The sequence below is a fragment of the Zoogloea sp. LCSB751 genome (assembly GCF_002028455.1).
GTDB lineage: Bacteria > Pseudomonadota > Gammaproteobacteria > Burkholderiales > Rhodocyclaceae > Zoogloea.
In genome coordinates this window covers 225144-275285 of record NZ_MWUM01000006.1, presented here as the reverse complement: position 1 = coordinate 275285, position 50142 = coordinate 225144, and the positions used below count along the sequence as shown (strand labels likewise).

43 protein-coding genes (1 of these 43 cut by a window edge) are annotated in these 50142 nt (G+C 64.0%); 27 read left to right on the top strand and 16 right to left on the bottom strand.

The window, feature by feature from the left end:
- The 7 genes from B4920_RS28760 to B4920_RS09685 form a co-directional block, all read right to left on the bottom strand.
- The coding region (locus B4920_RS28760) for a toprim domain-containing protein (RefSeq protein WP_139379474.1) at positions 1-1478 on the bottom strand (1478 nt) is incomplete at its 3' end.
- 3 nt (positions 1479-1481) lie between these two features.
- The gene (locus B4920_RS09710; RefSeq protein WP_079434428.1) at positions 1482-1799 is read right to left on the bottom strand and encodes a hypothetical protein; all 318 of its coding nucleotides are present in this window, start codon (positions 1797-1799) and stop codon (positions 1482-1484) included.
- Positions 1796-2062, bottom strand: coding sequence for an AlpA family transcriptional regulator (locus tag B4920_RS09705; protein WP_079434427.1), 267 nt, complete (start codon positions 2060-2062; stop codon positions 1796-1798). The genes B4920_RS09710 and B4920_RS09705 overlap by 4 nt, the downstream gene beginning before the upstream one ends.
- Before the next feature lie 165 nt (positions 2063-2227).
- A complete protein-coding gene (locus B4920_RS09700) occupies positions 2228-2830 on the bottom strand; it encodes a hypothetical protein (RefSeq protein WP_079434426.1) in 603 nt (200 codons plus the stop codon).
- 113 nt (positions 2831-2943) lie between these two features.
- Positions 2944-4215, bottom strand: coding sequence for a site-specific integrase (locus tag B4920_RS09695; protein WP_079434425.1), 1272 nt, complete (start codon positions 4213-4215; stop codon positions 2944-2946).
- A 156-nt stretch (positions 4216-4371) separates the two neighbouring features.
- Positions 4372-5280, bottom strand: coding sequence for a PP2C family serine/threonine-protein phosphatase (locus B4920_RS09690; protein WP_079434424.1), 909 nt, complete (start codon positions 5278-5280; stop codon positions 4372-4374).
- Complete coding sequence (locus tag B4920_RS09685) at positions 5277-6227, bottom strand: serine/threonine-protein kinase (protein WP_079434423.1); 951 nt, start codon at positions 6225-6227, stop codon at positions 5277-5279. Before B4920_RS09685 ends, B4920_RS09690 begins: the two co-directional genes overlap by 4 nt.
- Before the next feature lie 86 nt (positions 6228-6313).
- On the opposite strand from B4920_RS09685, the gene B4920_RS09680 reads away from it, so the two are divergent.
- From B4920_RS09680 to B4920_RS09655, 6 genes are read left to right on the top strand one after another with little or no spacing between them, the layout of a single operon-like run.
- Positions 6314-7180 carry a YicC/YloC family endoribonuclease gene (locus B4920_RS09680; protein ID WP_079434422.1) on the top strand — a complete coding sequence of 289 codons (867 nt, stop codon included), beginning with the start codon at positions 6314-6316 and terminating at the stop codon, positions 7178-7180.
- Positions 7181-7189: 9 nt separating this feature from the next.
- The gene (gene gmk, locus B4920_RS09675) at positions 7190-7804 is read left to right on the top strand and encodes a guanylate kinase (protein WP_079434421.1); all 615 of its coding nucleotides are present in this window, start codon (positions 7190-7192) and stop codon (positions 7802-7804) included.
- 1 nt (position 7805) lies between these two features.
- On the top strand, positions 7806-8021 hold the full coding sequence (gene rpoZ, locus B4920_RS09670; RefSeq protein ID WP_079434420.1) for a DNA-directed RNA polymerase subunit omega: 216 nt from the start codon (positions 7806-7808) through the stop codon (positions 8019-8021).
- 26 nt (positions 8022-8047) lie between these two features.
- A complete protein-coding gene (locus B4920_RS09665) occupies positions 8048-10258 on the top strand; it encodes a bifunctional (p)ppGpp synthetase/guanosine-3',5'-bis(diphosphate) 3'-pyrophosphohydrolase (protein ID WP_079434419.1) in 2211 nt (736 codons plus the stop codon).
- A 39-nt stretch (positions 10259-10297) separates the two neighbouring features.
- Positions 10298-10486, top strand: a complete 189-nt coding sequence (locus B4920_RS09660; protein ID WP_079434445.1) for a DUF3460 family protein — start codon at positions 10298-10300, stop codon at positions 10484-10486.
- A gap of 7 nt (positions 10487-10493) precedes the next feature.
- Positions 10494-11897: an exonuclease domain-containing protein gene (locus tag B4920_RS09655; protein WP_088179435.1), complete on the top strand. Its 1404-nt coding sequence runs from the start codon at positions 10494-10496 to the stop codon at positions 11895-11897.
- An 87-nt stretch (positions 11898-11984) separates the two neighbouring features.
- Here the strand turns inward: B4920_RS09655 and lysA are convergent, their stop codons facing one another.
- Together lysA and B4920_RS09645 are read right to left on the bottom strand one after the other, a co-directional pair.
- On the bottom strand, positions 11985-13247 hold the full coding sequence (lysA, locus tag B4920_RS09650; protein ID WP_079434418.1) for a diaminopimelate decarboxylase: 1263 nt from the start codon (positions 13245-13247) through the stop codon (positions 11985-11987).
- Entirely contained in the window at positions 13244-13432 is a 189-nt protein-coding gene (locus B4920_RS09645; protein ID WP_079434417.1) for a lipoprotein, read from the bottom strand. Before B4920_RS09645 ends, lysA begins: the two co-directional genes overlap by 4 nt.
- Positions 13433-13479: 47 nt before the next feature.
- On the opposite strand from B4920_RS09645, the gene cyaY reads away from it, so the two are divergent.
- On the top strand, positions 13480-13800 hold the full coding sequence (cyaY, locus tag B4920_RS09640; RefSeq protein WP_079434416.1) for an iron donor protein CyaY: 321 nt from the start codon (positions 13480-13482) through the stop codon (positions 13798-13800).
- 16 nt (positions 13801-13816) lie between these two features.
- Here cyaY and B4920_RS09635 read toward each other — a convergent pair whose 3' ends face one another.
- Positions 13817-16093, bottom strand: coding sequence for a penicillin-binding protein 1A (locus tag B4920_RS09635; protein WP_079434415.1), 2277 nt, complete (start codon positions 16091-16093; stop codon positions 13817-13819).
- A gap of 175 nt (positions 16094-16268) precedes the next feature.
- Here B4920_RS09635 and B4920_RS09630 point away from each other — a divergent pair, with 175 nt between their 5' ends.
- The 11 genes from B4920_RS09630 to B4920_RS09580 all read left to right on the top strand — a co-directional run bounded on the left by B4920_RS09630 (position 16269) and on the right by B4920_RS09580 (position 32484).
- Positions 16269-17345 carry a pilus assembly protein PilM gene (locus tag B4920_RS09630; protein WP_079434414.1) on the top strand — a complete coding sequence of 359 codons (1077 nt, stop codon included), beginning with the start codon at positions 16269-16271 and terminating at the stop codon, positions 17343-17345.
- Positions 17342-17947 carry a PilN domain-containing protein gene (locus B4920_RS09625; RefSeq protein WP_079434413.1) on the top strand — a complete coding sequence of 202 codons (606 nt, stop codon included), beginning with the start codon at positions 17342-17344 and terminating at the stop codon, positions 17945-17947. Before B4920_RS09630 ends, B4920_RS09625 begins: the two co-directional genes overlap by 4 nt.
- Entirely contained in the window at positions 17944-18618 is a 675-nt protein-coding gene (locus B4920_RS09620; protein ID WP_079434412.1) for a type 4a pilus biogenesis protein PilO, read from the top strand. The genes B4920_RS09625 and B4920_RS09620 overlap by 4 nt, the downstream gene beginning before the upstream one ends.
- Positions 18619-18623: 5 nt before the next feature.
- Entirely contained in the window at positions 18624-19145 is a 522-nt protein-coding gene (locus tag B4920_RS09615; protein WP_079434443.1) for a pilus assembly protein PilP, read from the top strand.
- Between the two features lie 140 nt (positions 19146-19285).
- Complete coding sequence (gene pilQ / locus B4920_RS09610; protein WP_254050891.1) at positions 19286-21331, top strand: type IV pilus secretin PilQ; 2046 nt, start codon at positions 19286-19288, stop codon at positions 21329-21331.
- 23 nt (positions 21332-21354) lie between these two features.
- Positions 21355-23292 carry an Ig-like domain-containing protein gene (locus B4920_RS09605; protein WP_161493266.1) on the top strand — a complete coding sequence of 646 codons (1938 nt, stop codon included), beginning with the start codon at positions 21355-21357 and terminating at the stop codon, positions 23290-23292.
- 69 nt (positions 23293-23361) lie between these two features.
- Positions 23362-23904, top strand: a complete 543-nt coding sequence (locus B4920_RS09600; RefSeq protein WP_079434409.1) for a shikimate kinase — start codon at positions 23362-23364, stop codon at positions 23902-23904.
- The gene (gene aroB, locus B4920_RS09595) at positions 23892-24971 is read left to right on the top strand and encodes a 3-dehydroquinate synthase (RefSeq protein WP_079434408.1); all 1080 of its coding nucleotides are present in this window, start codon (positions 23892-23894) and stop codon (positions 24969-24971) included. Before B4920_RS09600 ends, aroB begins: the two co-directional genes overlap by 13 nt.
- 11 nt (positions 24972-24982) lie before the next feature.
- Complete coding sequence (locus tag B4920_RS09590; protein ID WP_079434407.1) at positions 24983-26107, top strand: deoxyguanosinetriphosphate triphosphohydrolase; 1125 nt, start codon at positions 24983-24985, stop codon at positions 26105-26107.
- Between the two features lie 234 nt (positions 26108-26341).
- The gene (locus B4920_RS09585; protein ID WP_079434406.1) at positions 26342-31018 is read left to right on the top strand and encodes a glutamate synthase-related protein; all 4677 of its coding nucleotides are present in this window, start codon (positions 26342-26344) and stop codon (positions 31016-31018) included.
- 2 nt (positions 31019-31020) lie between these two features.
- Positions 31021-32484: a glutamate synthase subunit beta gene (locus B4920_RS09580; protein WP_079434405.1), complete on the top strand. Its 1464-nt coding sequence runs from the start codon at positions 31021-31023 to the stop codon at positions 32482-32484.
- Between the two features lie 206 nt (positions 32485-32690).
- Here B4920_RS09580 and B4920_RS09575 read toward each other — a convergent pair whose 3' ends face one another.
- Together B4920_RS09575 and B4920_RS09570 are read right to left on the bottom strand one after the other, a co-directional pair.
- The gene (locus B4920_RS09575; RefSeq protein ID WP_079434404.1) at positions 32691-33890 is read right to left on the bottom strand and encodes an acetate/propionate family kinase; all 1200 of its coding nucleotides are present in this window, start codon (positions 33888-33890) and stop codon (positions 32691-32693) included.
- On the bottom strand, positions 33887-35296 hold the full coding sequence (locus tag B4920_RS09570) for a bifunctional enoyl-CoA hydratase/phosphate acetyltransferase (protein ID WP_079434403.1): 1410 nt from the start codon (positions 35294-35296) through the stop codon (positions 33887-33889). Before B4920_RS09570 ends, B4920_RS09575 begins: the two co-directional genes overlap by 4 nt.
- Before the next feature lie 206 nt (positions 35297-35502).
- On the opposite strand from B4920_RS09570, the gene glmU reads away from it, so the two are divergent.
- Positions 35503-36867 carry a bifunctional UDP-N-acetylglucosamine diphosphorylase/glucosamine-1-phosphate N-acetyltransferase GlmU gene (gene glmU, locus B4920_RS09565; RefSeq protein ID WP_079434402.1) on the top strand — a complete coding sequence of 455 codons (1365 nt, stop codon included), beginning with the start codon at positions 35503-35505 and terminating at the stop codon, positions 36865-36867.
- Between the two features lie 60 nt (positions 36868-36927).
- Entirely contained in the window at positions 36928-38766 is a 1839-nt protein-coding gene (gene glmS / locus B4920_RS09560; protein ID WP_079434401.1) for a glutamine--fructose-6-phosphate transaminase (isomerizing), read from the top strand.
- Positions 38767-39101: 335 nt separating this feature from the next.
- On the opposite strand, the gene B4920_RS09555 is transcribed toward glmS, so the two are convergent.
- Together B4920_RS09555 and B4920_RS09550 are read right to left on the bottom strand one after the other, a co-directional pair.
- Complete coding sequence (locus B4920_RS09555; protein ID WP_079434400.1) at positions 39102-39419, bottom strand: hypothetical protein; 318 nt, start codon at positions 39417-39419, stop codon at positions 39102-39104.
- 7 nt (positions 39420-39426) lie between these two features.
- Positions 39427-39966: a molecular chaperone DnaJ gene (locus B4920_RS09550; protein ID WP_079434399.1), complete on the bottom strand. Its 540-nt coding sequence runs from the start codon at positions 39964-39966 to the stop codon at positions 39427-39429.
- Between the two features lie 140 nt (positions 39967-40106).
- On the opposite strand from B4920_RS09550, the gene B4920_RS09545 reads away from it, so the two are divergent.
- Both B4920_RS09545 and B4920_RS09540 read left to right on the top strand, forming a co-directional pair.
- Positions 40107-40868, top strand: coding sequence for a response regulator (locus B4920_RS09545; protein ID WP_139379473.1), 762 nt, complete (start codon positions 40107-40109; stop codon positions 40866-40868).
- Entirely contained in the window at positions 40865-42082 is a 1218-nt protein-coding gene (locus tag B4920_RS09540; RefSeq protein WP_079434397.1) for a response regulator, read from the top strand. The genes B4920_RS09545 and B4920_RS09540 overlap by 4 nt, the downstream gene beginning before the upstream one ends.
- Here B4920_RS09540 and B4920_RS09535 read toward each other — a convergent pair.
- Positions 42060-42413 carry a hypothetical protein gene (locus B4920_RS09535; protein WP_079434396.1) on the bottom strand — a complete coding sequence of 118 codons (354 nt, stop codon included), beginning with the start codon at positions 42411-42413 and terminating at the stop codon, positions 42060-42062. The genes B4920_RS09540 and B4920_RS09535 overlap by 23 nt on opposite strands.
- Before the next feature lie 304 nt (positions 42414-42717).
- On the opposite strand from B4920_RS09535, the gene B4920_RS09530 reads away from it, so the two are divergent.
- From B4920_RS09530 to B4920_RS09515, 4 genes are all read left to right on the top strand, one after another.
- Positions 42718-45093, top strand: coding sequence for a TonB-dependent siderophore receptor (locus B4920_RS09530; protein ID WP_079434395.1), 2376 nt, complete (start codon positions 42718-42720; stop codon positions 45091-45093).
- Between the two features lie 89 nt (positions 45094-45182).
- Complete coding sequence (locus tag B4920_RS09525; RefSeq protein ID WP_368664715.1) at positions 45183-46028, top strand: class II glutamine amidotransferase; 846 nt, start codon at positions 45183-45185, stop codon at positions 46026-46028.
- Positions 46029-46061: 33 nt separating this feature from the next.
- Positions 46062-47375 carry a sulfite dehydrogenase gene (soxC, locus tag B4920_RS09520; RefSeq protein WP_079434394.1) on the top strand — a complete coding sequence of 438 codons (1314 nt, stop codon included), beginning with the start codon at positions 46062-46064 and terminating at the stop codon, positions 47373-47375.
- Positions 47362-47961: a c-type cytochrome gene (locus B4920_RS09515; RefSeq protein WP_079434393.1), complete on the top strand. Its 600-nt coding sequence runs from the start codon at positions 47362-47364 to the stop codon at positions 47959-47961. Before soxC ends, B4920_RS09515 begins: the two co-directional genes overlap by 14 nt.
- Positions 47962-48065: 104 nt before the next feature.
- Here the strand turns inward: B4920_RS09515 and ftrA are convergent, their stop codons facing one another.
- Positions 48066-49061 carry a transcriptional regulator FtrA gene (gene ftrA, locus B4920_RS09510; protein WP_079434392.1) on the bottom strand — a complete coding sequence of 332 codons (996 nt, stop codon included), beginning with the start codon at positions 49059-49061 and terminating at the stop codon, positions 48066-48068.
- Between the two features lie 140 nt (positions 49062-49201).
- Between ftrA and B4920_RS09505 the strand changes: the two genes are divergently transcribed.
- Positions 49202-50142: the 5' portion of a TonB-dependent siderophore receptor gene (locus tag B4920_RS09505; protein WP_079434391.1), read on the top strand. The gene runs 1504 nt beyond the window's last position; only the first 941 of its 2445 coding nucleotides appear in the window; its start codon is at positions 49202-49204; its stop codon lies beyond the right edge, outside the window.

Genomic DNA, 50142 nt, shown 5'->3' with positions numbered 1-50142 from the left:
TCGTGATCCTGGAACGTCGCCAGACGGCACCAGCCTTCGCCCTTGGAATCGCGCACCAGGTGCGTGATCTCCAGCGGGGCGCATATGAACTGCTCGACCTGCTCCCAGCCCTCGCCACGCCGCTCCACCTTCAGCCGATAGACGCCGCGGCCTTCGTTGCCGTCGCGTAGTTCGAACAACTCGCCGCCTTGTGCAGGCGTCTGCACACCGCCGGCTTTGCCCTTGCCTTTGGTGCGGGCACGCTTCGCGGGCTTGGCGACGTCATCTGCTGGTGGCGCCGGAGCTGTCTCCGGGGCGCTGGCGACGCTTTCCACATCGGGGGCCGGCGTGGGCACATCGACGGGGGCATCATCACCCTGTAGGGCCGGGAGCGCAGCCGCTGCCGCTTCGAGGATGCGGCGCACAGCGGCCGGGCCTTCACCCTCGCGGGTACTGGTTGCCAAGTCGTTGAAGTCGGTCGGGGCCTTGCCAGATTCCTGGTAGCCCACCCAACGTCCTTCCGGGTCGGCAAACTCGGGGAGAGCGACAACGCCGCCGACTGCACGGGCCGCCTCATGCGCCCGGATCTGGCCGGCGTTGCGGCATTTGTGAGGCTGGCCGCAGCTCGGGCAGGTATCGCCATCGGCCACCCGGACCGGCGCCTTGCAGGCCTGGCAGTGTCCGAAGGCATCGTCGTCGGCACACAGGATGAAGCGGGCCTGCGGATAGGCCTCTTGCAGGGCGCGGGCAACCGGTTGAAGGCTGCCTGCATCGAATGCAACGGCGGTGGGCCAGTCGCTTACCTGGTGCAAGCTGGCCGCGGTGGCGTAGCCTTCGGCAATGCATAGGGGCTGATCGGGGATGATCTCGCCGATCAGGTGAAAGCAAGCTTGCTTAAGACCGTTGGATAGAAATTCTTTATCCCGATTGGATATCTTTTCGGGATATATGGCTTGCAGACTGTGCAAGGTGCCCTTTGAATTTCTCACTGGTACAAGGAGCGTGTTTGGGATGTGCACTTCCTTCCACTCGCCGGGGCGGATCTCCTCCCGCCTCGTCCAGGTGCACACCTTCAGTCCGAAAGATGCAACTCGCTTACGAACAAGGTAAGGATGATCGTCTGGGGCTGGCTTGGCACCGTTGAATATTCCATGGGCTTTTTTGCGAGCCTTCGAGCGACGGGCTTGAATTTCAGCTTCCCGCTCGGCGCGTTGAGCTTCCATGCGGGCGCGGTTGGCTGCGGCCTCGGCTGGTGTTAGCTGCCTGCTGATATCGGCATGCCATTGGCTCCAGCCGGCGGCGTCCTTATGGTTCTCAAAGCCCCCGGCAGGTATTCCATCCAGATGGAGTAGGTAGGCACCATCAAGCTTATTTCTCGGGCCGTCGATGAGGGGGCAACGGTGCAGCTTGCCATCACCTTGTGGCTGATCAGGGATGTCCAGACCGCGAGCTCTTGCCGCAGCCCGGAAGGCCTCGATGGCCGCAGCAATATCGACCATTTATCAGCCCCGCCCGCCCAGCTTTTGAGCGACACGATCACGCCACTTCTCCCAAGTTTCGCCGGGGCGAGAAGGAAGGCTGAGGGCCGTTGCTTTGGCTTCCAAGGCGGAATTGCTGGTCCGCCAGTCATCGCTGGAGATCGAGGGCGCTTCAGGCTCCTGGTGCTGCAGGCGGTTCACTGCAATCCATACCGCTGCGAGTAGCAGCATCCAAGGGCGCTTGGTGCAATAGGCCTCGCCGAACACTGGCGCCAGCAGGCAACGGGCTTCCTGCAGATCCTTGGCGAAGGAGGCTGCTTGAGAGGATTTGGCGGCGCTCATTGCCATGCATCCCCCTTCAGTACCTTGCGCAATTCACCGACGTTCCAAGCGGTTACGCCTTCGGAGAGCTTTCGGCCGGCTGGCAACGTGCCTTTTTTGACCCGGCGCCAAACAGTGACGGGAGAGCAGGCGAAGAGGGCGGCCACCACCGGCAGGCGCACGTTTGCAGCATCCGGCAGGGCGTCGAAGTGGCGGAGCGCGTCAGGGATGGGGGCGGCGGGGCCGGCCTGAGAGGGGGTCTTGAGAAGGGGGGAGTTGTTCATTCTATCGGCTCCTGTGTCGCTGCTTGTTGCGCGGTGAAGTCCCGCGATACGAAGCAGCGTAAGAAGCCGACAGACCCCTGTAACGGGTCAAAGGGATGAAGAGAAGGGGGTTAAAGGGTTGCCGGAAATCCTTCAAAACCCGCGCCAACAAAGGCTTTCAGGGGCTTACCCCTTTGACTGTTTCTTGTTGCCGCCGGCCCTTGCCCATTTAGGTCTGATAAGCAGATCAATGGCCTCTGCCTTCTTGTCAGAATCAACCCGCTCCCGAACCCAAGGGATGATTTCGCCATCTCCCTTAGGTGGTTTGGAGCGATCCGCATTCACCCAGAACTGCTTGATTGCCTCGATCATCACCTGCAGTTCATTTGTTAGTTCGTACCCAGGCACAGCAAGCTCAAACGTAACGGGGAATGTTGAGGCTTGCTTGGGATTGAGAAACTTCGGCGTCATGTCATGCCTGAGGCACCAATCCCTCAGGTGGTCCCGCTGGATATAAAACCTCTGATCGTCTGAATACTTGGTGTAATGAAGAGCGAACCGCGGATCAGTATCCTGCGCTGCGTCTTCCAGGCGATTTTTCCAGTCTATGTAGACGGCGCCCAAGGGGGTAAGAGCGTTCTCAAGTGGTGGCACATATTTCCCTGTGATGTCATGCACAAGCGCACGTGCAGCTTCCTCAAAGCTGAAAATCCTCATCGTGTCAAACGCTGTGCCGCTATGCCCGAACACATCGTTCGCCGATGGTTCGCTGAACTCGTCATCGTTCATCGTCGCGCTCCTTCCCGCGCCCTTCAATGAAAGGGGCCGCGCCGGCCGGGTGAAGGTGCCCGGTGTTCCCCCCGTCGAGGTAGGCGCGGCGTGCTGCTCGGTTGATCTTCAGGTCATGCGGCGCGACCCCGCAGAGGGACCACCTTGCCGCCAGGGGAAGCCCATTCCCGTCCTTGCTCGCAGGCGAGCAGGAAGGACGCCCACAGTTCGAGTGCCGCGCGGCGTTCCGTCAGGTAATCGTGCTGGTCATACACCGCCACCAGTCCGCCCAGGGAGTGGTTCAGGCAGCGTTCAGCCACCAGGATCGGTACGCCCAAGGCGGCCAGGTGGCTGCGGGCGGTGCTCCGCAGGTCGTGCGGGGTGAAGCGGCGCACCTTGTCGCCGAGGTGGTCGCACAGCTTGTGCAGCATGGCGTTCATGGTGCGCTGCTCGAAATGTGTTTCCTCGCCGGCACGCTTCCGGCGCTGCTGGCGGGCTGGCAGCACGTAGCGGGAACCGCAGGCGAAGGGCTGCAGAGCCCGGAACCATTCGACGGTGCTGGGGGGCAGGGGGATCACGATGCCCTGGCCGTTCTTGCTGTTCTCGTCGGGTACGAACCATTCGGCGCGATCCAGATCCACATCCGACCATTCGGCCCGTGTCAGTTCGCCGATGCGTGTGCAGGTCACCAGCAGGATCTTCACCGCCAAGGCGTTCTGCTCTCCGATGACAGGCAAGGCCGGCAGCATCGACCTCAATTCGGCTTCGGTCAGTTTCAGGCGCAGGCGGCGGGGCTCGGGACGGCCGCAGATGGCCGAGACGGAAATGCCCACGCAGGGGTTTGCAGTGACTACGTGGCGCGCCAGGCCGTGCTTGAAGATCTCGGAGACGGCGGAATAGACCATCTCGGCCACGTTGGCCGACTTGCTCCCGGTGCTTTCCAGTAGCGATACCACGTCGGCGGTGGTCACTTCCCTGGCCGGGATGGCCCCGAGCTTGGCGGCAATCGGCCCCTCGATGTAGCGGCGGCGCTGTTTGACGGTGCTCTCTGCCAGGCGTGGGAAGTTCTTCGCCATGTAGTCGTTGGCGAGTTCCCGGAAGGATCGTGCTGCCGCCCGCTCGATGCGGATCTGCTGCTTCTCGCGGGCGACGTCGGTCCCTTGCTGGATCTTGGCCCGCGCTTCCATTGCCAGGCCGCGGGCAACGGCCAGGGTGATTTCCGGGTAGCGCCCCAGGGTGAGTTCGCGGCCCTTGCCGTCGAAGCGGTAGCGAACAATCCACGAGCCGGCCCGTTCCCTGGCCTGGCTGACCGACATGGTGAAGTACAGGCCGCCGCCGTCGGACTTGACGACGGGCGCCCCTGCCTTGATCCACTTCCGGAGTTCGATATCGGTCAGCTTGCCCATGCCATCCCCTAGGGAACTTCTAATCGCTAGCTACAAACCTAGCTACACAGATTGTACGCGCTTGGGTGGTATTGGATGAAATGACCTGATGCGGTGTTTTTGAATAAGCTACTGAAAACAATGAGTTCAGGCGACCGCATGGGGTCGCCTGATACATCATTTGAATTTGTGGATGGCTGCGTTGATTTCGCGGATGGCGCGTTCGATTTCGTCTTCGCTGAGGTCTTCCTGGTCGCGCTTGCCGCGTCCGAAGCCCTCCATCTGCGTGGTGACGGCATCGAAGGGCATGGTGCGGGTGGATACCGTGTCGGGGATGTCGCCCAGGTGGTCGTCGTGCCAGGTCATGGCGATCAGGGACATGTTGTCGCACTGGGCGCCGCCGAGCTCTTCTGCTTCGTTCATGATGCGCGGCACGCTGTTCATGACCTTGCCGTCGGAGAGCCCCTTCACCAGCGTGTCGGTGTCGAGGGGGCCCCAGACGCCGTCGGAGCACATGGCGATCACGTCGCCATTGCCGAGGGGAACGCCGCGGGAGAACTCGATCTGCGGCGGGTGGCTGCCGCCCAGACAGGAGAAGATGCGATTGCGGCCCGGATGCACGGCGGCGCTCTCGGCATCCAGCAGGCCCTGGTCGAGCATCAGCTGGACACGGGAGTGGTCGCGGGTCTGGGTGATCAGGCGGCCCTTGCGGATCAGGTACAGGCGGGAGTCGCCGGCATGGGCCCAGTGGGCGATGCCGTCCTGGATCAGGCAGGCCACGATGGTCGTGCGCGGGATGTCCGACAGGTGCTTGTCGAAAGCGTAGTCGAGGATCGCGTGGTGGGCGTTGCTGAGCACCCGCGACAGGAACAGCACCGGGTCGGTGACCTTGGGCTTGGCTTCCTGCTGGAAGGACTGGGCGATGAACTGGACCGAGATCTGCGCCGCCAGCTCGCCGTAGAGGTGCCCGCCCATGCCGTCGGCGAGCAGCATCAGCAGCGCGTCCCGGGTGTAGGAGTAGGCAACCCGGTCCTGGTTGGTACGGCGCTTGCCGACCCGGCTCTCCTGGAAAATCGTGAATCTCATGAGCGGCCTATCATTGTTCTTAGTCTTGTACCCAGCCCTTCGAGCCAGGATTTCTGTTGCGGAGGGGCTTCCCGATGACGCTGGGCGAGCACCTTCTGAAGGGCGAAACAGCTTTGCGGGCGTTTCAGCGGGTCGAGCTGCAGGCACCAGTCGACGGTGGCCAGAAAGTGGGGCGAATACTGTCCGGCCCAGGCCTTGGTGGCGGGCACCATGGTGTCGTGCTTGAGGCGCTCGTCGGAGCGCTGAGGAGAGGTGCCGGCCAGACAGGCATACATGCTGGCGCCGACGCTGTAGATGTCGCTCCACGGACCGAGGGCATCCCGGTTGGTGAATTGCTCCGGCGATGCGAAGCCGGGCGTGTACATGGGCTTCAGGATCGGCGTGTCGGACATCAGGGTCTGGCGGGCCGCGCCGAAATCGAGCAGTACCGGCGTGCCGTCGGCGCGCAGATAGATGTTGGACGGCTTGATGTCCAGATGCAGCAGCTTGTGGGCGTGGACTTCGCGCAGGCCGTTGAGCATGCGCGTGAACACGCCGCGGATGAAGCGCTCGCGGACGTTGCCCTTGTTCTTCTGGACGTAGTCGTGGAGAGTCCGCCCGCGCTCGAACTGCATCACCATGTAGACGGTGCCGTTGGCGCGGAAGAAGTTGAGCACTCGCACCACGTTGGGGTGCACCAGCTTGGCCAGGGCCCGGCCTTCCTCGAAGAAGCACTTCATGCCGTAGCGGAAGGCGCCCTGATGGGCTTCGGTGACGTGCGGCGTGACCTCGCCCTCGGCTCGCAGTGCGAGGGAGTTGGGCAGGTATTCCTTGATGGCGACAGGCGTCCCATCCTGGTCGTAGGCCAGGTATACGATGGAGAAGCCGCCCAGGGACAGTTGGCGCTCGACCCGGTAGTGGTCGAGCTGGAATCCGGACGGCAGGGCGCAGTTTTGTTGAGTGGCCATCGGGCAGGGCGCTACACTTCGTCTTTTGTGGCGGTCGAAGGCGCTAGTTTAGCTTCGCTTCGCCGCGCTATCTCGGGAAAAACACGATGATCCACAGCATGACGGGTTATGCCGTCCAGGCCCGCGACCTGGGCCGCGTCGCCCTGCACCTGGAATTGCGCAGCGTCAATTCCCGCTATCTCGATCTTGCCTTCCGGATCAACGATGATCTGCGGCAGGCCGAGCCGATGCTGCGTGAAGCCATCACCGCCAAGCTGAGGCGGGGTAAGGTCGAATGCCGTTTCAATTTGCAGGCGAAGGATAGCGCACCTCGGGACCTTGCGATCAACAGCGTGCTGCTGACCCAGCTGAAGACCGCCCAGGCGGCGGTGCAGGCCGAGTTGCCGCAGGCTGCGCCCTTGTCGGTGGCCGAGGTGCTGCGTTGGCCTGGGATCCTGGCCGATGACGGCGTCACTTTCGAGGCGCTGCAGCCTGAGATTGCGGCGACCATCGCCGCGGCGCTGGATGAGCTGATCGCCACCCGCCGGCGCGAGGGCGAGAAGCTGGCCGAGATGATCCGCGGGCGCATCGCCCACATGCGGGGCCTGGTTGCCACGGTACAGCCGCGGGTGCCGGCGCTGGTCGCCGAGTACCAGGAAAAGCTCGCCACCCGCCTGCGCGATGCGGCGGCGACCCTCGACGACGACCGCATCCGCCTGGAAGTCGGCCTGTTCGCGCAGCGTGTCGATGTGGCCGAGGAACTGTCCCGCCTCAGCACTCACCTGGATGAAGTCGAGCGCATTCTCAAAGCCGGTGGTGCGGCCGGTAAGCGCCTGGACTTCCTGATGCAGGAGCTCAACCGCGAGGCCAACACTCTCGGCTCCAAGGCGATGGCTGCCGACATGACCGCGATTGCCGTCGAGCTCAAGCTGGCCATCGAGCAGATGCGCGAGCAGGTGCAGAACATCGAGTAAGGAGCGAGCATGCCCGGAACCCTGTTCATCGTCACCGCGCCGTCCGGCGCTGGCAAGACCACCCTCGTCAGTGGCTTGCTGGAGCGTGATCCGCTGGTCCGTCTGTCGGTGTCCTACACTACCCGTGCTCCACGTGCCGGCGAGGTGAATGGTCAGCACTACAATTTCGTCGATGTGCCGACCTTCCGCGCGCTGCGCGACAAGGGCGAGTTCCTCGAGTGGGCCGAGGTGCACAGCAATTATTACGCGACCTCCAAGACCTGGCTGGAATCCCAGATCAGCTCCGGCAAGGACATCCTGCTGGAGATCGACTGGCAGGGCGCCCAGCAGGTCCGCAAGGTGTTCCCGAAGGCGGTCGGGGTGTTCATCCTGCCGCCGTCGGTGGATGAACTGGAGCGCCGTTTGCGCGGTCGCGGCACCGACAGCGAGGATGTGATTGCCCGCCGTGTGCTGGCAGCCCGTGGCGAGATGCGCCATGTGGCAGAGTTCGACTACGTTATAATCAACGAAGACTTGCCTGCGGCCCTGGATGATCTGGTCGCCGTGGTGCGAGCCTCGCGGCTGCGTTACGCCAACCAGGAGGCACGCAAGCCGGAGTTTTTCCATTACCTGGAACAGGATTGATATGGCCCGCGTTACCGTCGACGACTGTCTGAAAAGAATCCCCAACCGCTTCCAGCTGACCCTGGCAGCGACTTACCGTGCCCGTCAGCTGACGGCCGGTGCCACCCCGCAGGTGGACCTGGACCGCCACGACAAGGACAAGCCCACCGTGATCGCGCTGCGTGAAATCGCTGCCGGCAAGGTTGGCACCGAAGTCCTCAACCGCGGTCAGGCCTGAGCGCCTTTCCGTCAGAGAGCAATGCCATGGAATCCGCCGCTCCGGTCCCCGTCAGTGGCAGCGGCGTTTTCCAGCCCCCTGCATCCTGTGTGCTGCCGCTCGATTTCGGCAGGCTGAAGAACATCGTCAGCGCCTACCTGCGTCCCGAGGACGTGGGGCGCATTGAGGCTGCCTATCACTTTTCCGCCGATGCCCATGAGGGGCAGATGCGGATCAGCGGCGAGCCCTACATTTCCCATCCAGTCGCCGTCGCCGAGATCCTCGCCGGCTGGAACCTGGACGCCCAGGCCCTGTGCGCGGCCCTCCTCCACGATGTGATGGAGGACACCCACATCACCAAGGCCGAGATCGCCGAGCGCTTCGGGCGGACCACGGCGGAACTGGTGGATGGGGTGTCGAAGCTCGACAAGATCGAGTTCCAGTCCCACGAAGAAGCCCAGGCGGAAAACTTCCGCAAGATGCTGCTGGCGATGGCCAGCGACCTGCGGGTGATCCTCATCAAGCTGGCCGACCGCCTGCACAACATGCGCACGCTCGACTGCGTGCGTCCCGACAAGCGTCGCCGCATTGCCCGCGAAACCCAGGAAATCCACGCGCCGATCGCCAACCGGCTGGGCCTCAACAGCCTGTACCGCGAGCTGCAGGAGCTGGCCTTCAAGCATCGCCATCCGATGCGCTACCGGGTGTTGTCGAAGGCCATCCTGGCGGCGCGGGGCAACCGGCGTGAAGTGGTCGGCAAGATCCTCGCGGCGATCGAGGAGCGCCTGCCCCAATGGGATATCCAGGCCGACGTGCGCGGCCGCGAAAAGCACCTCTACAGCATTTACCGCAAGATGGCGGAGAAGCGCCTGACCTTCTCGCAGGTGCTCGACATCTACGGCTTCCGCGTCATCGTGCCCGACGTGCAGACCTGTTACCGCGCCTTGGGTGCGCTGCATGCGCTGTACAAGCCGGTGCCTGGCAAGTTCAAGGACTACATCGCCATTCCCAAGGCGAATGGCTACCAGTCCCTGCATACCACCCTGATCGGCCCGTTCGGCACGCCGGTGGAAGTGCAGATCCGCACTCAGGAGATGAATCACATCGCCGAGAGCGGCGTGGCCTCCCACTGGCTGTACAAGGAAGACGAGAAGACCCTCACCGAACTCCAGCACAAGACCCACAGCTGGCTGCAGTCCCTGCTCGAACTGCAGTCCACCTCCGGTGACTCCAGCGAATTCCTGGAGCACGTCAAGGTCGATCTGTTTCCGGGCGAGGTGTACGCCTTCACGCCGAAGGGCAAGATCTTCGCGCTGCCGCGGGGCGCCACCGTGGTGGACTTCGCCTACGCGGTGCACACCGACGTCGGCAACCGCTGCGTGGCCGGCCGCATCAACGGCGAGCTGATGCCGCTGCGCACGGAGCTGCACAACGGGGATCAGATCGAGATCATCACCGCCGCCCACGCCAGCCCCAACCCGGCCTGGCTGTCCTATGTGCGGACCGGCAAGGCACGGGCGCAGATCCGCCACTTCCTGAAGAACGCCCAGCAGGAAGAAGCCTCGACCCTCGGCGAGCGCCTGCTCAACCAGGCCCTGCGCCTGCACGGCCTGACCCTCGGCCAGGTCAGCACCTTTGCGTGGGAGCGCTTCCTGAAGGAGTTCACGCTCAACAACCGCAAGGAACTGATGACCGACATCGGCCTCGGGCGGCGTCTCCCGGCCATCGTCGCGCGGCGCCTCGCCGAGATCCAGGACATGGAGTCCGGCCGCGCCGATGTGGTCAAGCCCAAGCCCGCCGGGGCGATCCTGATCCGCGGCACCGAAGGCGTCGCCGTCCAGCTGGCGCGTTGCTGCCGACCGATTCCGGGCGATCCCATCGTCGGCATCATCCGCAAGGGGCAGGGGCTGGAAGTGCATATGCACGACTGTCCGCAGGCCCGCAAGCTGCGCAGCGAGCGGGACCGCTGGATCGATGTGGAGTGGGAGGCCGCCACCGACCGCCTGTTCGACGTGACTTTGCGCCTGCTCACCCAGAACGTCCGCGGTGTGCTGGCCAAGGTGGCCAACGCGATCGCCGAGCAGGACTGCAACATCCAGAACGTCAGCACCGATGGCGAGCAGGGCGCCTATTCCACCATCTACATCACGGTGCAGGTGACCCATCGCCTGCATCTTGCCAAGGTCATCCGCGGGATACGCAACATTCCGGAGGTGGTCCGCATCAACCGCCTCAAGGGCGACCAGAAGGGCAGCTGAGGCTGCTAGAATCCACGCCGCTTATAAAGGGAGATCCACATGGCAGGTTACGAGTCCGAGCACACCAAGTTCATGCGCGAATGGATGGAGAAGCATCCGGAGCAGGTCGAGGAGCAGAAGAAGGGCCGCGCCCTGTGGTGGGACAAGCCGCAGGACCTGGAAACCCAGCGCGAGTACGCGGCCGGCCGCGTCGCTCAGAAGCCCTATCCATACTCCACTGAAGGCTGAGCGGGTATTGCTCGCTCCCAAACTTGCCTTCATCGACGTAGAGACCACCGGGGCCAACCCGGTGGAAGACCGGATAACCGAAATCGCGATCCTGCGGGTCGAAGACGGTGAACTGGTCGAGCGGTGGTCCACCCTGGTCAATCCCGGGCGGACCATTCCGCCGAACATCCAGAGTCTGGTCGGCATCACCGACGACATGGTGGCCGACGCGCCGCCTTTCGCCGAGGTGGCCGACCGGGTCCGTGCCCTCTTCGCGGACTGCATCTTCGTCGCCCACAACGCGCGTTTCGATTACGGCTTCATCAAGAACGAGTTCCAGCGCCTCGGCCAGTCCTTCGACTCGCCGGTGCTGTGCACCGTCAAGCTGTCGCGCGCCCTTTACCCCCAGCATCATCGCCACGGTCTCGACGCCCTGATCGAGCGCCACGGGCTCGTCTGTACGGCCCGGCATCGCGCCCTTGGCGATACGGAGGCGCTGTTCCAGTTCGTCGGCCAGGTGGCGGGGAGCTTCGAGCGTGACGTGCTCGATGCGGCGATCGTCAAGGCGATGAAGGCACCGAATCGCCCTGCTGGCCTGCCTGAAGGGGTGCTCGAAGGCCTGCCCGAGGGGCCGGGGGTCTACCTCTTCTACGGTGAGAGCGATGCGCCGCTGTATGTCGGGCGCAGCGTCAGTCTGCGCTCGCGGGTGATGAGTCACTTTGCGGGTGACAAGCTGAAGGGCCGGGAGGCCAAGATCGTCCAGCAGGTCCGCCGTGTGGACTGGCGGGTGACCGCCGGTGAGCTGGGCGCGCTGTTGCTCGAATCACATCTCGTCCGTACCGAGAGGCCGGCCGAGAACCGTCAGCCTGCGGATGCCGCCGCGGTCTTCGGCCTGCGTTTCGACACGGCCCGCAGGCGTGGTCCGGTGTTGCAGCGCGAGCTCCTGAATGGCGGCGATCCGGCGGGCTGGGAGAATCTCTACGGGACTTTCCGGACCAAGAAGGAAGCCGACAACGCGCTGCGGGAACTGGCCAGCCTCTACAAGCTGTGCCCGCGCCGCATCGGAACCGAGGCATGGAGCGAAGGGCCGTGTCTCGCACATCAGGCGCGCCGTTGCGCTGGCGTGTGTGCCGGCAAGGAAAGCCCCGCCCAGCACGACGAACGGTTGCTGAAGGTGCTCGAAAGCCTGCGCCTGCGGCGTTGGCCGTGGCCGGGGGCGGTGGTGGTGCGGGAGCACCACGCCGATACCGGGCGTACTGCGGCGCATGTGGTGGACCGGTGGTGCCTGCTGGGCAGCGTTGATGACGAAGCCGCTTTGGAAGGCTTGCTGGAGGCGTTGCCGGAACGCCGTTTCGACCCCGACATCTATCGTATCCTAGTCCGCTGGCTGGAGACGCCGGCGGGGCGGGCAATGGTGACGCCGCTGGGCTGAGATACGCCGGTTTGGGCATGGGCGGGCGAATGAGTTCGCCCCCACAGCTCTTCAGCCCCATGGATGAGGCTGAAGAGCTGTCATAGCTCAGGGCAGCGGGCGTTCGCCGGCGAGCAGGTGGGCGAGGGTTTCCCGGTCGCGGATGACGTGCACTTCCGTACCGTCCACCAGAATCTCGGCAGCACGCGGGCGGGTGTTGTAGTTGGAGCTCATCGTCATGCCGTAGGCGCCGGCCGACAGGATGGCCAGCAGGTCGCCGGTTTCCACCGACAGGTCGCGGTCGTGGCCGAGGAAGTCGCCGCTTTCGCAGATCGGGCCGACTACTTCGTAGCGGGTTGCCGGCAAGGAGCGGGGCGCTACCGCGACGATCTCGTGGTAGGCGTCGTACAGCGCGGGGCGGGCCAGGTCGTTCATTGCCGCATCGATGATCGCGAAGTTCTTCTCGACGCCGGGCTTGAGGTATTCGATGCGGGTCAGCAGCAGGCCGGCATTGCCGACCAGCGAGCGGCCGGGTTCGAAGCACAGGGCTTCTGCGCGACCGGCAAAGCGCTCGAGCAGGGGCTTGAGGTATTCGGTCGGCGTCGGCGGCTCTTCGTCGCGGTAGCGGATGCCGAGGCCGCCGCCCAGGTCGATGTGGTCGAGCGTGATGCCTTCGCGGGCCAGCTGGTCCACCAGGCCCAGGATCTTGTCGGCCGCTTCGGCCATCGGCGCCGGGTCGAGCAGTTGGGAGCCGATGTGGCAGTCGATGCCGCTGATTTCGATGTTCGGAAGCTTGGCTGCCTTGCGGTACAGGTCGAGGGCCTCGGTGAAGGCCACGCCGAACTTGTTGCTGCGGAGGCCCGTGGAGATGTACGGGTGAGTGTTCGGATTGACGTCCGGATTGACGCGGAAGGCGATCGGCGCGCGCTTGCCGAGGCTGCTAGCCACTTCATTCAGGCGGTCCAGTTCGGCGGCGGATTCGACGTTGAAACAGCCGATGCCCGACTCCAGCGCGTAACGCATTTCGGCGACGCTCTTGCCGACGCCCGAGAAGATCACCTTGCCGGGGTCGCCGCCGGCGGCGAGGACGCGGGCCAGCTCACCGCCGGACACGATGTCGAAACCGGCGCCCAGCTTGGCAAACACCGACAGGATGCCTAGGCTGGAGTTGGCCTTGACCGCGTAGCAGACGAGGGCCTTGCGCAGGCCCAGGGCCTGTTGGTAGGCCTCGAAGGCAGCGGTCAGCGCAGCGCGGGAATAGACGTAGGTCGGGGTGCCGAAGCGCTCGGCGATGTCGGCGAGGGCGACCCCTTCGAGGGTCAGGCCGGCGGGGCCGGCGGCGAGCGTCGGCACGGGCAGTGCGGTGGTCATTTGACTGAATCCTGGGGAGCGGGTTTGTTATGATCGCCGCCCGGCGCCGGGGTGGCGTCGGCGGGCTGCGGAGCCGGTCTGGCGGCCGGCTTGGGAACTTGCGGGAGATACAGCGGCCCCTTGATGCCGCAGCCGGCGAGGACGAGTAGGCCGCAGGTCGCGGCGGCAATGGCGATGGTTCGCATGGATTCCGCGCAAAAACGGGAATGTTAACAGAACAACGGAGGGGTCGATGGACGAAGCGGATTTCAATGCCTTGGCGGATGCTGAGCTGGAGCGCCTGGAGAGCCTGCTGGATGCCTGCGAGCTGGATTTCGACTATGAGGTGAAGCCGGGCGGGGTTTTCGAACTGGAGTTCGATAATGGAACCAAGATCATCGTCAACCGGCATAGCGCCGCGCGGGAAATCTGGCTGGCCGCCAAGTCGGGTGGCTTCCATTTCCGCCCGCAGGGCGGGCGCTGGCTGGGTACGCGGGATGGCGCGGATTTCTATGCCGTGCTGTCTCGCTGCATGACCGAGCAGGCCGGCGAGCCGGTCAGCCTGAAGGGCTGACCGGTCGATCGCCTCGCTAGTTGCGCGGGGCCTCCTCAGCTGGCGGGCTGGTGGGCTCCTGCGGGGCTTCCACAGGCGCGGCCGGCAGATTCTCCTTGTAGATCAGCTCTTCCGTGGCGCTCCCCTCCGGTTGGATACGGATCAGGCCGTCCGGCGGGGTCGGATAGCTCTCGGGTGTGCCGTCGAGGGCCTTGCGCATGTAGTTGATCCACATTGGCAGCGCAGCTGCTCCACCGGTTTCACCGCTGCCCAGTTTTCGCGGCTGGTCGAAGCCGATCCACGCCACGGCGACGACCGTCGGTTGGTAGCCGCAAAACCAGGCGTCCACGTATTCGTTGGTGGTGCCGGTCTTGCCGGCCAGATCACCGCGCTTGAGGACCAATGCCTTGGCGGCGGTGCCGCGACGGACCACGTCTTTCAGCATCGAGTCCATCAGGTAGGCATTGCGCTCGTCGATGGTCCGCTCGGCGGTCTCTCCGGCTACCGGTGGATCGACGCGGGCCAGTACCTTGCCGGTTTCGTCCTGGATCTCCTTCACCAGATAGGGTTCGACCCGGTATCCGCCGTTGGCGAAGACGGAGTAGCCGCGCAGCATCTGCCAGGGTGTGACGGAGCCGGCGCCGAGTGCCATGGTCAGATAAGCGGGATGGCGCTCGGCGTCGAAGCCGAATTTGGTGACGTAGTCCTGGGCGTAACGGGGGCCGATGGATTTCAGCAGGCGGATCGACACCATGTTCTTCGAGCGCGCCAGGGCAGAGCGCAGGGACATCGGTCCGTCGTATTTGCCGTCATAGTTCTTCGGCTCCCAGGCCTGGCTGCCGGTATCTCCGGCCGGGAAGGAGATCGGAGAGTCGTCGACGATGCTGTTGGGGCCATAGCCCTTCTCGAAGGCCGCCGAGTAGATGAAGGGCTTGAAGCTGGAGCCCGGCTGGCGCCATGCCTGGGTAACGTGGTTGAACTTGTTGCGGCTGAAGTCGAAGCCGCCGACCAGGGCCCGGATGGCTCCCGTGCGCGGGTCGGCGGCTGTCAGGGCGCCCTCGACCTCCGGCAACTGGCTTATTTCCCAGCGGGTATCCGTGTGCACTACGCGGACGATTGCACCTGGGCGGATGCGCTTGTTGGGGGGGGCTTTGTCGCTGAGCATGGCCGCAGCAAAGCGCAGGCCCTCGCCGCTGATGCGAATCGTCTCGCCGTAGCGGTAGGCGGTGACCGAGCCGTTGCCCGCCTGGGTCACGATGGCCGCCTGCAGGTCATCGTAGTCCGGCGTTTCGGCGAGGACCTCGTCCATTGCCTCTGTCTGCTCGGTGCTGGTCCGGGTTGGGTCCACGTAGCCTTCGGCGCCCCGGTAGCCGTGGCGACGGTCGTAATCCATGATGCCGCGGCGCAGCGCCCGGTAGGCGGCATCCTGTTCCGCCTTGTTGATCGTCGTGATGACCTTGATGCCGCGGGTGTAGGCCTCTTCCTTGAATTGTTCGTAGGCGATCTGGCGAGCCATCTCGGCCACGTAGTCGGCGCTGCCGCCGACGTCGGCCGGTCCGGTGACGACCTTCAGCGGAGCACTGGCCGCCTGCTGGTGCTCCGCCTCGGAGATGAAGCCGAGTTCGGTCATGCGGCGTAGCACGTATTGCTGGCGCAGGGCGGCACGCTTCGGGTTGACCACTGGGTTGTAGGCCGACGGCGCTTTCGGCAGGCCGGCCAGCATGGCCGCTTCGGGAACGTTAAGGTCGTGGATGGATTTGCCGAAATAGGTCTGAGCGGCAACGGCGAAGCCGTAGGCCCGGCGGCCCAGGTAGATCTGGTTGATGTAAACCTCGAGGATCTGATCCTTGGTGAGGTTCTGCTCGATCTTGAAGGCCAGCAGGATTTCGTAGAGCTTGCGGGAGTATGTTTTCTCGCGGGTCAGGAAGAAGTTGCGCGCCACCTGCATGGTGATCGTGGATGAACCCTGACGCTTGCTGCCGGTGACGAGGTTGGCGCCTGCCGCCCGCAATACGCCGGCGAAGTCGACGCCGGAGTGCTGGTAGAAGCGGTCGTCCTCGGCGGCCAGGATGGCATGCTTGAGAACCGGGGGGACATCCTGGATGCGGATGAAGGCACGGCGTTCCTCGCCGTATTCGCCGATCAGTGCGCCGTCGGCGGTGTAGACCCGCAGTGGAATCTTGGGATGGTAGTCGGTCAGCGCCTCCAGCGATGGGAGGGTTGGCCAAGCGAAGGCGACGGCCAGGGCTAGGATGGCGAGGCCGATGGCCAGAAGGCCGAGGAGTGCGATGAAGGGGTAGAGTACCCAACGCATGGCGGGAGCAGGGGGCTGTATAAAGTGCCGCATTATACGAGGAGGCCCGATTTGTCGCCCGATATGCAATCCGGTATTCTCCCGGGCCTTGCCTTTACACTTGTCATGGTTGTTGTTAGGATCTCAAGTAGTTTGTTGTTATTGCGTCTAACATAAAGAAAATTCAGGACTTTTTGTGATCGACATCTCCTTTTTGAGCCCTCGGGCGCGCCCTTTGGTCGGTGTCGACATCTCGTCGTCGTCGGTCAAGATGGTGGAGTTGTCCACCGTCTCGGGGGGCGGCTATCGGGTCGAGCGGTACGCCGTCGAAGCGCTTCCGCGGGAGGCAGTGTCCGATGGAAATATCGTCAATCTGGAAGCGGTCTCCGACGCCATCCGGCGCGGCTGGCGCCGGCTCGCAACGGCGACCCGCTTCGTGGCACTGGCGTTGCCTGCATCGGCGGTCATCACCAAGAAGATCATCCTGCCTGCCGGCTTGCGCGACCAGGAACTGGAGGTGCAGGTTGAGTCGGAGGCGAATCAGTACATTCCCTTCGCGCTTGACGAAGTGAACCTCGACTTCCAGGTGATTGGTCCGGCCGCCTCCAATGTCGACGAGGACGAGGTGCTGATCGCTGCGTCCCGCAAGGAAAAAGTCGAGGATCGCGTCGCTGCGGCGGAAGCTGCCGGCCTCAAGGCGCTGGTGATGGATGTCGAGTCCTATGCTGCGCTGGCAGCCTTTGAACTGGTCCAGGAGCAACTGCCCGACCGCGGGGAAGACAAGATCATCGCCTTGGTGGATGCGGGGGCCAATGTAATGAACGTGTCGGTGCTGCGCAACGGTAATCAGGTGTACGCCCGCGAGCAGGCTTTTGGCGGTTTTCTGCTGACCCAGGACATCATGCGTCATTTCGGCATGTCCCTCGAGGAGGCCGAGAGCGGCAAGCGTACCGGTTCGCTGCCGGAGAGCTACGAGTCCGACCTGCTGCGCCCCTTCATGGATGCGATGGCGCTGGAAGTGTCGCGCGCCCTGCAGTTTTTCTTTACCTCCACTCAGTTCAATCAAGTCGATCACATCGTCCTCGCAGGAGGCTGTGCGGTCATCCCGGGGCTCGCTGAAACCGTCGCGGGCCGCACTCAGGTAGACACCCTGGTGGCCAACCCGTTTGCAAATATGAGCCTTGGTCCCAAGGTGCGGCCGAAGAATCTCGCTGCGGATGCTCCGGCCTTGCTGGTTGCCTGCGGGCTGGCCCTGCGGAGGTTCGATTCGTGATCCGTATCAACCTGCTTCCCCACCGGGAAGAGAAGCGCAAGGCGCGTCGTCAGCAGTTCGCGCTGTTTTCGGCCCTGATAGCAGTGGCTGGGCTGGTGGTGTGGTTCATCGGGCACACGATCCTGGCAGGTTATGTGGATGGCCAGGATGCGAAGAACGTCTTTCTCAAGCAGGAAATCTCCGTGCTCGACAAGGAAATCGTGGAGATCAAGGGCTTGCGGGAACAGGCCGATGCGCTGCTGTCCCGCAAGCAGGTCATCGAGTCGCTGCAGACCAATCGCACGGAAACCGTGCAGCTGTTCAATGAGTTGGTCCGTCAGATGCCTGAAGGCGTGTACCTCAAGACCCTCAAGCAGTCCGGTCCCAAGATCAATCTGACTGGCTATGCGCAGTCGAATGCGCGGGTCTCCACCCTGATGCGCAATCTGGAGGCCTCCCCCCATCTCGAGCATGCCGATCTCGTCGAGGTCAAGGCCGCGGTGCTGAATACCCGCCGCGTCAGCGAATTCAATCTCAACGTAAGTATCGAGCGCGTCAAGATGGAGGATTCCGGCAAGCAGAAGCCCAGCGGGAGTGGGAATGCTCCGGGAGGCAAGCCATGAGTCTCAAGGAGTCGATCGAGAATCTCCGGACGATGGATGTCCAGACCCTGATTAGGGATTTTCAGGGGCTGGATCCCAATGATCCCGGGCAATGGCCGCTGCTTCCCCGGCTTGCGACGCTGTTGGCTATTTTTCTGGTCATCGTGGTCGGTGGCTGGTGGTTCGACTGGAGCGATCAACTGACTGCGTTGGATGCCAAGGAAAAGGAAGAGCTCACGCTGAAGGACGAATGGTTGTCCAAGAAGCGCCAGGCCGTGAATCTTCCTGAATACCGGCGGCAACTGGCTGAGATCGACCGCCAGTTCGGTGCCTTGCTGAAGCAGTTGCCGAATCGTTCCGAGATCGAGTCCCTGCTGGCTGACATCAACCAGGCGGGTTTGGGGCGCGGCTTGCTGTTCGAACTCTTCAAGCCGGGCTCCGAAGGATTGAAGGATTTTTACGCGGAGTTGCCGATTGCCGTGCGGGTGACCGGCAATTACCACGATCTCGGCGAGTTCGTCAGCGATGTGGCACAGATGCCCCGCATCGTGACATTGAACGATGTCGCGATTGAAACGCTCAAGGATGGCACCCTGAAATTCGATGCGACGGCGATTACCTATCGTTACCTGGACGATGAGGAAGTCGCCACCCTGCGCAGGGAAAAAGCCAAGGAAAAGGCGCGCAAGTGACGATCATGCGACTGACTCTGATGGTGTCCCTGGTGGGCTCGGTACTGCTCACTGGTTGCAGTGACCAGCAGCAGGATTTGCGCGACTGGATGGCGGATGCGTCGAAAGACCTCAAACCCAATCTGAAGCCTCTGCCACCGATCCGCCAAGCATCTGTCGTGAATTACCAGGGGAGCGGCCTGCTTGATCCATTCAAGGCAGCAAAGTTGGATCCGGACAAAAAGTCGGCCTTCGTGCCCGATGCGAATCGGCGCAGGGAGCCCCTGGAGGCCTATCCGCTCGAATCGCTCAAGATGGTGGGCGTCATGATGAAGAAGGGGCAGGCCCATGCCATCATCGTCGTGGACAAGACCCTCCATCAGGTCAAGGTCGGTAACTATCTTGGGCAGAATTACGGGAAGATCACTGCCATCAGTGAATCCGAAGTTACCTTGAAAGAACTTGTCGAGGATGTGGGCGGTGAATGGACCGAGCGCATCAGCACGCTCCAGTTGCAGGAGCAGGCGCCTCAGGAGGCGAAGAAATGAAAATGAGACCTTACGGGCTCAGGTTTGGCGCATGGGTGGTGGCGGCTTGTCTCGGGGGGCTGGTGCCTCCGGTGTCCGTGTTCGCGCAGGCTCCACAGGCTGCGGATGCAGCGCCGGCAAGCAACCGGATCGAGAAGATCATGGCCGTGGAGCAGGGGGGCAACATTGTCCTCAAGCTCACGCTGGCCAAGCCTCTTGCCGCCTCACCAGCAAGCTTCAGCGTGGCGAGTCCAGCCCGTATCGCGTTTGACTTCCCGGATACGGCGAACGGTTTGGGGCGTAACAGTCAGACGCTCAATGCCGGCGATCTGCGCAGCGTGAATGTCGTCCAGGTCGGAGACCAGACCCGCCTGGTCCTGAACCTGTCCCGGGTCTACCCCTATGAGACGCGCCAGGACGGCAATGACCTGCTGATCACGCTGGCGGTCGGGCAGATCCGAGAGGCTACGAGTTCGCTTGCGCAGCAGAGCTCCCAGTTCGCTCCTGCCGCCACGGGGGCGGCAGACCGGCATGCCATTCGCGATATCAATTTCCGGCGTGGCAAGGATGGTGAAGGACGCCTGGTGGTCGATCTGTCCGATCCGAATGCCGGCATCGATATCCGTCAGCAGGGTGAAAGCCTGGTCGTCGATTTCCTGAAGACCGATGCGCCGGAACAGTTGCGTCGCAAGCTCGACGTGATTGATTTCGGTACTCCCGTCTCTTCCGTTCTGACCCAGACTCAGGGCGGCAACGTGCGCATGACGGTGACGCCGCGGGGACTCTGGGAGCACAACGCCTATCAGAGTGACAGCCAGTTCGTTCTGGAGGTGAAGCCGGTCAAGGAAGATCCCAACAAGCTGACGCAAGGGACTGGCAAGGGGCGTTTCTCCGGCGAAAAGCTGTCCCTGAACTTCCAGAACATCGACGTGCGTTCCGTGCTGCAAGTCATCGCGGACTTCACGAACTTCAACATCATCACCAGCGACTCGGTGCAGGGCAATCTGACGCTGCGGCTCAAAGATGTGCCCTGGGACCAGGCCCTCGACATCATCCTGCAGGCGCGGGGCCTGGACATGCGCAAGAACGGCAACGTGATCTGGATTGCCCCGCGGGACGAACTCGCGGCCCGTGAGAAGCTCGATCTGGAGGCCAAGGCCCAGGTCGGTGATCTGGAGCCGTTGCGGACCGAGAGTTTCCAGATCAACTACCACAAGGCGAAGAGTGTTGCGGAGTTCCTGAAGAGCAAGGACCAGTCCGTGCTGTCCAAGCGGGGCAGCGTGCTGCCTGATGAGCGCAGCAACAAGATCTTCGTCAATGACGTGGCGTCCCGGCTCGAGGACATCCGGCGTCTGATCGCCGAGGTGGACGTCGAGGTGCGCCAGGTCTTGATTGAGGCGCAGATCGTCGAGGCCACAGATACGTTTGCCAGCAACCTGGGCGTACGTCTTGGTTTTGGAGCCAAAACCGGCGGCCAGATCGGCACCACCACCGGTGGCGTCCCGGTTTTCCGGAATACCTTCGGGACGGGCAATCTTTCGTCGACTGGCTACCAGGCCGGACAGATCACGACCATTCCCGATTTCAACAACAGCTTGGGCGTGAATCTGCCGGCGTCGTCAATCAACAATAAGTCTGCGGGAGCGTTCTCGTTTGCGTTGTGGAACAGCGCGGCCACCCGTTACATCGACCTCGAGGTTTCGGCGCTGGAGGCGGATGGGCGCGGCAAGGTCGTATCCCGCCCACGGGTGATGACGGCGGACAAGGCGGAGGCCATTATCGAGCAGGGCTCTGAAGTGCCTTATCAAACTCAGGCGGGAGGCGGGTCTACATTCCCGACCGTCAGTTTCAAGAAGGCCAACTTGACCTTGAAGGTCAAGCCGCAGATCACGCCCGATGGCAAGGTCATGATGGCACTCGAAGTCAACAAGGATCAGCCTCGTTACGATCAGCCGGTTGCCGGCGGCAACGTTCCGATCGACACCAAGCACGTCAAGACCGACGTGGTGGTCGAGAACGGCGGCACGGTGGTGATTGGCGGGATCTACATCCAGGAAGTCGGCAGCACCACGACGAAAATCCCGTTGCTGGGAGATGTGCCGGTTCTTGGCTATCTGTTCCGTAATACCGAGCGCAAGGACAACAAGACCGAACTGCTCGTGTTCATTACACCTCGAATCATCAACGATCAGCTTGGGCTGAGATAGTTTCGGCTTGAATGGGATTTCCAATGAGTAAATGCACTGTAGCGCGTCCATATTCGCGTTCTGCCCCCGTCGTTCCTGCGCTGCTCGCGCTGTTGCTCGCCGCCTGTGGTGGAGGTGGTGGAGGTGGCTCGGGAAGCAGCACGTGTCTTGCCTTTAATGCCAACGGCGCGTGTGTTACTGATTCGACCGCGCAGACTGCCACTCAACTGACTCTGACGGTGGATACTCCGTCTATCCAGACTGACGGCAGCTCTACGGTGTCCGTAAAGGCGGCCTTGAAAGACAGCGGAAATGCGGTGGTCAGCAGCGAGGTGGTCAATTTCTCGGTTGATTCCGGTACGCTTTCTGCGCCGAGCGCGACGACCGATAAAACTACTGGCGTAGCGACGGTTCAGTTCAACTCCGACGACAACAAGTCCAATCGGACGGTGACGATCACGGCGACCCACAAGTCGCTGACCAAGACGATTACGGTTGCCATCCAGGGAACTCGCCTCGGTTTTGGTGGCGACGCATCGGGTGTCGTCGGCAAGCAGGTTTCGATGTCGATCAGCGTACTGGATGGCGCTGGAAAGGCTATTGCCAATCAGGACGTGGCATTGACCTCCAAGCTTGGAAATTCGATCCCGGCGACGGTGAGGACCAATTCCGGCGGTCAAGCTACGGTAACTTTTACGCCGACGATCAGTGGGGCGGATACCATCACGGCGAGTGCGCTGGGTGCCATTGCATCTAAGGATGTGGCGATTTCCTCGGTTGATTTCTCGTTTGCCGCTCCTGCCTCGGGGGCGTCGCTGTCCATCAATACCTGCACTCCGGTTGCCGTGCAGTTGTCCGGAGGTGTTGCTGCGGACAGTGTAACTTTCACGTCGTCGCGTGGTTCGGTGTATGCGACTGCCGCTTGTTCGACCGCCGGCGCGACCCAGACAGTTGCCTTCTCGGGAACTACCGCAACCGCTTATGTCAAGTCCCCGGGGGCTGGGGCGGCAACGATCGCTGCGATCCTCAACGGCTCGTCGGCGTCCGGAACGACGGCCAAGCGGGATGTGAAGTTCGTGGCCCTGGTGCCGACTCAGATTGTCGTGCAGTCCGATCCGACTACGCTGTCGCCGAATGGCTCAGCTGCGGTCTACGCGGTGGTTCGGGATAACTCGGGCAATCCGATTTCGGGCAGTACCGTCATTTTCACTGCGCCGAATGGAGGCGGTACTGCCAATCCGTCGATTGCCTACACGGATGACTCTGGTGTGGCGTCGACGATTTTCAAAGCCGATCCGAACCTGAGCGGCAAGGATTCTGTGCAATTGGTCGCCACGGTAAATGGTACGAGCGTCACGGGTTCTTCTTCACTGACCGTGGCGGGCCAGGGCGTGAATATGGTGATCAGTACCGATAATTTGCTGGTGAAGGACTCCGATCCTCCTCGCTATCACTCGGTCTGGGGCGTTTTTGTCACCGACTCCGCCGGTAATCCGATCAAGAATCAAGCTGTGACGATCTCGTTACGCGGTGTTTCGTTCAGAAAGGGCCAGTTTGCTAGCGATGGCAAGAAGTGGTCAGTGACATCCGAAGTCTTGTGCCTGGCCGAAGATGCCAACAATGACGGATTCGTCCAGACGGGCGAACTCGGTGACTATGATGGTGACGGTATTCTTGAACCAAACGGTGCAGCAGCGGTGATGCCTCCGATCACGTCTGCTACGCAGGCGTCGAGTGTGACGGTCACTACCGACAATGGCGGTTCGGCGGCATTTTGGGTGGTATATCCGCCGAATTATGCGTATTGGACCAAGGTTGAGTTGAAGGCAACTGCTGCGGTTTCTGGTAAGAATAATTTTGCTGGCCGCAGCTTTGACCTGCCGTATCCCTCCAGCGAGGTGTTGAATCCTGATGTTTCACCGTCGTTCCAGTATTCTCCGTTCGGAACGGATGTGACGGGTGGGTGCCAGTCCCGCTATTGATATTTGACGATTCATGGCTTCCTGCCCCGCCCGGTGACGAGCGGGGCTTTTTCATGGTTAGATGGCGGCATGTCTGAAGTGAATTTGCAGCAGTCGAGATGTGTTGTTCTGGTGGGCATGCCCGGCTCCGGTAAAACCACCGTCGGCCGGGAGCTGGCCAAGCGCCTCGGGCTGCGGTTCGTGGATAGCGACCATGAGATCGAGGTGCGGACCGGGGTCAAGATTCCGACGATCTTCGAAATCGAAGGCGAAGATGGCTTCCGGCGTCGAGAGACCCAGACCCTGGATGAGCTGACCACCGAGTCGGACATGGTGCTCGCCACCGGGGGGGGGGCAGTGATCAATCCCATCAACCGCAACCTGTTGTCCGGGCGGGGTGTGGTCGTTTATCTCAATGTTCCGCCCCACGTCCTGTGGGAGCGCACCCGTCACGACAAGACGCGCCCTCTGCTGCAGGTACCGGACCCCAAGGGGCGGCTCCAGCAGTTGTATGTCGTCCGCGACCCGCTGTACCGCGAGGTTGCGCACATCATCGTCGAAGGGGGGCGCGGAACGCCGCACGCGATGGTGCGTCTGATCGAAAAGGAATTGCACGACTTATGCGCACATTGAACGTTGAATTGGCTGAACGCAGTTATCCGATCCGGATTGGAGGAGGGCTGCTGACAGATTCCGGTCTGCTTCTGCCGTATGTGAAATCGCGCCGTGTCGCGGTGATCACCAACGATGTGGTGGGGCCCCTCTATCTGCGCGGTTTTGTTGATGGTCTGAAGGCTCGCGGGCTGACCGTTACCGAGATCGTGCTGCCGGATGGTGAGGCGCACAAGGATTGGGAGACCCTCAACACGATATTCGATGGCCTGCTGTCCAGCCGCTGTGATCGCGGGACGACGCTGATCGCTCTCGGTGGCGGGGTTGTCGGCGACATGGTCGGGTTTGCTGCGGCGACCTACCAGCGCGGTGTGCCTTTCATTCAGGTGCCGACCACGTTGTTGTCGCAGGTGGATTCGTCCGTCGGTGGCAAGACCGCGATCAATCATCCCCTCGGCAAGAACATGATCGGTGCCTTCTACCAGCCCAGGCTGGTGCTGGCCGACACGTCGGTCCTCAATACCCTGCCTGACAGGGAGCTGAGAGCGGGGCTGGCCGAAGTCATCAAGTACGGGCTGATCCGGGATCTGCCTTTCCTGGAGTGGATCGAGGCCAATGTCGAGCGTCTGCTTGCGCGCGATGCGGAGGCGTTGGCCGAAGCGGTCGAGCGCTCCTGCCGCAACAAGGCGGAAGTCGTCGCTGCCGATGAGACGGAGCAGGGTGTGCGAGCAACGCTCAATCTGGGGCACACCTTCGGTCATGCCATCGAAACCGGGTTGGGCTATGGTACTTGGTTGCACGGTGAAGCCGTGGCTGCCGGGGCGATCATGGCTGCAGACCTTTCCCGGCGCCTCGGCTGGCTGTCCGACTCCGACGTGGAGCGCATCCGCTCCATTCATGAGCGGGCCGGTCTGCCGGTGAAGGGCGCGCCCTTGGGCGTGGACCGTTATCTCGAACTGATGGCTCACGACAAGAAGGTGGCGGACGGCACCCTGCGGCTGGTGCTGCTGAAGGCGGTGGGTGAGGCTGTCGTCACCGCCGAGGCCAGTCAGCACGACATTCGTGCCACCATTGAGGCTTGCTGCTGAGCGCCCGATAGATGGCAGACCTGGCATCCTATGCCGTTGTCGAGACCAACTCCCGGGGCCGCCGGGTGGCTGAGCCGCCACCGGTGGCGCGCGGCGAATTCCAGCGCGACCGGGACCGTATCGTGCATTGCACGGCCTTCCGGCGCCTCGAGTATAAGACCCAGGTCTTCGTCAATCACGAAGGCGATCTGTTCCGGACCCGCCTGACCCACAGTATCGAGGTTGCCCAGATCACCCGCTCCATCGCCCGGGCGTTGCACCTCAACGAGGACCTGGCAGAAGCGGTAGCCCTCGCCCACGACCTGGGGCACACCCCCTTCGGCCATGCCGGGCAGGACGCCTTGCACGCCTGCATGCAGGACTTCGGTGGCTTCGAGCACAATCTGCAGTCCCTGCGGACGGTGGACGTGCTTGAGGAGAGCTACGCCGGGTTCAACGGCCTCAACCTGATGCATGAGACCCGCGAAGGGATCCTCAAGCACTGCTCGCTGAAGAATGCCGCTCTCCTTGGCGACATCGGGCAGCGTTTCCTGCAGGGGCATCAACCCTCGCTGGAGGCGCAACTGGCCAACCTGGCCGACGAGATCGCCTACAACAACCACGACGTGGATGACGGGCTGCGTTCGGGGTTGATCACCCTCGAGCAACTCGATGCGGTGCCGATCTTCCGTCGCAACCGGGAGGCTGTCGAGGCTGCCTATCCGGGCCTCGCCGGGCGGCGGCTGATCCACGAAACCATCCGGCGCATGATCAACATGATGGCGGTGGACCTCATCGAGCAGACCCGCGCCAACATTGCCGCTGCCGGCGTGGTTTCCCTCGATGACGTACATGCCGCACCGCGCCTGGTGGCCTATAGCGACGCCGTGCTGCCCGAGTTGCGTGTCCTCAAGACCTTTCTGCGGGAAGCGCTGTACCACCACTTCCAGGTGCTGCGCATGACCGACAAGGCCCGGCGCATCATCCGGGATCTTTTTCGGGCCTTCATGGACGATCCCCGCTTGCTGCCGCCTCAGTACCAGCAAATGGCCCGTGCCGACAAGCCCCGCGCCATCGCCGACTATATTGCAGGGATGACGGATAGATATGCGATGCGTGAGCACCGGCGCCTGTTTGCCGTCGGTGAGATCCACTGAGCCCTGCAACGGCTTGCGGCAGCGCAAAAAATCCTTGAAAACAGGGCTCTTGGAGCGGTATATTCGACCCTCGCCCAATGTGTTTGAACGGTCTCCTCGTCGGGATCGAACGTAGCCGGCTGGCCGCGTGTCGCCGGCTTTTTCACGGTTCGGACGGGGCGATTTCCCGCAGTTTGAAGGTCCGGCGCGGTGCGCTACGCGGCGCCGGTGTGTGTTGTGTCGAGGAAAAACAAGATGGATCTTCCCCTGGAGCAGGGCCTTTACGACCCCGCCAACGAACATGACGCCTGTGGTGTTGGCTTCATTGCACATATCAAGGGCAACAAGACGCATGAGATCGTCAATCAGGGTCTCGAAATTCTGAAGAATCTGGACCACCGGGGTGCCGTGGGTGCCGACCCGCTGCAGGGTGACGGCGCCGGGATTCTGATCCAGATTCCGGATACGCTGTTCCGCGAAGAAATGGCCAAGCAGGGCGTCACCCTGCCGCCGGCCGGCGACTACGGTGTCGGCATGGTCTTCCTGCCGAAGGAGCACGCATCCCGTCTTGCCTGTGAGGACGAAATCGAGCGCGCAACCCGCGCCGAAGGTCAGGTCGTGCTCGGCTGGCGCGACGTGCCGACCGATCCGGCCATGCCGATGTCCCCGACCGTCAAGGCCAAGGAACCGGTGATCCGCCAGGTCTTCATCGGCCGTGGTCCCGACGTGATGGTCACCGACGCCCTCGAGCGCAAGCTGTACGTGATCCGTCGCCGTGCCGCCAACGCCATCGCCGCCCTCAAGCTGAAGCACTCCAAGGAGTTCTACACGCCGTCCATGTCGGCGCGGACCATCAACTACAAGGGCCTGCTGCTCGCCGACCAGGTCGGCCTGTACTACAGCGATCTGCAGGATCCGCGCTGTATCTCCGCGCTGGCTCTGGTGCACCAGCGCTTCTCGACCAACACCTTCCCGACCTGGCACCTGGCCCACCCGTTCCGTTACATCGCCCACAACGGCGAAATCAACACGGTGCGTGGCAACTACAACTGGATGCGTGCCCGCGAGAAGGGCACCCAGTCTCCGCTGCTCGGCGAAGACCTGCAGAAGCTGTGGCCGCTGATCTATCCGGGGCAGTCCGACTCCGCCGCCTTCGACAACGCGCTCGAACTGCTGGTGATGAGCGGCTATTCCCTGGCCCACGCGATGATGATGATGATTCCCGAAGCCTGGGAATCCCACACGCTGATGGACCAGAAGCGCCGTGCCTTCTACGAATATCACGCGGCCATGATGGAGCCGTGGGACGGCCCCGCCGCGGTGGCCTTCACCGACGGTCGCCAGATCGGCGCGACCCTCGACCGTAACGGCCTGCGTCCCGCCCGCTACCTGGTCACCGACGACGATTACGTCGTGATGGCTTCCGAGTCCGGCGTGCTGCCGATCCCCGACGAGAAGATCGTCAAGAAGTGGCGTCTGCAGCCGGGCAAGATGTTCCTGATCGACATGGAGCAGGGCCGCATCATCGACGACAAGGAAATCAAGGAATCCCTTGCCGCCGCCAAGCCCTACCAGGAATGGCTGTCCCGCATCAACATCAAGCTCGACACCTGTGCTGCGCCCGTCAGCGTTGCCGCCCCTGAGTGCGCAGCTTCCCTGCTGGATCGCCAGCAGGCTTTCGGCTTCACCCAGGAAGACGTCAAGTTCATCCTCGAGCCGATGGCCAAGACCGGCGAAGAGGGCACCGGCTCGATGGGCAACGACAGCCCGCTGGCTGTGCTGTCCGCCAAGGCCAAGCCGATCTACAGCTACTTCCGTCAGCTGTTCGCCCAGGTGACCAACCCGCCGATCGACCCGATCCGCGAACAACTGGTCATGTCCCTGGTGAGCTTCGTCGGCCCGCGCCCGAACCTGCTCGGCATCAACGAGATCAACCCCCCGTACCGCCTGGAAGTCACCCAGCCGGTGCTGACCTTCGCCGACATGGCGAAGCTGCGCGAGATCGCCCGTTACACCGAGAACAAGTTCCGCTCCGCCGAACTGGACATCTGCTACCCGCTGGCCTGGGGCAAGGAAGGCGTCGAAGCACGTCTGGCCTCCCTGTGCGCCGAAGCCGAGAACGCAGTGCTGGAAGGCTCCAACATCCTGATCGTCTCCGACCGCAAGGTCAGCGCCGAGCAGGTGGCGATCCCGGCCCTGCTGGCCACCTCCGCCATTCACCAGCACCTGGTCACCAAGGGCCTGCGTACCCGCACCGGCCTGGTGGTCGAAACCGGCTCCGCCCGTGAGACCCACCACTTTGCCGTGCTGGCCGGCTATGGCGCCGAGGCGGTGCACCCCTACCTGGCCCTCGAAACCCTCACCGAGATGGCCCACGGTGATGCCGAGACCGCCGAGAAGTACGTCAAGCACTTTATCAAGGCCGTCGGCAAGGGCCTCATGAAGGTCATGTCCAAGATGGGCATCTCGACCTTCATGTCCTACACCGGCGCGCAGATCTTCGAGGCCATCGGCCTGAAGAAGTCGCTGGTCGAGAAGTACTTCACCGGCACCGCTTCCCAGGTGGAAGGCATCGGCGTGTTCGAGGTGATGGAAGAAGCCATCCGCCTGCACCAGGCCGCCTTCAGTGCCGATCCGGTGCTGGCCAACGCCCTCGATGCCGGTGGCGAATATGCCTTCCGGATCCGTGGCGACGAGCACATGTGGACGCCGGACGCGATTGCCAAGCTGCAGCATTCCACCCGCAGCGGCAAGTTCGACACCTACAAGGAATACGCCAAGATCATCAACGATCAGAGCAAGCGCCACATGACCCTGCGCGGCCTGTTCGAGCTCAAGCCCATCGGTGCCCCGGTGCCGCTGGAAGAGGTCGAGCCCGCCAAGGAAATCGTCAAGCGCTTCGCCACCGGCGCGATGTCCCTCGGCTCCATCTCCACCGAGGCCCACACCACGCTGGCGATCGCCATGAACCGTATCGGCGGCAAGTCGAACACCGGCGAAGGCGGTGAAGATCCTAAGCGCTTCATCCCCATCTCCAAGCCCACCAAGCTGTCCGAGCTGATCGGCGCAAATCGTATCGAGCGCGACATCGAGCTGAAGGTCGGCGACAGCCTGCGTTCCTCGATCAAACAGGTGGCATCCGGTCGTTTCGGCGTGACCACCGAGTACCTGGTCAACGCCGATCAGATCCAGATCAAGATGGCCCAGGGCGCCAAGCCCGGCGAAGGCGGCCAGCTGCCCGGCCACAAGGTCTCCGAGTACATCGGCTTCCTGCGTCACTCCGTGCCGGGCGTCGGCCTGATCTCGCCCCCGCCGCACCACGACATCTACTCCATCGAGGATCTGGCCCAGCTGATCCACGACCTGAAGAACACCAACCCGAAGGCCGACATCTCCGTCAAGCTGGTGTCCGAAGTGGGCGTCGGTACCGTGGCGGCTGGTGTGGCCAAGGCCAAGGCCGACCACGTGGTGATCGCCGGTCACGATGGTGGTACCGGTGCGTCCCCACTGTCCTCGATCAAGTACGCCGGTTCTCCGTGGGAACTGGGCTTGGCTGAAACCCAGCAGACCCTGGTCCTCAACCGCCTGCGCAGCCGCATCCGCGTGCAGGTTGACGGCCAGATCAAGACTGGCCGCGACGTCGTCATCGGTGCGCTGCTGGGTGCCGACGAATTCGGTTTCGCCACCGCGCCGCTGGTCGTCGAAGGCTGCATCATGATGCGCAAGTGCCACCTCAACACCTGTCCGGTGGGTGTGGCGACGCAGGATCCGGCTCTGCGCAAGCGCTTCTCCGGCCAGCCCGAGTACGTGGTGAACTACTTCTTCTTCGTTGCCGAGGAAGTGCGCGAACTGATGGCCCAGTTGGGCGTCCGCAAGTTCGACGAGCTGATCGGTCGTGCCGACCTGCTCGACCTGAAGGCCGGCATCGAACACTGGAAGGCGCGCGGCCTGGACTACAGCCGCATCTTCCACCTGCCGAACGTGCCCGTCGACGTGCCGCGTCTGCACACCGAAGTTCAGGACCACAACCTGGTCAAGGCCCTCGACAACCAGCTCATCGAGCTGGCCAAGCCGGCCCTTGAAACCGGTGAGAAGGTTTCCTTCGAAGTGCCGGTGCGCAACATCAACCGCACCGTCGGCGCCATGCTGTCTGGCCGCTTTGCAGCCAAGTACGGTCACGCCGGCCTGCCCGACGACACCGTGCATATCCGCCTCAACGGCACCGCCGGCCAGAGCTTCGGGGCTTTCCTGTCCCGCGGCCTGACCCTCGAGCTGGTGGGTGAAGGCAACGACTACGTCGGCAAGGGCCTGTCCGGTGGCCGCATCATCGTGCGCCCGGCACCTGGCTTCAAGTGCGACACGCCGAGCAACATCATCATCGGCAATACCGTGCTGTACGGTGCGACCGAAGGTGAAGCCTACTTCGCCGGCGTCGGCGGTGAGCGTTTCGCGGTGCGTAACTCCGGCGCCACCACCGTAGTGGAAGGCGTGGGCGACCACGGCTGCGAGTACATGACCGGCGGTACCGTCGTGGTGCTCGGCATGACCGGTCGCAACTTCGCCGCGGGCATGTCCGGCGGCGTGGCTTACGTCTTCGACGAGGACGGCACTTTCGAAGGCCGCTGCAACATGGCCCAGGTGGCCCTGGAGCCGGTCGAGGAAGAACTCGCCGCCCGTCAGGGCTCCGAGGCCGGCGACGACCTCGAAGGCCACGGCCGTGTCGACGTACGTCACCTGGGCATGGCCGATGAAGCCCTGCTCAAGCTGCTGATCGAACGTCACGCCACCTACACCGGCAGCGAGCGTGCCAAGGCCATCCTGGCCGACTGGGCCGCCTACCGCTGCAAGTTCGTCAAGGTGATGCCGCACGAATACCGTCGCGCGCTGGCCGAGATGGCCGCGCAACAACAGAAAGAACTGGAGGCCGCGTAACAATGGGCAAGCCAACTGGATTTCTCGAGTACCAGCGTCTTTCCGAGGCCTATGCCCCGGTCGAGCAGCGTCTCAAGCACTACAAGGAATTCGTCGCTCACCTGAGCGACGAAGATGCAGCCAAGCAGGGCGCCCGTTGCATGGACTGCGGCATTCCGTTCTGCAACAACGGCTGTCCGGTGAACAACATCATTCCCGACTGGAATGACCTGGTTTACCGTGGCAACTGGAAGGAAGCGATCGAGGTTCTGCACTCGACCAACAACTTCCCGGACTTCACCGGCCGGATCTGCCCCGCTCCCTGCGAGGCGGCCTGCACGCTGAACATCAACACGGATGCGGTGGGTATCAAGTCGATCGAGCACGCAATCATCGACAAGGCCTGGGAAAACGGCTGGGTTGTACCCCAGCCCGCCGCCACCAAGACCGGCAAGAAGGTCGCCGTCGTCGGCTCCGGCCCGGCCGGCCTGGCTGCGGCCCAGCAACTGGCCCGCGTCGGCCACGACGTGACGGTCTTCGAGAAGAGCTCGCGCATCGGTGGTCTGCTGCGCTACGGCATCCCCGACTTCAAGCTGGAGAAGTCCGGCATCGATCGTCGCGTGGCCCAGCTGGAAGCCGAAGGCGTCACCTTCCGCACCAAGGTGTGCGTCGGCGCGAAGCCGGGTGCAACCGGCATCAACGATGACGCCGTCGAGGTGGTCTCCGCCGAGCAGCTCCAGTCCGAGTTCGACGCGGTGATCCTCGCCGCCGGTTCCGAAGTGCCCCGTGACCTGCCGGTTCCGGGACGCGAGCTGTCCGGCATCCACTTCGCACTGGAATTCCTGATTCCGCAGAACAAGGAAGTGGCGGGCGACGACAAGAACCCGATCTCCGCTACCGGCAAGCACGTCATCGTGATCGGCGGTGGCGACACCGGTTCCGACTGCGTCGGCACCTCCAACCGTCACGGCGCCACGTCCGTGACCCAGTTCGAAGTGATGCCCGAGCCGCCGAAGGAAGAGAACCGTCCGCTGACCTGGCCGTACTGGCCGATCAAGCTGCGCACCTCGTCTTCCCACGAAGAAGGCTGCAGCCGCGAGTTCGCCGTGTCCACCAAGGAGTTCATCGGTGAGAACGGCAAGGTCAAGGCCTTGAAGACTGTCGAACTCGAATGGAAGGACGGCAAGCCGACCGAAGTGCCGGGTTCCGAGCGTGAGCTGCCGGCTGATCTGGTGCTGTTCGCGATGGGCTTCACCAACCCGGTGGCGTCCCTGCTCGAAGCCTTCGGCGTCGACAAGGACGGCCGTGGCAACGCCAAGGCCACCACCGACGGTGAGGGCTGCTACGCCACCAACGTGCCGAAGGTCTTCGCTGCCGGTGACGTGCGCCGTGGCCAGTCCCTGGTGGTGTGGGCGATCCGCGAAGGCCGTCAGGCCGCCCGCGAGGTCGACACCTTCCTGATGGGCAGCAGCGTCCTGCCGCGCTGATCCGCAAGGCATCAAGCAAAAAGCCTGGGGTGACCCGGGCTTTTTGCATTTCTGGGGAGCGCTTTCCTGCCGGAGCGCGCGCCTGTGGGGGCGAATTCATTCGCCCACGGACGCTGTTCAACCGACTGCGGGCGAATGAATTCGCCCCCACAAGAGAAAGGAGAGAGCCCTGCTGATGGGCTCCCTGTCCCGATATTTCTGCTGTTTCAGTTCAGCCCCAGCAGATTCACCGTGTGGTGGCCGATCATCCATTCCTCGTTGGTCGGCACCACCAGCACCTCCACCTTGCTGTCCTTGGCGTGGATGCGCGTCGCGTGGCGCTGGTTGGCGGCCGTGTAGAGGCGCAGGCCGGTCCATTCCAGCCATTCGGCGATGCGCGCGCGCACCGGTGCAGCGTGTTCGCCGATGCCGCCGGTGAACACCAGTGCATCCAGCCCGCCAGCGGCCATCGACAGGTGGCCGATCATGCAGGCGGCGCGATAGCAGAACAGCTCGACGGCTTCCTTCGCCGATTCCTCGTCGGAGTCGAGCAGGGCCCGCATGTCCTGGCTGAGGCCGGACACGCCGAGCAGGCCGGACTGCTTGTAGAACAGGTTGCTGAGGGCCTTGGCGTCCATGCCCTTCTGCTCGATCAGATGCAGGATCACGCCGGGATCGAGCGAGCCGGTGCGGGTGCCCATCATCAGGCCGTCCACCGCGGTGAAGCCCATGCTGGTGTCGCGGCTGACCCCGTCGCGCAGCGCGCACATGCTGGCGCCGTTGCCCAGGTGGGCGATGAGGATCGGTCCGCAGGCCTTTTCCTCACCCAGCAGGTCGGGCAGCTGGCGGGATACGAACTCGTAGGACAGGCCGTGGAAGCCATAGCGCTTCACCCCTTCGTTGTAGTACGAGCGGGGCAGCGGGAAGCGGGAGGCGACCGGCAGGCGGGTGCGGTGGAAGGCCGTGTCGAAGCAGCCGACCTGGCGCACGTTGGGCATCAGCGTGAACAGGGACTTGATGGCCCGCAGGTTGTGGGGCTGGTGCAGCGGGGCGAGGGGGATCAGGGTTTCCAGTTCGCTGACGACGTCAGGTGTCAGCACGACCGGTGCGCCGTAGTGGTCGCCGCCATGCACGATACGGTGACCCGCGGCGATGATGTCCACTCCGGGCGTGTGGCGGTTGATCCACTCGAATAGGAATTCCAGCGCCAGGCGGTGCTGGCCGTTCTGATCGGTGCCGTCCGGCACCGTCAGGCCTTCGGCGAAGCGCTCGCCGGTGCTGCTGTCCACCGCATGCATCAGCGGTTCGGCGCCGATGCCTTCCACCTGGCCGGACAGGCGTGGCCGGTCGGCCAGCTCGGGGATCATCGGGAAAAGGGCGAACTTCAGGCTCGACGAGCCGGCATTGAGAATCAGGATGGCTTTCACAGGCGGACTCCCTGGCGGCGTTTATGGGCCATCAGCTGCGCGATGGCGCAGGAGGCGGTACGGGTTTCGGCGGTATCGGCACGGCTGGTCAGCACGATGGGTACCCGGGCGCCCAGCACCACACCGGCCATCAGAGCATCGGCGAGGTATTCGAGCTGCTTGGCCATCATGTTGCCGGATTCCAGGTCGGGCACGATGAGGATATCGGCCTGGCCGGCCACCGCGGAGCGGATGCCCTTGGTCTTGGCGGCGACCAGCGATACGGCATTGTCGAAGGCCAGCGGGCCGTCGAGCAAGCCCCCCTTGATCTGCCCGCGGTCGGCCATTTTGCACAGGGCGGCGGCGTCGATGGTGGAGCGGATCTTTACATTGACGGTCTCGACGGCAGACAGGATGGCCACCTTGGGTTCGGGCACGCCCATCATGATCGCCAGTTCGATAGCGTTCTGGATGATGTGTACCTTGTCCTCGAGGCTGGGTTCGATGTTGATTGCGGCGTCGGTGATCAGCAGTGGGTGCGGGTAGGTCGGCACGTCGGCCATGAAGACATGGGAGATGCGCCGCGAAGTGCGCAGTCCGGTCTCCTTGGCAACGACCTCGCCCATCAGTTCATCCGTGTGCAGGGATCCCTTCATCAGCGCCTCGACCTCGCCGCAGCGGGCCAGGCGGACGGCGATCTCGGCCGAGGCGTGGCTGTGGGGCGCATCGACGATGCGAACGCCGTGCAGGTCGAGACCTTCCTGTTCGGCCACCTCGCGGATCTTGCTCTCGGGGCCGACTAGCACCGGAATGACCAGCCCGGCGTCCCTGGCCTGCAGCGGGCCGCGCAGGGATTCCGTATCACAGGGGTGGGCCACTGCGATGGGAATCGGCTCCATGCCCTTGGTCAGCTCAAGCACGTGGAGGTAGCGCTGCTGGCGGTCGGAGATGGTGATCTCCGGCATGGCCATGCGCGGACGCTTGATCTTTTCGGTGGGGGCCATCACCTCGGCGGTGCCGTCGATGACCTTCAGGCCGTCCTGGTTGACGCACTGGCAGTCGAGAAGCAGGTGATGGTTGTGCTCGAAGCGCTGGGTACAGGTGATGGTGACGGTCAGCGTGTCGCCGATGGTGATCGGCCGCCAGAACTTGAGGGTCTGCGCCACATACACGGTACCGGGGCCCGGGAACTCGGTGCCGAGGATGGACGAAATCAGCACGCTGCCCCACATGGAATGCCCGACCACCTCGCGGAACTGGCTGGAGCGGGCGAACTCGGGGTCCACGTGGGTCGGATTCACGTCCCCCGACATCACGGCGAACAGGTGGATGTCTTCGGGGCGGAGTGTGCGGACCAGCTGGGCGGAATCGCCCACGGCAATTTCGTCAAACGTCCGGTTCTGGATGAAATCACGAGCGTCGATCATGGCGATATCCTGGTTTTTTGCATTGCAGCGCCTTGATTCTAACGAATGCGCATTGAAGAACTTTAGTATTAGATCAAAGGAATGTTGCGTCGCGTCAGTTGAAGGGCCAACGCTATCGGAGCATCCGAGAACTGCGCCGCAAAGCGGCAAATTTGAGCATGCTAGAATCCGCTCCAGCTTACATTCAAACTGCATCAGGAAACTCCATGGAAGTGATCGTTCTCGCCGCCGGACAAGGCAAGCGCATGCGTTCGGTGCTGCCCAAGGTGCTGCAGCCGCTGGCCGCCAAGCCTTTGTTGGCCCATGTGCTGGATACCGCGCGCACGCTGGAGGCGCGGCGCATCGTGGTGGTGTATGGCCATGGCGGCGAAGTGGTGCGCGAGGCACTCGATGCTCCGGATCTGGCCTGGGCGCGCCAGGATCCGCCCCAGGGCACCGGTCATGCCGTGCAGCAGGCAATGCCGCTGGTGGAGGACGGTGATGTTGCGCTGATCCTCTACGGCGATGTGCCGCTGATCGGCGTTCCGACGCTGCAGCGCCTGATCCAGGCCGCCGGTGCCGAGCGCCTGGCCCTGCTCACCGTCACGATGGACGACCCCACCGGCTACGGCCGCATCCTGCGCAACGCCGCTGGGCAGGTCACCCGCATCGTCGAGGAGAAGGACGCGACGCCCGCCGAGCGCACCGTCCGCGAAGTGAACACTGGCATCCTGGTTGCCCCCGTTGCCCGTCTGCGCGGCTGGCTGGCGGCCCTGAAGAACGACAATGCCCAGGGCGAGTACTACCTCACCGACATCATCGCGATGGCCGTTGCCGACGGCCTCGAGGTCGTCACCACCCAGCCCGATGCCTTCGAGGAAACCCTCGGCGTCAATAACAAGACCCAGCTTGCCGAGCTGGAACGCATCCACCAGCGCGGCATCGCCCGCCGTCTCACCGACGCCGGCGTCACCGTCATCGACCCGGCCCGCCTCGACGTGCGCGGCGAGCTGATCTGCGGCCGCGACGTGGAGATCGACATCAACTGCATCTTCGAAGGCCGTGTCGAGCTCGGCGACGGCGTGCGTATCGGTGCCAACTGCGTCGTCAAAAACGCGAAGATCGGCGCCGGCACCAGGATCGCCGCCTTCTCCCAGATCGAGGATACCGAGATGGGCGAGGTCTGCGTCATCGGCCCCTATGCGCGCACCCGCCCGGGCACTGTGCTCGGCAAGGACGTGCATCTGGGCAACTTCGTCGAGGTCAAGAACAGCGTGATCGCCGATCACTCCAAGGCCAACCACCTGGCCTACGTCGGCGACGCCGACATCGGCCGGCGGGTTAACGTCGGCGCCGGCACCATCACCTGCAACTACGACGGCGCCAACAAGTTCCGCACCATCATCGAGGACGACGTCTTCATCGGCTCCGACACTCAGCTGGTGGCGCCGGTCCGCGTCGGGCGCGGTGCCACCCTCGGCGCTGGTACTACGCTGGCAAAGGATGCGCCGCCCGAGCAGCTCACCGTGTCGCGCGCCAGGCAGCTGTCGATCCCCGGTTGGAAGCGCCCGGTCAAGATCAAGAAGGCCTGATGCCGTCCCTCATTTTCGGTCCGGCCACGCAGGCCGGGCAACTCTGAAAGGTTTCCGCTCATGTGTGGCATCGTCACCGCCATCGCCCGTCGCAACATCGTTCCCGTCCTGCTCGAAGGCCTGCGCAAGCTCGAATACCGCGGCTACGACTCCGCCGGCCTGGCTGTCCTTAAGCAAAACGGCACGCCCACGCTGCAGCGCCTGCGCGCGGTCGGGCGCGTCGCCGAGCTGGCGGCTCAGGCCGATGCCACTGGTCTTTCTGCCGAAATCGGCATCGCCCACACCCGCTGGGCCACCCACGGCGTACCCAGCGAGCGCAATGCCCACCCGCACATCTCCGGTGGCCTGGCAGTGGTGCATAACGGCATCATCGAGAACTTCGAGGAGTTGCGCGATGCGCTGCGCGCCAAGGGCTACGCGTTCACGTCCGAGACCGACACCGAAGCCATCGCCCACCTGCTGCACGACAAGCTGAAGACTCATCCCGACCTGTTCGATGCGGTGCGCGCCACCCTCGCCGATCTGGTCGGCGCCTACGCCATCGGCGTCATCAGCGAGATCGACCAGGGCCGCGCCATCGTCGCCCGCAAGGGCTCGCCGCTGCTGCTCGGCATCGGCGAAGACGGTCATTACGCCGCCTCCGACACCGCCGCGCTGCTGCAGGTCACCCGCAAGGTGGTGTACCTCGAAGACGGCGACGTGGCCGAGCTGCGCCTCGACGGCTACCGCGTCACGCGCCAGGACGGCACGCCGGTGGACCGCCCGGTACATATTTCCAGCCTGTCCGCCGATGCGGTCGAGCTCGGGAAGTACCGCCACTACATGCAGAAGGAAATCTTCGAGCAGCCCCAGGCGCTGGCCAACACGCTGGAGATCATCGCCGGCGGCGGCAGCGTGTCGCCGCAGCTGTTCGGCAGCGACGCGGTGGACGTCTTCGCCGCCACCCGCCGGGTGCTGATCCTCGCCTGCGGCACCAGCTATCACGCCGGCCTGGTGGCCCGTTACTGGCTCGAAGCCATCGCCAAGCTGCCGTGCTCGGTCGAGATCGCCAGCGAATACCGCTACCGCGAATCGGTGCCCGACCCCGAAACCCTGGTGGTCGTCATCTCTCAGTCCGGCGAGACCGCCGATACCCTGGCCGCCCTCAAGTTCGCCAAGGGCCTGGGCATGACCAAGACCCTGGCGATCTGCAACGTGCCGGAGTCCGCCATCGTGCGCGAGGCCGCGCTGCGTTTCATCACCCGCGCCGGTCCCGAGATCGGTGTCGCCTCCACCAAGGCCTTCACCACCCAGCTGGCCGCCCTGGCCCTGCTGACGCTGGCCCTCGCCAAGGTGAACAACCGCCTCTCCGAAGCCGATGAGGCCAGCCACCTGGCCCTGCTGCGCCACCTGCCGGTGGCCGTCGCCAAGGTCGTCGAGCTGGAGCCCGAGATCGAACGCTGGGCCCAGCGCTTCGCCGGCAAGCACCACGCCCTGTTCCTCGGCCGTGGCATGCACTACCCGATCGCCCTCGAAGGTGCGCTCAAGCTCAAGGAAATCTCCTACATCCACGCCGAAGCCTACCCGGCCGGCGAGCTCAAGCACGGTCCGCTGGCCCTGGTGGACAAGGAGATGCCAGTCATCGCGGTGGCGCCCAACGACAGCCTGCTCGAAAAGCTCAAGTCCAACCTGCAGGAAGTCCGTGCCCGCGGCGGTGAGCTCTACGTGTTTGCCGACGTCGGCTGCGAGATCGCCGAGTCGGAAGGCGTGCACATCCTCCACCTGCCTGAACACTACGGCCTGCTGTCCCCCATCCTCCACGTCGTGCCGCTGCAACTGCTCAGCTACCACGCCGCGCTGGTGAAGGGCACCGATGTAGACAAGCCGCGCAACCTGGCCAAATCGGTGACGGTGGAGTAAGGGGCGGGGATTATTCCGCGGCTCCGCCGGAGCTTTCACTCCTATGACAAAAACTTTTTCTTTCGCGAAAAAGATCTTTTGTCATATGAAAAACCCATTTTGCACATGAAGGAAAGATCCGGTGATATGGAAAAATCAGTCTTCCATGTGCCGGATTGATTCGGTGGCGCTACCAGATCGTTCATTCATGCCTCCAGCTGCTGCGGTGGCATGAATGAATGCTTATGTCGCATCACCCAATCTTCTCGTGGTGTGAAAAAAGATGTTTGTCATATGAAAAAAGGGATTTGTCACATGGCAAATCCTTTTTTTCATATGAAGGAATGAATCTCCAGTCACCTGGATTTACGGTATTCCGAGACCAGAACCCTTGCCTTGAGTCGCATGATGTCTTTCAGCATGCGTATTTTTCGACCATGCTCCTGATGCGCCAGATCATAGATCTGCTTTTTTAGCGTTTCATCGCAGGCTTCAGGAAAGCTCAAGGACCATTGAGTGAAATATGCGTCATAGCTGTCAATCGTCCTGATCAGCTCGAAGCGGAGCTTTTCCCGGCTTTTCGGTGGGATGGATGCCAGTATTTCTTCAATGTCGGCATCGTAATCATGGTTTCGCTGATTGTTCGGAACGGGGAAGTCGATGATCTGAGTCATGGGGCGTTCACCTGTTTATCGATTCGAGCAAGACAGAGCGCGCTTTCGTGATGCGTACGAACTGCTCGTGACTGCCGCCGACGTCGGGGTGCGCTTTCTGGGCAAGCTTTCTGAAAGCGGCATTGACCTGACTTGGCTCGAGCGTCCCCTCCGCAGGCAGATTCAGTACCGCGCGATGTTCCCGCTCGTCCACGGGGTGGCGCTGGCCATGGTTTCTGCCGTGCCGCCCGGAGAAGCGCGCAAATTCCTCGTTCATGCGTTGCTGGGCGGCACGGCGCATGTTCAGCGATGCGTACCGCAATGCCGCCTGGTCGTCTTGCCAACGCTGGCGTGACATGACGATGCAGGCCGCAAAGGCGATTCTGCCGTGGGTCTCGAGCTCGTCCAGGCTGAATGGCCCGACCATGTCGAACGGTTCGTCCAGCCATGCCTTGCGGCCAGTGGTGTTGACCTCGACGCGACCGAGCGTTGCCGTGGTGACCAGGCCGTGCTCCCCATTCCAGATGACCCATTCGTCGTCACCTGTCGTGCTGTAGGCGTCATGCATGCCTGGCCTCCCGGACATGGCTGTCGCGATATCGATAGGGCCGCGCGCTGCTGCAAGACGCGCGTTTGCCCCATGCGGCTGTGCCGGAGGTAGCCGGATATGTGGGGTGAATTGAAGGAAACACGACAAAAACCGCCCGTTTGAACCTTGTTTCCAACGGGATTGCAAATAGCGCACCAAGCATTGCCTGCCGCGTCGGTGTGCGCAGCGAGGTCGGGCACGGCAGCCAGTTCTGGGTCGAGATTCCGTTGATCGCGGCGGACCCGGCCGCCCTGCCGCAGTCCGACGCGAAGCTGGACATCGCTGCTTTCCAGTGGCTGAGCGGCGTGCGGGCGCTGGTGGTGGACGACAGCGAGATGAATCTCGACGTCGCCTTCAACATCCTGCAACGCCAGGGCGCCGAGGTGAGCCTGTGCATGAACGGGCAGCAGGCGCTGGACTGGCTGGCAACGCACGCCCCGGCGGTCGATATCGTGCTGATGGACATGCAGATGCCGGTGATGGACGGTTTCACGGCTACCCGGCACATGCGGGAAGACGCCCGGCTGAACCGGATCCCGGTCATCGCCTTCACGGCCGGGGCGCTGGCCAGCCAGAAGGAGCAGGCGCTGGCGTCCGGAGCTTCGGCCTTCCTGACCAAGCCTGTCGATCCGCAACAATTGATCGCCACCATGCGGGCCGAACTGGAGCGCCGTACCGGCGTGCCGCCGCAAGCCCGGCTGCTCGACGCGCAGGACTTCGCGGCTGGGCAGTGCTTCGACGCGCTGGCGCCGGCCTTGCGCGCCCATATCGGCGCTACACTATTCGACGAGTTGGCCGGCCGCATGGCCGAGCTGGACTTCAAGGGCGCCGGCCTGTTGCTCGGGCCCTATGGAGCCGGGGAAAAAGACCTGCCGCCATGACCACCAAGCCGTTGATCCTGATCGTCGACGATGCGCCGAGCAATGTGCAGGTGCTGGCCCATATCCTGTCCGACCGCTGCAAGGTCAGCTTTGCGTTGTCCGGCGAACAGGCGCTGGACATCGTCACCCGGAACCTGCCCGAACTGATCCTCCTCGATGTGCAGATGCCCGGCATGGATGGGTACGAGGTCCTGCGTCATCTGAAGGGCGATCCCGCCACCCGCGACATCCCGGTCATCTTCGTGACGGCGATGAACGACTCGGCCAGCGAATCCGCGGCCCTCGCCGCCGGCGCGATGGATTTCATCCACAAGCCGATCAACCCGGACGTGGTGCGCGCGCGGGTTGACGTGCAGCTGGCCCTGCGCGTCAAGGAACGGGCCCTGAAGCTCTACAACGACAACCTGGAGGCCCTGGTCGCCGAGCGCACCAAGGAACTCCGCAAGGCCCAGCTGGCGGCCGAGGCCGCCAGCGTCGCCAAGACCCACTTCCTCGGCAACATGTCCCACGAGCTGCGCACGCCGCTGCATCAGCTGTCGGCGATGATCCATCTGCTGCAACGGACCGAGCTGTCGGACAAGCAGAAAAATCTGGCGGACAAGATGGTGCCCATCCACAAGCGGCTCATCGATCTGGTGGACGGCATTCTCAAGCTGACCGAACTGGAGTCGCGGGCCATCGTGCTGCGCGAAGATCCGTTCGATGCGGGCGCCGTGGTGGAGGAGGTCGTCGCGGTGAATCAGGAACGGGCAATGGCCAAGCAGTTGCAGCTCGTTGCCGATGCGGAGGCGCTGCGCGATCTGGTGGTGATCGGCGATGCCGGCAACCTGCGCCTGGCGCTGCAATGCTACGTCCACAATGCCCTCACCTTCACCGAAAAGGGCTCGGTCTGTGTCGTCGCGACGCTGGAGGCCGAAGCGCAGGACGCGGCAGGCGGGCCGGCCGCCGTCACCTTGCGTTTCGAGGTGCGCGACACCGGCATCGGCATTCCGGCCCCGGCCGTGCCACGACTGTTCAGCATCTTCGAGCAGGTGGACAACTCCCCGACCCGGCGCTTCGGCGGCAGCGGCATCGGCCTCGCGACGGTGAAAAAGCTCGCCGAAGCGATGGGCGGCAGTGCCGGCTGCAGCAGCGAGGAAGGGCAGGGGAGCACCTTCTGGTGCACGATCCGGGTCCGGCGTGCCGCCGGGGTCATTCGTCCTGGTTCTGTTTGACGTCCTTGCCCAGCAGGTATCCCGCGATGGCTCCGAACAGGCCGACGATGGGCGTGAGTTGCTCGTTGCTGTAGCCGGTAACGAGCAACAGGGCCGAGAAGCCGAGGATGGTGATGATGCCGAAGACGCGCAGGATTTGTGGCGCACTGGCGGCGGAGCGCCATAGCAGCACGGATGCCATGATGAGCGCGAAGCAGCAGAAGCCCAGCACGCCGATGACCAGAAACTTCACCAGCTCCGTGGACCATGGCTGCATCCACTGCGCTTGCTGGGCCTGAGCAGGAATATGCATGGTCACGCCGGCCGGGGCGAGCGGGATGATCCGTTTCATGACCTGAGAACAGACAGTCGTTACGGAGGCACAAGTCCGGAGCGACGGCGGCCTGCCCTGTCTGGATGGCTTGCCCGGATATCAACAGATATGCCTCACTGTTGCGCGCAAACCAACAGCGGGTGGGGAGCATGTGGTGCCGCCGTGCCTGCGGGCAGACCCGGGTGGCTGCAGTCTTGCCCGCTGCCCGGCGGAAACCCCGGGGCAGGCGTGCGTCGTGCTGGGGGAGACGTATGGGTGGCGCGAATTTTGCGCTGACAACGGGCTGTTTTCCGTCAGTCAGAACAAGACAAGGTCTCCGCCCATGATGCCTCGCGCGCGCCGCTTTCCGTTCAGCCTCCTCGCCCTCAGTCTCGCCTCGGCCTTTGCCGGCTCCGCCGCTGCCCAGCAGGCTCCGTCCAAGGGGGACGGTGCCGTCGATCTCGACACCGTCATCGTCACCGGTACCCGCGCCAAGGGCCGCACCGTTGCCGCCTCCCTGTCGCCGATCGACCAACTGAGTGTCAGGGACCTGGAGGGCACCGGCTCATCCGAACTGGCGACCGCGCTGGCCCGCCTGCTGCCGTCGCTGAATTTCCCGCGTCCGTCGGTCACCGACGCCACCGACTCGGTGCGTCCGGCCCAGCTGCGCGGTCTGTCGCCCGACCAGACCCTGGTGCTGGTCAATGGCAAGCGCCGCCACACCACCTCCATTCTCAATTCCAGCGGAACCCAGGGCCGCGGTTCGGCGCCGGTGGATCTCAACGCGATCCCGCTGTCGGCGGTCGAGCGCATCGAGGTGCTGCGCGACGGTGCGGCCGCCCAGTACGGCTCCGACGCCATCGCCGGCGTCATCAACATCGTCCTCAAGCGCGGTGCCGAAGGCGGTGGGGTGGAAGCGTCCTACGGCAAGTACAAGGAAGGCGACGGCATCCAGAACAAGCAGAGCGTCAATTTCGGCGTGCCGCTGTCCGACCGTGGCTGGCTGCGCGTCAGTGCCGAGAAGCGCGAGCAGAACTCCACCAACCGCGCTCTGCCCGACTACCGCAACCCGCTCGAGCCCCTGTACGGCCAAGTCAGCCAGCGCTTTGGCGACCCGGACAGCGAGCAGTCCTCGGTCTTCCTGAACGGCCAGCTGACCATCAACGACGACGTGGAGGCCTACGTCTTCGGCAACTATGCCAGCCGCGATACCCATGCCGCCGGTTTCTACCGCCCGGCGCTGGACAGCCGCAACATCCGGGCCATCTACCCCAACGGCTACCTGCCGATCGAGGCCAGCAACAGCCTCGACCAGTCCTTGGTGGCCGGCCTGCGCGGCACCACCGACGGCGGCTGGCGCTGGGATGTGAGCGTCAATCACGGCACCAACCGCTATCGCCTCAACATCGAGAACTCCCTCAACACCAGCCTCGGCGCCGCCACGCCGACCCGCTTCTTCGACGGCGAGCTGGAAAACACCCAGACCCTGATCAACGCCGACTTCGCCAAGGAGTACGTGCTCGGCTGGCTGGCCGGCCCGTTGACGGTGGCCTGGGGCGCCGAGTCGCGCAATGAGAAATACGCCATCTCGGCCGGCGATCCGGATTCCTACTTCGGCACCGGCGCCCAGGTCTTCTCCGGCTTCCGGCCGGCCGATGCGGGCACCCACAAGCGCGACAGCAAGGCGCTGTACCTGAACCTGGAAGCCGACATCACTAAAAAGTTCAGTGGCTCGGTGGCCCTGCGCGGCGAGAACTACTCCGACTTCGGTGACGCCACCTCGGCCAAGCTGGCCGGCCGCTATGCCGTGACGCCAGCGCTGGCCGTGCGTGGCACCGCCTCCAACGGCTTCCGCGCGCCGTCCCTGGTGCAGCAGTACTACTCGACCACCACCACCAGCTTCATCAGCAGCGTGCCCTACGACGTGCGCACTTTCGCGGTCAGCGATCCGGTGGCGCGCCAGCTCGGCGCCGAAAAGCTGAAGGCCGAGAAGTCCAACAACTTCAGCCTGGGCCTGCTGTTCCAGCCGAGCAAGGTCTTCACCACCTCCATCGACGCCTACCAGATCGACGTCAAGGACCGCATCGCGCTGTCGGAAAACTTGACCGGCGTGGCGGTGCGCAACTTCCTCGCCGCCAACGGCTATCCCAACACCGACGGCGGCCGCTACTTCACCAATGCCATCGACACCCGCACCCGCGGCATCGACCTGGTCAGCACCTACCGCCTCGACCTGGCCAGCCGCGGCCGCGTCGATCTGAGCCTGGGCTACAACTACAACACCACCGACATCACCCACATCGCCGCCAACCCGGCGATCCTCGCCCAGAACGGGCTGGCCGTGCAGCGCGTCGGCCGTGCCGAAGTCGGCCGCATCACCAAGGGCTCACCCAACGACAAACTGACCCTTGGCGCCGACTACGCCTGGAATGCCTGGGGCCTGCGCGGCCAGCTGACCCGCTACGGCGAATTCACCGCCTACCATGCCAGCAACCCGGCCCTCGACCAGACCTTCAGCGCCAGTTGGGTACTCGACGTGGCGGCCAGCTACAAGCTCAAGCAATGGACCTTCACGGCCGGCGTGGACAACCTCACCGACAAGTACCCCGACCGCCTGACCGCCGCCACTACGCCGAACACCGTGCTGCCCTACAGCCAGAGCTCGCCCTTCGGCTTCAACGGCCGCTTCACCTACGTGAAGGCCGGCTACAGCTGGTAAGCCGGCCGGAGGAAGTCCTGCGGGTCCGGCCCGACCCTGTGGGGGCGAATCCACTCGCCCTCTGTCCCTTCAATGATGTTTGCGGGCGAATGAATTCGCCCCAACGGATCACCGCCATGTGCCAGCTGCTTGGCCTGAACAGCAACCTGCCCACCGACATCTGTTTCTCCTTCACGGGTTTCCGGGCCCGTGGCGGAGAAACGGACAAACATGCCGACGGCTGGGGCATCGCCTTCTTCGAGGAGGGCGGCGTGCGCGTGCTGCACGACCCGCAGCCGGCCTGCTCGTCGCGGCTGGCGGCGCTGGTGGCGGATCACCCGCTGCACGCCACCACCATCATCGCCCACATCCGCAAGGCCACCATCGGGGCGATCCGGCTGGAGAACACCCATCCCTTCTCGCGCGAACTGTGGGGCCGCCAGTGGGTGTTCGCCCACAACGGCACGCTGCTCGATTTTTCGCCGGCCCTCGAAGGGCGTTTCCGGCCGGCCGGCACCACCGACAGCGAACTCGCCTTCTGCTGGCTGATGGAAGGGCTGCTGCGCCGCTTCGGCGACACCCCACCGGAACGGCTGGCCCTTTTCGAATGGCTGCAAGGGGCAGCCGTCGCACTGACCCGCTTCGGCGTCATCAACTTCCTGCTGTCCGACGGCGATCTGCTGTTCGCCCATAGTTCCACCCGCCTGAGCCACGTGACGCGGCAGGCACCGTTCGGTGACGTGCACCTGGTGGATGCCGACCTTGGCGTCGACCTCGGCCGCAGTCTCGATCCGGCGACCCGCACCGTCATCGTCGCCACCGTGCCGCTCACCGACAACGAGAACTGGGTGGCGATGCCGGCTGGCAGTCTGTGGTGCTTCCAGGCCGGCGAACTGGTCGCGATGGCCCCGACGCGGGCCGGCAAGGTGCCGCTGGCCACCGACGATTGCGTGTAAGCCTTTCTTCCAACGACTCCCCTGCGAGGATCCATGCCCCCCTATCTACCCCCGCCCGGCCTCGATGCCGGCGCTGACCTGGTTGCCGACAAAGGCAAGAAGGCGCCCACTGACCGCCGCCGTTTCCTGCAGGGCAGCTCGGCGCTGGCTGGTGGTGCCGTGGCCGCCACGCTGGCCGGACCCGCCCGTGCCGCCGGTGAAGCGCTGCCGGTGCCGGCCTGGACGCGTACCCAGGGGCGGCCGGCGGCCGGTCCCTACGGCCAGCCGTCGGGCTTCGAGGGGCGGGTGATCCGCCGGGTCCGCGAGGGGGCCCAGCCGCCGTTTCCCACTGCCGCGTCGAGCCTGACGCCGCTGGCCGACATCTTTGGCACCATCACGCCCAACGGGCTGGTTTTCGAGCGCCATCACGCCGGCATTCCGGACATCGACCCGGAGCAGCACCGGCTGGTGATCCACGGTCTGGTCGAACGGCCGCTGTCCTTCAGCCTCAACGACCTGCTGCGTTTCCCGGCGGTGTCGCGGGTGCATTTCCTGGAGTGTGCGGGTAACAGCGGCAGCGAATGGCGGCCGGCGCGCAAGCTCACCGTGCAGTCCCTGCACGGCCTGCTGAGCTGCTGCGAATGGACCGGCGTGTCGCTCGGCACCCTGCTGCAGGAAGTCGGCGTCGCGCCGGAGGCCAAGTGGCTGCTCGCCGAGGGCGCCGACGCGGCGGCGATGACGCGCAGCGTGCCCCTCGACAAGGCCCTCGACGACGCCTTGATCGTCTACGCCCAGAACGGCGAGATGCTGCGCCCGGAGCAGGGCTACCCGCTGCGCCTGCTGCTGCCGGGCTGGGAGGGCAACATCAGCGTCAAATGGCTGCGCCGCCTCAAGCTCGGCACCGCGCCGTGGCAGAGCCGCCAGGAAACCTCCAAATACACCGACCTGCTGCCGGACGGCACGTCGCGCCAGTTCTCCTTCGTGCTCGACGTGAAGTCGGTGATCACCGGGCCGTCTGGTGGGCAGACCCTGAAGAGCCGCGGCCGCCAGCAGATCACCGGTCTGGCCTGGTCCGGCCACGGGCGCATCCGCCGGGTGGATGTATCCATCGACGGTGGCCGCAACTGGGAGGAGGCGGTGCTGCAGACGCCGGTGCTCGACCGCGCGCTGACCCGCTTCAGCCTGCCCTGGCTGTGGGACGGTAGTCCGGCGGTGCTGCAGAGCCGTGCGGTGGACAGCCGCGGCAACGTGCAGCCGACCCGCAGCCAGCTCATTGCCGCCCGCGGCACCGAGTCAGCCTATCACTACAACGGCATTCAGAGCTGGCAGGTCCTGCCCAGCGGAGAGGTGCACAATGTCCACATCTGAACGCAAGCCGCTGGCGGCCCTCATCGGCGCGCTGCTTCTGTCGTCCGTTCTGTCCGCCTGCCACAACCTGCCCGCGCGGACTCGTGAGCCCCTCGGCCTCGGCACGCCCGTCGACGCGGCCCAACTGGCGGCCTGGAATATCGACATCGATGCCGACGGTCGAGGCCTGCCCCCCGGCAGCGGCACGGTGGCCGCCGGCCAGCGTATCTATGAGACCCGCTGCATCGCCTGCCACGGGGTCGGCGGCCAGAACGGCATCGCCGATCGTCTGGCCGGCGGGCAGGGCAGTCTCGCCAGCAAGACGCCGGTGCGCACCGTCGGCAGCTTCTGGCCCTACGCCACCACGCTGTTCGACTACGTGCGGCGGGCGATGCCTTTCGACAGCCCCCAGTCCTTGTCGCCGGACGAGGTGTATGCGGTGAGCGCCTACGTGCTGCATCTCAACGGCCTGCTGCCGGCCGATGGGCGCCTCGACGCGGCCAGCCTGCCGCGCATCGTGATGCCCAACCGGGACGGTTTCAAGGTGGACGACCGGCCGGACGTGGTCGGCACCCGTTGCCTGAAGGATTGCGTGCCGGGGTCCTGAGGGGCCTCTCGACCGAGTCGGTCAGCACCTTTCCGTGCGGGCCGGGCAGCAGCGCTGTAACGGCGCTGCCCGGCCCGCAGCAGCAGGCGGGCCTCGGGTTTTCTTCAGGCGGTGGCGCCTTCTGCCACGTCGCCCTGGGTTTGCAGGAAGGCGCGTCGATAACTCGACGGGCTGACCCTGGCGACGCGCCGGAAATGGTGGCGGAAGGACTCCTCGGAGCCGAAACCGGCTTGCTCGCAGATCGCCGCGATCGGCACGTGGGGGGTTTCCAGCAGCTGCTTGGCCAGCGCCACCCTTTCCTGCAGCAGCCATTCGTAGGGCGATAGGCCGGTGGATTCTCGGAACTGGCGCTGCAGCGTGCGCGGACTCATGGCCGCCCGGTCGGCCAGCGAGGCCACCGTGTGCGGGCGATCCAGGTGCTGGCGGACCCAGTCGATGAGACGCGACAGGCGGCCGGATTCGTCGGCCGGCATCGGTCGTGACACGAACTGGGCCTGGCCGCCTTCCCGGTGCGGCGGCACGATCAGGCGCTGGGCGACGCGATTGGCCACCCGGCTACCGTAATCCCGTGCGACCAAGTACAGCATCATGTCCAGCCCGGCCGCCGAGCCTGCCGAGGTGAGGATCTGTCCGGCGTCTACATACAGGGAGTCGGCCTCGACCTGGATGGTCGGGAAGCGCCGCTTCATCTTGTCCGTGAAGCGCCAGTGGGTGGTGGCCCGCTTGCCGTCCAGCAGGCCCGACCAGGCCAGCACAAAGGCTCCCGAGCAGATCGAGCAGATGCGCGCGCCGCGCGCGTAGGCGGCGCGCAGCCCGTCCTGCAGCGCGTCGGGCGGTGGTTCGTCCGGGTCGCGCCAGCCGGGGATGATGATGGTATGCGCCTGGTCGAGAATCTCCAGCCCGTTGGGCGCCTCGAAGCGGATCCCGCCGCTGGCGCGCAGGGTCCCGCCCTCCGCCGAGCAGACCGCGAAGCGGTACCAGTCCACGTCCAGTTCAGGGCGTTGCAGATCGAATATCTCGGTCACGCAGCCGAATTCGAAGGTCCCCAGCCGGTCGTAGGCGACGGATACGACGAGTTTGTTTTTATCTTTTATTTTCATATGGATATGAGCAAGGCAGTGGCGCGATGTTGAGGTTAATTGTCCATTCCACCAATGCCATGCAGGAATCCTGCCAGGGATAATTCGGGCTTGTTTCGTTCGTCTCCAACGGATCTCCGTCAGCACCCCAAGAGGAATCAATGAGCCACAGCCTCCGTCAAACGACCGCCCTGCTGACCCTGTTGTCGTCCAGCTATGCACTGGCCCAGACTCCGGCCGCCGACCCTGGCGCTACCGATCCGGCCCAGTCCTTCGACACCGTCATCATCACCGGTACCCGCCAGGCCGGCCTGAAGGCTGCCGACAGCCCGGCGCCGATCCAGATCCTCGATGCCGCCACCCTCAAGCGCAGCGGCCAGCCCGACCTGATCCAGGCCCTCACGCAGAACGTGCCGGCCTTCACCTCCGACGCCAAGGGCGGCGATGCCGCGGCGCTGACCACCGCGGCCCGCCTGCGCGGCCTCAATCCAAACCACACGCTGATCCTCATCAACGGCAAGCGCCGCCACGGCACCTCCAACGTCAATGTCACCGGCGGCGCCTTCTCAGGCGGCGCGTCGGCGGACCTGGGCCTGATCCCGCTGTCCGCCATCGACCACATCGAGGTGCTGCAGGACGGCGCCGCTGCCCAGTACGGTTCCGACGCCATCGCCGGCGTCATCAACATCATCCTCAAGCGCAACGACCAGGGCGGTACCGTCAGCATCGGCGGTGGCCAGTACTACGACGGCGACGGCACCAGCGGCAACCTGTCCGCCAACATCGGTCTCAAGCCCCACGAGGACGCCTTCCTGAACCTCAGCGTCGAGACCAAGTACCACGGCCACAGTGACCGCAGCGACTACGACGCGCGCTTCGTGCCGCCTTACCTGAGCGCCGCCAACGCCAACGTGAAGAACGCGCCGGGTTATCCCTACGTGAACCGCACTTTTGGCGATGCGGCTGTGCGTCAGACCATCCTGTCCGCCAACGGCGGCATCGAGCTGGCCGGCGGTACCGAGCTGTACGGCTTCGCCACCTATGGCGCCAAGCACGCCGAGGCGATCCAGAACTACCGCGGCACCTCCACCGCTCCGGGCGT

What these genes read in the sequence shown, in the direction of transcription:
- B4920_RS09710 (WP_079434428.1), bottom strand. Translation starts at nt 1,799, where the DNA reads ATGAGCGCCGCCAAATCCTCTCAAGCAGCCTCCTTCGCCAAGGATCTG.
- B4920_RS09705 (WP_079434427.1), bottom strand. Translation starts at nt 2,062, where the DNA reads ATGAACAACTCCCCCCTTCTCAAGACCCCCTCTCAGGCCGGCCCCGCC.
- B4920_RS09700 (WP_079434426.1), bottom strand. Translation starts at nt 2,830, where the DNA reads ATGAACGATGACGAGTTCAGCGAACCATCGGCGAACGATGTGTTCGGG.
- B4920_RS09695 (WP_079434425.1), bottom strand. Translation starts at nt 4,215, where the DNA reads ATGGGCAAGCTGACCGATATCGAACTCCGGAAGTGGATCAAGGCAGGG.
- B4920_RS09690 (WP_079434424.1), bottom strand. Translation starts at nt 5,280, where the DNA reads ATGAGATTCACGATTTTCCAGGAGAGCCGGGTCGGCAAGCGCCGTACC.
- B4920_RS09685 (WP_079434423.1), bottom strand. Translation starts at nt 6,227, where the DNA reads ATGGCCACTCAACAAAACTGCGCCCTGCCGTCCGGATTCCAGCTCGAC.
- B4920_RS09680 (WP_079434422.1), top strand. Translation starts at nt 6,314, where the DNA reads ATGATCCACAGCATGACGGGTTATGCCGTCCAGGCCCGCGACCTGGGC.
- gmk (WP_079434421.1), top strand. Translation starts at nt 7,190, where the DNA reads ATGCCCGGAACCCTGTTCATCGTCACCGCGCCGTCCGGCGCTGGCAAG.
- rpoZ (WP_079434420.1), top strand. Translation starts at nt 7,806, where the DNA reads ATGGCCCGCGTTACCGTCGACGACTGTCTGAAAAGAATCCCCAACCGC.
- B4920_RS09665 (WP_079434419.1), top strand. Translation starts at nt 8,048, where the DNA reads ATGGAATCCGCCGCTCCGGTCCCCGTCAGTGGCAGCGGCGTTTTCCAG.
- B4920_RS09660 (WP_079434445.1), top strand. Translation starts at nt 10,298, where the DNA reads ATGGCAGGTTACGAGTCCGAGCACACCAAGTTCATGCGCGAATGGATG.
- lysA (WP_079434418.1), bottom strand. Translation starts at nt 13,247, where the DNA reads ATGACCACCGCACTGCCCGTGCCGACGCTCGCCGCCGGCCCCGCCGGC.
- B4920_RS09645 (WP_079434417.1), bottom strand. Translation starts at nt 13,432, where the DNA reads ATGCGAACCATCGCCATTGCCGCCGCGACCTGCGGCCTACTCGTCCTC.
- cyaY (WP_079434416.1), top strand. Translation starts at nt 13,480, where the DNA reads ATGGACGAAGCGGATTTCAATGCCTTGGCGGATGCTGAGCTGGAGCGC.
- B4920_RS09635 (WP_079434415.1), bottom strand. Translation starts at nt 16,093, where the DNA reads ATGCGTTGGGTACTCTACCCCTTCATCGCACTCCTCGGCCTTCTGGCC.
- B4920_RS09620 (WP_079434412.1), top strand. Translation starts at nt 17,944, where the DNA reads ATGAGTCTCAAGGAGTCGATCGAGAATCTCCGGACGATGGATGTCCAG.
- B4920_RS09615 (WP_079434443.1), top strand. Translation starts at nt 18,624, where the DNA reads ATGCGACTGACTCTGATGGTGTCCCTGGTGGGCTCGGTACTGCTCACT.
- pilQ (WP_254050891.1), top strand. Translation starts at nt 19,286, where the DNA reads ATGGCCGTGGAGCAGGGGGGCAACATTGTCCTCAAGCTCACGCTGGCC.
- B4920_RS09605 (WP_161493266.1), top strand. Translation starts at nt 21,355, where the DNA reads ATGAGTAAATGCACTGTAGCGCGTCCATATTCGCGTTCTGCCCCCGTC.
- B4920_RS09600 (WP_079434409.1), top strand. Translation starts at nt 23,362, where the DNA reads ATGTCTGAAGTGAATTTGCAGCAGTCGAGATGTGTTGTTCTGGTGGGC.
- aroB (WP_079434408.1), top strand. Translation starts at nt 23,892, where the DNA reads ATGCGCACATTGAACGTTGAATTGGCTGAACGCAGTTATCCGATCCGG.
- B4920_RS09590 (WP_079434407.1), top strand. Translation starts at nt 24,983, where the DNA reads ATGGCAGACCTGGCATCCTATGCCGTTGTCGAGACCAACTCCCGGGGC.
- B4920_RS09585 (WP_079434406.1), top strand. Translation starts at nt 26,342, where the DNA reads ATGGATCTTCCCCTGGAGCAGGGCCTTTACGACCCCGCCAACGAACAT.
- B4920_RS09580 (WP_079434405.1), top strand. Translation starts at nt 31,021, where the DNA reads ATGGGCAAGCCAACTGGATTTCTCGAGTACCAGCGTCTTTCCGAGGCC.
- B4920_RS09570 (WP_079434403.1), bottom strand. Translation starts at nt 35,296, where the DNA reads ATGATCGACGCTCGTGATTTCATCCAGAACCGGACGTTTGACGAAATT.
- glmU (WP_079434402.1), top strand. Translation starts at nt 35,503, where the DNA reads ATGGAAGTGATCGTTCTCGCCGCCGGACAAGGCAAGCGCATGCGTTCG.
- glmS (WP_079434401.1), top strand. Translation starts at nt 36,928, where the DNA reads ATGTGTGGCATCGTCACCGCCATCGCCCGTCGCAACATCGTTCCCGTC.
- B4920_RS09555 (WP_079434400.1), bottom strand. Translation starts at nt 39,419, where the DNA reads ATGACTCAGATCATCGACTTCCCCGTTCCGAACAATCAGCGAAACCAT.
- B4920_RS09550 (WP_079434399.1), bottom strand. Translation starts at nt 39,966, where the DNA reads ATGCATGACGCCTACAGCACGACAGGTGACGACGAATGGGTCATCTGG.
- B4920_RS09540 (WP_079434397.1), top strand. Translation starts at nt 40,865, where the DNA reads ATGACCACCAAGCCGTTGATCCTGATCGTCGACGATGCGCCGAGCAAT.
- B4920_RS09535 (WP_079434396.1), bottom strand. Translation starts at nt 42,413, where the DNA reads ATGAAACGGATCATCCCGCTCGCCCCGGCCGGCGTGACCATGCATATT.
- B4920_RS09530 (WP_079434395.1), top strand. Translation starts at nt 42,718, where the DNA reads ATGATGCCTCGCGCGCGCCGCTTTCCGTTCAGCCTCCTCGCCCTCAGT.
- B4920_RS09525 (WP_368664715.1), top strand. Translation starts at nt 45,183, where the DNA reads ATGAATTCGCCCCAACGGATCACCGCCATGTGCCAGCTGCTTGGCCTG.
- soxC (WP_079434394.1), top strand. Translation starts at nt 46,062, where the DNA reads ATGCCCCCCTATCTACCCCCGCCCGGCCTCGATGCCGGCGCTGACCTG.
- B4920_RS09515 (WP_079434393.1), top strand. Translation starts at nt 47,362, where the DNA reads ATGTCCACATCTGAACGCAAGCCGCTGGCGGCCCTCATCGGCGCGCTG.
- ftrA (WP_079434392.1), bottom strand. Translation starts at nt 49,061, where the DNA reads ATGAAAATAAAAGATAAAAACAAACTCGTCGTATCCGTCGCCTACGAC.